Origin of the sequence: uncultured Paenibacillus sp., from assembly GCF_963515335.1 — a bacterium.
Taxonomy (GTDB): Bacteria; Bacillota; Bacilli; order Paenibacillales; family Paenibacillaceae; genus Paenibacillus_I.
Genome location: NZ_CAUPYC010000010.1, coordinates 1 through 57,671, shown reverse-complemented (window position 1 = coordinate 57,671; position 57,671 = coordinate 1). Strand labels below are relative to the sequence as shown.

Sequence of the window (57,671 nt, the reverse complement as noted above, 5' to 3'; positions counted from 1 at the left end):
ACTCCGTCAGCAAGCAGAGCGCATCACTGCCCTGTGCGGCCTCCATGGCGGAACCGCACCACAGAATGCGGGGATGGTCGAACATCCGTCTGAAGTTCGCCATGGCGACCGGATCGTAGACGCTAACCTCCGCTCCCGAGTCAATCAACTGCTCCACAATTTCCAAAGCCGGCGCTTCCCGCACATCGTCGGTTTCCGGCTTGAACGCCAGGCCCCAAACGCCGATCGTCCGGCCGTCCGCGTCGCCGAGCGCCTTCCGCAGCTTGTCGATCACGCCGAACCGCTGCCCCTTGTTCACTTCCACCACCGACTTCAACAGCTTGAAATCATATTCCACATTGCCGGCGATCTGAATCAGCGCATTCGTATCTTTGGGGAAACAGGAGCCCCCATAGCCGATGCCGGCGCGCAGGAACGAACTGCCGATCCGATTGTCGAGCCCCATGCCCTTGGCGACTTCGATCACGTCGGCCCCGACCTTCTCGCAAATATTGGCGATCTCGTTGATGAACGATATTTTCGTAGCCAGAAAAGCATTGGAGGCGTATTTGATCATCTCCGCGCTCCGGATGTCCGTCATGACGATCTGGCTGGTGAGCGGCCGGTGCAGATCGCTCAGAATATGCGCGGCCCGGCTGCTGCCCGTGCCGATCACGATCCGGTCGGGATGCAGCGTGTCGCGCACCGCCGTGCCCTCGCGGAGAAACTCCGGCAAGGAAGCCGAATCGAACGGCCCGTCGTACAGCTCCCCGATGATGCGGCCGACCCGCTCGTTCGTGCCGACCGGCACCGTGCTTTTCACGCAGATGACCTTGTAGCCGTTCATCGCCGCGCCGACTTCCCTTGCCGCCGCTTCGATGTACGTCATATCGGCTTCCCCGCTCGGCAGCGAAGGCGTTCCGACGGCGATCACGACGACGTCCGCTTCCGTTACCGCTTCCGCGAGCTCGGTCGTGAACCGAAGGCGGCCGTCGGCCATATTTTTCACCGAGAGCGGTTGGAGTCCCGGCTCATAGATTGGAATGCCGCCGCCGCGCAGCATGTTGATTTTCGCCTCGTCCTTGTCCACGCAATAGACGTGATGGCCGAGCTCCGCATAGCAAATCCCAGATACCAAGCCGACATACCCTGTGCCGATAACCGCGATTCTCATGTCCCATCCACTCTCCCATCCGGGTCCATGCCCGACGTCAACTCCTCAAATCCCGATGTCCTCTATTCCTCTTATGCTCTTATCCTCTTATCTTCATGTCCTCATAGCCTCATATCCGTCCAACTGCCTTGCGTCAGATAATGGATTCCAACGCATACAGCACATCGGACCGGATGGCCGACAGCCGGTGTTTGGCCGCCGTCTCATCCTTCTGCCTCGTGCCGACATACACCTCCAGAACCGGGCTGCCCGGCGAGATCCGGAGACCGTACCAGGAACCGTCCTCAAGCAGATACTTCAGGGCATGAACCTGGGACGACTCGATTTTGCAGGTACGCTGCCTTCCCTGATCCCTGAACTCGCCGGTGCGGTAATCGTAAAGCCGTCGGATCTCCAGCCCGCCCGCCATCGCCGGAGGCTCGGAGCAGAAGCGGTCCAGCACGATTCGCGCCTGCTGCCACCAGTCGGTGCCGCCGAGCACGAAAGAAGCCCGATCCTCCGCAAACGATCCGTAAGCCTGATGCAGCTTCTGCAGTTCACTGAAGATCGTGCCGCCTCTGGATTTCAGGTTGGCCGTCATCTCGGCCGCGAGGATGGCCGCCTGTATCGCATCCTGATCACGGACAAAGCCGTTCGGCACACAGCCCCCATGCTCGTCGAAACCGAACAGATACGCATGCTCGCCCGTCTTCTCATACTCGGCCATAGCGGCGCCGATGCCTTGAAAGCCGTTCGTCACTTCGGCAGCGCGTACGCCGTATCGGGCTCCAATCAATGCCGCCAGGTCCGAGGTCATGAACGATTTCAGCATGATGCCGTTGGCGGGGAGACTCAGCAGGCGCTGTTTTTGCTCCAGCATATAGTTCAGCATAAGAGCCGCCGTCTGGCTGGCGCTCAGCAGCACGTAATTCCCCGACCGGTCTTTCACGGATAAGCTGAACGCGGACGCCTCGGGGTTGAAAGCCAGAACCAGGTCGGCGTTCACCCGGCCCGCGACCTCATACGGCAGACGAAGATTTTCCGGGCGAAAAGGATCCGGATTCCGCACCCTGGAGAAATACAGGTCCGGATGCTGCTGTTCGGGCACGTTATGTATTTCGGTAAAGCCAAGCCGTGCTAGCGCTTGTGAGGCGAGAGCGCCGCCGGTCCCTTGAAGCGGCGTAAGCACGATCCGCACCGAAGAAGCCATGAGCTGAATGCTTTCCTTGCTGCAGGGAACCTGTTCGAGATATTCCAGATAAGCCTCATCGATTTCCGAGCCGATCACGACCAGCTTGCCCGAGGCAATCGCCTCCTCCGGATGCATGGCGGTGACGTTCAGTCCGTCTTCGAGCTTCTCCATGTTGCCGGAGATGCGCTCGATGTAGCCGGCCGCCACGGGAGCGCCGTTCTCCGAGTAGATGTGCAAGCCGTTGTAATCCGCCGGGTACGTTCCCGCGGAAACGGAGATGCCGGCGGCCGAATGCAAATAACGGACGGCAAAGGCCAGCTCGCAGCCGGGAGCCGGTTTCTCGAAGAGATATACTTTAATGTTGTTGTTGGTCAGCACCAGGGACGCCTGCTCCGCGAAGCCCTTGGAATGGTAGCGCGAATCGTAGGCCACGACGACACCCCGCTGCTGGGCCGCAAACCCGCGTGATACGATCTCGTCGGCCAGTCCCTGGCAGATCCGGCGCACCGTGTAGATGTTGAACCGGTTCGTTCCCACGCCGACCCTGCCGATCACGCCGTCGTGACCGATGGGCAGATTGCGGTAGAAGCGATCCATGATCTCGGCCGCCTTAAGCTCATGCAATTCCTGTTTCATGAAAGGCGGCAGGTCAGTCTGTCTCCACCGGTTATACCGCCATTGAACCTCACATTCCAACCGGTTGATCGTGGCATGCATCAACAAGATTCTCCTTTGGGAAACTCAGAATGGAATAATGATTCCTCCCGTTCCACCGCAAATGCTATTTCTCTGTTCATCCCCGGCAGCTCGAACAGATAGTTTGTGATTTGCCGCAGGTTGAGACCAGTTTGCAAATGTTCTTTTTTCCCCCATAAAGGCTCCTTCGCGCCGGGCAAGCCAATAAAATAATCCATTTGCTCGTACGCGCGATACAGCGGTTCCAGCCAGGACTGTTCCAGCAGACTCTTATAAGCCGTGTACCAGGTATAATTGGAAATTCCTACTGAAGGCGCCCTTATCAGCTTCGCCGCAGCAAAAGGGATCGGCGAGATGTCCGAAACAATGAGGTCGATGCGGGCTTGTCGGAGAAACCGGTATTCCATATCGATAAAATACGGAAACAAGCGCATGTACTTCATGTATTCGACTCGAAAACGCGTCCGGTCGGCCAGCGCTGCCCCTTCTTGAATGACGGAGCCCAAATCGCTCGATGTTCGGTGAAATTCGACCGCACCTTCATGGCCGGCAAGGGATTGCACGAGAAACGGCAGCAGCCTGGCCGAACAAACGATCAGTCTCACTTGCCGCTCGGCCTGCGACAGCATGCTTCGTATGATCGCCAAGCTGCGGGCGGCATGCTCATATCCGCAATCCGAAACGTAATAACAAATGGTCGTCAAGCGATGCCGCATCCCTTCTCCAAGGTTGCTTTCCCTTTAAGGCGCGCAAAGCTGAAGAATTTCGTGCCAATCCATCTCGAGCCGCACAATATCTTCCTCAACCAGCTCGCTTCCGGTTTGCACTTCAATAATCTCGAGCTCGTTCGTGGCCCGAAGACTATGTTTGGTCCCTACCGGAATGACCAAAACGTCTCCTTTTTTAACTTCCAGGAGCTCATCATCCAGCACCATTTCGCCTTCGCCGGAAACGATCGTCCAAACTTCACTGCGCTTGATGTGATATTGATAGCTGAGGTTCTTACCTGCTGAAATGCAAATTCGCTTGGTCAGCACTTCCCTGCCGTCCGGGTATTTGATGTAATCAAGCACGCGGTAGCGCCCCCAGCGGCGCTCCTCGTACATCGGCCTTTGCTCTTGATGCTTCATGACGTCTTTGATTCGCGGGCTTGCGTCTTTATCCGATACAAGAATGCCGTCCGGGCTTGCCGCAACAACAAGGTTGGGAGCTCCGATGACGGTAATAGGAATTTCCAACTCGTTAATGACATGGGTATTCGCGCAATCCTCGGTCACCAAGCCTTTTCCGATGAGAGGAGTACGGATCTCTTCGGTCAGCGTGTTCCAGGTGCCGAGATCTTTCCACTGCCCTTGATATGGCGTTACCACGATGTGCTTCGCTTTCTCGACCACCGCATAATCAAAGCTGATTTTTTCAAGCCGATCATACTGTTTCAGCAACTCGTCGTATTGGATCGGGATGCCTCTGGCGATCATCTCATTGATGACATACTCCAGGCGAAAAGCAAAAACCCCGCAGTTCCAGAGCGCCTGCTGTTCGATCAGCATCTGCGCCTTCTCCTCGCGGGGTTTTTCCGTGAAATGGCTAACTCGATAATATTCAATTCCGTTGACAAGGGTTACTTCCCCATGCGGCACGATATAGCCGAATTTCTCTGAGGGATGGTCCGGTTTGACGCCGATCAGACCGAGGTCGGCTTGAGTGTGTTGAACAATGGTTTCCAAGTGATGCAGCTTGTCGAAAAAGTGGTCTTCCACGTAGGGATCGACGGGAAGAACCATCACCACTTCCTGGAGGCTTACGCCTTTAACTGAGTACAAGTGCCCAGCAGCGAGCGCTATAGCCGGAAACGTGTCACGGCGTTCGGGTTCGACGATAATTTCTGTATCAAATCCAAGCTGGCTTTGCAGCATTTCTACTTGGGGTCGACTGGTCGCTAAAATAGCTGAATTCTTCAAACCCGATTGTCCGAGTTGGCTCCAGACTCTCTGAACCATTGATTGCTGTCCATGTTCTTGGTCAACGAGCACTTTAAGGAACTGTTTGGATCTAGAGTCATTCGATAACGGCCAAAGGCGTTTACCGGAGCCCCCGGACAATAGAACGACCTTCATCTAACCCCTCCCTTTTGGCATTCTTCTTTTGTAAAACATAAGTTATGATTGTATGTAATTTCTCCATAAACACAGTCTCATTAAAGGTTTCCGCATGCTTTCGGATTATCTGCGGGTCCCATTCGCATGTCTCAAGAGCTTGTATCCCTTTTAGCAAAGACTCCACGGTCGGTTCTTCAAAAAACACACCATTAACGCCCGGCCTGATCGTATCCAGGGCACCACCCCCACGAAATGCAACTACCGGTCTTCCGCAAGCATTGATTTCCAGAGGGGTGATTCCAAAGTCTTCAAGACCGGGAAATAAAAATGCTTTGCAGCGCTGCATGTAGCACACGACTTCGCGATCGCTCAATCTTCCCATGAATTTCACAGATGGGCCGGCCATAGCTTCCAGTCTATTCCGATCGGGTCCATCACCGATTACAACCAGGTTCTTTCCAGCTTTCGAGCAGGCTTTAATAGCTAAATCAAGTCTTTTGTAGGAAACTAATCTTGAGACAACCAAGTAATAATCATCGGTTCCTTCTCTATTGATACTAAAACGAGTTATATCTACAGGGGGAAAAATGATTTGTGAATCCATCCCATAAAATTCTTTAATACGACTTCTAACAACCGTGGAATTGGCAATCAATTGATCGACTTTGTGTGAATTCGCTAGATCCCATTTTTTTAACGGATATGTAAAGAATCGTGCGACTTTCTTTAAACACTTGGGAACAGACATGCCTTCCATATACGAATCAAAATTCCACGCAAACCTCATGGGAGTATGGCAGTAGCATAAATGAACAACGTGGGAAGGCTTTTTTATCCCTTTTGCATATGCACTGCTTGAACTGATTACGAGATCATAATCCGTTAAATCAATGGTGTTAATCGCAAAGGGGTACAACCAAAAATAGAGTTTGAACTTACTCATAATTCCAGGTATTCTTTGCATCCAGGTTGATTGTATTTCAGCGCTTTTTAGTTCCGGAAGTAATTTATCGCGGTCCACTATACTCGTATATATCGGTGCTTCAGGGAACATTTTCCGTAGAACACCCACTACCCTTTCCGCGCCTCCCATTTGATTCAAATAATCATGCACGATAGCGACTTTTAAATTATTCATTAGTCAGCCCACCTTACTTTCACACTTTGATCAGCATCTTCCGTGCATCGAACTAGGGGTACGTTATATTCCTTATCCATATGCGGCATACAGTTGCCTTCTTTTTTGTTTTGCTGTGTACCAAATCCTATTATCAAAAATAAAGTGATGTATAAGTTATAACTGCCCCAGAAAGATTCGGTAAAAGAAGAAAAGATAAAAATTAGAGATGCGCCTAAAGCAGAAGCAACAATGGATAATTTTCTTTTATCTATCGGAAGTTCTCGAATAGTCTTCAAAAGTTTATATACTGTGATAATGAACAAGGAAATATAAAGCAGAAATCCTACGATTCCATACTTGAACAAAAATTCAAGATAGGTTTCGTGAGGGTGTGTAAAAGTAGATAGATTCTGCGGAATATAGCTTGAAACGGCTAATGCAAAATCGCTTTGCCCGTATCCAATCAACCAGTTTCTGGAAATAGCTTCCATTGCACCTGTCCAAAGTTGAAGGCGTATCGAATTGGAGGAATAGGTTAAATCGGTTATGGTGGAAAGCCGGTCAGCATATCTCACAAAAACTTCGGGAAATAGCATAACGCTGATCGTGATGATCGGAATGAATAAAATTGAGAAGATCATCAACCGAGTCCAACTTATAACTCGTGATATCATTAAAATAATCAAAGTCGATAAAAAAAAGGCAATCCAAGCTCCTCGTGTTTCAGTAAAGATAAGAGCGATAATTCCGATTCCGATAAAGATCCATTTAAAAAACCGAATCATTGGTTTTTCGGCATAGGACCACATTAAAAAAGATATGATCATAGCGAGGTATGTACCGAAAGCTACGGGTGTCAAAAACGTTGAAAATGCACGCATATCGCCCAAAGCAGTATTGTAATTGAATTGAGGGGCAATATACCCAATGTCAATCAAACGATAAACTCCGACATAAGTCTGATATACTTGAAAACCGATTAACACTAGAAAGGCAGTAAAAAGTCCGCGTATGATATCTGGTTTCAATTGGTCAGATTTGCTTAAGCGATAAAAAATGACACCAGAAATGATTTTTGCTAAATCACTGGATAAGAGGCTGAAACTTGAGGCAAATGAGTTGCCTTCTATAAATACTCCAATGATCAATATACGGATAAAAATATATATGCTGATTGCAATCGCGACTTTCTCAAATGCATCTGATTTTGCGACATATGTGCGGTATTTGTACGCCAATACAAACGACAAAATAAGCAAAACATAAGTAAATGAATAATACTGACCATTAGTAAATTCGAGCGGCATATAGACGATAGGCATTAGGCTCGTTGTGACAAACAATACCCGATGCGTACTTATCTTTGCAACTACAAAGAGCACGAAAGCAAGAGAGATAAACAATAAAACTAATCGGTACCCTACGAATAGACTCAAAAAAGATGTGGATAACCCGAGAAGAGCTACCAAAGAGATGGGCAAAACGTTGCGTAAACCGTAATTCATTTATCCAGCTCCTTGAGAAATGTTTTAAAACGATGAGGGTAGTGAATGTACTCGATTACCCTATTGATCTATTTGTGTGACTGTTTGAGTGTCCATTAAAGGGTGAAATTATAAAATAAGCAGTCGCTCCCACTGAGTAACGATATGCTGAATGTGGAACTCTTTTTTGAGCCACAGTTTTACCTCTTCAGAATACCCCTCATGATTAAAGTCAATGACTTTACTCAGCACTTCTGTGAGTCGCTCGGCGTCTCCTGGAGGAACTAAATAAGGATGCCATGTTGGAGAAACCATTTCAGGCAACCCACCTGCCGTGCTCGAAATAACGATGCAATCTCTCGCTTGCCCTTCACCAGCGACTAGCGTAGCTGGTTCCGCCCAATTACTGGGTATTACAAGAATTTGGTAAGCATCGTACACATTATGAAGTTCCTTATGGTCGATGAAGCCAAGAAATTTGTAATTAATATCACTTTTTTCAAGAAGGTCACGAACATGTGTAGAGTATTCGCTTTCTGAGGCTCCTTTGAAATGAGTACTACCCGCTATACCAAGTTTCACAGTTTTTCTCTGTCTTTCAGATAACAGGTTAATTGCTTTTACTAGAACATCCAATCCCTTTTCAGGGATTAACCGACCGCAAAATAGGATGCTGTTAGCCTTTTTAAATTCAATTGGCTGCTCGTTGAGCCATTTTTCCGAGAGCGGATTATGAATAACAACATGAATAACTGTACTACGCTTAGATAATGTTGGATCAATCGTTTCTTTCAGAAAACGACTGATACTGACGACCTTACTAATATGTCTAGACCAAATTTTCACTAATAAGGAAGTGCGGTTTCTTACATTATGGACACTCCAAATGATATTGGTGCCAGAACTCCATCTATTAACCGTGCCAGCCAAATAAGGATCATATATAATTACATTTTCGTATTCATTCGGAGGTATGGAAGCCAAACTTTGTCTGAGTATTTTTTGGGCCGAGAAAATACCCGAAATGCCCCCCGATTGTAATCTGCCCTTAATTTTGTACCATTTGACTGACCGGGCTTCTTCCTGCAATTGGGCTTCTTCCGATTCTTGGTTTGTTATTGTGAGCACTCCAACTTTCCATCCCCGCAACGAGAGACCCATTGCAATTTGATGCAAGACTTGCTGAATCGCCCCCCCGTCCACCGGAGGCATTGGCAAACTGCCGGAGTTGATGATTAAAACACTTTTCTTATTCATGGCCTACCTCCGGTGAACGATTCGATAATCTTTGTAATTCCATCGACATATGCTTGCATCGTGAACCGCTCTTCGTTATCTAACTTCGCTTTTCTACCTAAATTGCCGCGCAGTTCACTGTTCTCAGCTAGTTCCATCATTTTTTCCGCTACTTCTTCCGGCGTAGGCGAGACCAGAAACCCCGTTTCCCCTTGCACAAGGATTTCTTTACTTCCACCTAACTTGGATGAAATGATCGGCAGCCCTAGTGAGGCAGCTTCCAATAACACTGTAGGAAGCGGATCCGGTCTCGTTGAGGGTTGAACAAAAATACAATGTGATGCGCAGCATGCCACTTCGCTAATCTTATGGTACCCGCCATGAAACGTGATGCGGTTTGCGTGTGGCGAGTTCGCCACTTTTTCTCGCAGTTTAACGGCGTAGTCGCCGCTTTCCAGCACATCCTCGGCAACCGCTCCGGCAATCACGAATTCCCATTCTGGAAGCTTGTCGGCAATGGAATTGACTGCGTCAACGAATACGTCGAATCCTTTCCATTCGAGCAGCCAGCCAGCAACAACGATTCGTTTCCTCTGCACATGTTGGATGCTTTCAACCGCTTCCTGCATTGCGGCAACTCCGTTGTAAGTCGAACTAATTTTTTCATGAGTATGTATTATTGCTCTCAAATTGTCCGCTACACTCTGAGACACACAACTGACATGATCGACGTTTTTGACTGCCACGCGCAGGAGTCTTAGCGACAAGCCGTCAAATGTTTGTGGAAAGTCGTGTAGTCTCATCACTGTGGGCACTTTTTGCTTCATACCGTTAACCATCACATGGGCTTTAACAGAATTACTAAACAGAACATCCGGATTATACTTCGCAACCAAATTCCGCAATTTATACAAGGATTTAAACGCCAAATACGCATCCTTGATTTTTAGTCGGCTTCTGGTCGTTGTCATCTGATCGAAGTCATTGAGTGCTACCCATTTAATGCCTTCTTTTTGGGATGCAACGGATAACTCTCCCTCGGGTGATATTAGAATCGGTTGAATACGATTACGGTCGATGTGTTTCAAATACTGAAATAACACCTTCTCAGCACCGCCCATCCTGGCCGTGTGATTCACGAACATAACGTTAAGTGCCACTGGATACCCACCCGCCTTCTTTTAACACGTTTCTATAAACATTGTCATAAACTAAAGCCCTATGCTCCCAAGTCAACTGTTGTCTTGTCTCGTGACACCCCGCCTTTAACTCGTCAGATTCGCCATTGTGGAATAAGTGAGCGATTCGAGCCGCCCACTCCTCAGGTTTCCGAGTTTTCATTAAGATACCGTTGCTTCCGTCGGTTATGATCTCCGCAATACCGCCTGTTGCATAACCGATAACGGGACAACCATGGAAGATACTTTCCGCAGCCGACATACCGAATATTTCATATTTGGAGCAGGCAGCATATAAATCGGAGGCAGCCAAATACAAACCGATGAATTTGTTCGGAATTTTACCCGTACAAATTATCCGTTCCTGTATTGCAGCAAACTTTTCGTTGCTTTGAACATATTTCTTCGGCTCCCCAATCAAAAGCAATGCATAGCTATCACCTAGCCTGTGTATAACATTTAATAGGAATTCGATATTATCTTCCTTATCCATCCTTCCGATATGGCAAATAATTTTCTTGCCCGATCTTCGAGATGTTGCTATTTCAGCCAGTAAACTCACATTCTCATTTATGTTATTAATGTAGGCTGCGTTGTCGATTCCAATCGGAGCGTAACATAATCCCGGCAGCCGCAATGTTTCGGCATGGCGCATTGCACTGTTTGTTTTGCATAACACGCTTCTGATACGTCCCCTGACACTTGCCGAAATAAAGTGATTCACCCATCGTTTGATCCGATTTTTCGCGGCATATTCTCCATATGACATTACAAGCGGCGTCCCACTCCGAATGGAAGCCGCATAAGCGATGTAGGTTGAAACATTAGTCAAATCCTGTATTTGAATCAAATCGGCCCCTATCGACAATATCCGTGAGAAGCTGGAGCGGGGATAACCAAATTTCCCGCCAACCCTCTTTAATTCAATCCATCTTAAATTATCGCCATATTGGTTAATTACCTCTTTTGGACCGGAGGAAAGAATCGTAACATCCCAACCTAGTTGAGTCAGTACTTTACCGAGTCCGATCTCCTGTACGTTATAGTTCTCAGGATTTACGTATTGCGAACTTCCTCGTACGATGAGCAACTTTTTTCGTTGTCTCTGCACATTAAATCCTGTCACTTTAGAGTTTCTCCTTTATAGGGGTTCGGTTAGGCTTACGTATAAATCGCAAGACCAACGCCAAGATTACCTCGCTGACTTCACCTTTTCGGAAAGTGAATACATAAGCTATTACAGCAATTCCCGAAACAATTAATGCTGTAACCCCCCTGAATAGTAAAAGAAGCTTTTCTTTTAAACCAGGTGTCGGCCAGAGTTCCGGAACCAAAAACAAACCGACCCAAATTAACAGTCCTGTCGGCAACACATCCATAACGATATGGCCCAGATTCCGAAATAAGTGCTTTCTCAACTTTTTTATAGCAATAACATACAGGATAGCTACATTAATGAACGAAGCAATGCCGCTCGCAACCACCAATCCTACTGCACCGTATATGGGGGCCATCAGAAAGCCAAGCGATATATTGATGATTACAGAAATAGAAGAAGAAAGCAGAAGATGCTTGCCGCCTTTTTGAGCAAAATAGTATTGCGATATTATGGGTAATAACATATAAAAGAGTGCAAACCCGCCATAAACTTTCAAAAGTATAGTGGTTGTCTCCACATCTTGGAGTTTAAAGGCTCCTTGGTAATAAAAAAATGAAACCAGCGATTCCCCAAAGAACAAAAACCCCCCGCCGATAACAAACGCGGCAAGCATGATCCATGTTATGGCCCTATTAAGGAGCGCTTCTGCCTGTGTTGATTCAGAATTGATGTGATAATTCACAAACCGAGTATACGTGGTGACGGCAATGGAGCTTCCAATCAATCCTATGGGAAGCAACCCCAACTTTGATGCGTAATTTAAGTTACTGACCTGCCCTTCCGGTAAACCCGACGCCAAAATGCGATCCACGATCTGATTTGTTTGCATCACTGCTTGGCTAAGAAAAATCGGCAGCATACCGATTACCGACTCGGTAAGTTTAGGGTGCCACATCTCTGTCACTCGGAGTGTAAGTTGCTTACGTTTTACTAATGGAATAACCTGGATTGTGAATCTTCCTACTACTCCGATTAAAAAACCATAGGCCAAAGCGTTCACTCCAAAAAACGGCTCAAATCCCACTAGTCCCAAGAAAAAAAATGAGTTAAAAAAAATACCGACAAGGGCTGGAAAAAGATAACTTTCAAAGCTGTTGTTTATTCCGCCGAAAAGGCCTGAGAAGGCGGAAAAAACGATGGCAAAAAGCATAATAGTCAGCATCTGTACGCCAATTTCACGCTGCTCTCCAGTAAAAGCAGGAGCTAACAACTCAATGATTTCGTTTCTGAACAAGTAGGCAAATAAGGTCAGGAGAATGGAGACTGAGAAAACGAAATAAAATGCATGGTTGATAAGCGATATGCCTGATCTCTGAGAGAACTGATATTCTTTTTTTAAGACGGGGATGAGTGCATTCGTTAAAGCAAATCCAATCCAACCGGCGATTATATCGGGAACTACAAAAGCGACGTAATAGGCGTCAGTATATCTGGACGCCCCGAACGCATAGGCAATATAGGATTCTCTCGCAAATCCCAATACTGAACTAATCAGGGTCAGAACCATGACGAGAATGGCGTTTTTCTTTATCGAAGCACTGCCCACTTCCTACTGTTGCCTCCTGTGTACCGATAATAGGGTTATACGAAGTGAAGTATTTTATTTAAAACGCATCTTTCGAACCGGCCATTACTTTCACTGTCTTGAACAAGATTTTCGTATCAAGCATCGGACTTCTTTGCTCTATGTACTCCAGATCCAGCTGCACCATCTCGGCGAAGCTGAGCTCGTTCCGTCCGCTCACCTGCCACAGCCCCGTGCAGCCGGGCGTCACCGTCAAGCGCAGCTTGTCGTAATCGGTGTACTCCTCCACCTCGCGCGGAAGCGGCGGGCGCGGGCCGACGAGCGACATGTCGCCTTTCAGCACATTGAACAGCTGCGGGAGCTCGTCGATGCTGGTTTTGCGGATGATTCTGCCGATTCTCGTGATCCGCGGGTCTTCCTTCATCTTGAACATCGCGCCGCTGATCTCGTTCTGGTGCAGCAGATCCTGCAGCAGTTCTTCTGCGTTGGATACCATCGAGCGGAATTTGTACATCCGGAACGGCTTCTCGTCCTTGCCGATGCGGTTTTGGCTGAAAAACACCGCGCCCCGCGGATCCTCCAGCTTGATCAGCACCGCCAGCACAATAAAAAGAGGGGCCAGAAGGAACAGCCCCGCCAAAGACGCCATAATATCGATCCCGCGCTTGCATATGAAATAAAGACCGCGCGTGCCCCGCCGCTCCGCAAGCGGATAATACGGATTGGCATGCATGACGGCCTCGGCCTCATTCGGATGTGGGTGCGTCATTGTCACTCACCTCTCGCTGCCAGCAGCGTGCTCTTGCGTTCCCGTTCCACGAGCTCTTCCAACGCCGTCATAAGCGGGCGCTGCAGCTCCTTGTTGCGCAAGGCGAAGTCGAGGCTGGTCAGGATAAACCCGAGCTTCTCCCCTACGTCGTATCGGATTCCCTCGAAATTATAGGCGAAGACGCCTTGGTATAAGTTCAATTGTTGAATGGCGTCCGTCAGCTGGATTTCCCCGCCCGCGCCGGCCTCCTGCCGCTCCAGGTAATCGAAGATTTCCGGCGTCAGCACGTACCGGCCCATGATCGCCAGGTTCGACGGCGCCAGCCCGACCGGCGGCTTCTCCACGAAGCGATGCACCTCGTACAGCCGTCCCATCGCTTCAAGCGGATCCACAATGCCGTAGCGGTGCGTCAGTTCCACGTCGACCGCCTGCACGCCGATCACCGAGCGGCCGCTTTGTTCGTACTGCCGGATCAGCTGCCTGGTGCACGGCACCTCCGCCTGCACGATGTCGTCGCCGAGCAGAACGGCAAACGGCTCATCCCCGATGAAATGCCGTGCGCACCAGACCGCGTGCCCCAGCCCTCTGGCCTCTTTCTGCCTTATGTAGTGAATTTCCACGTTCGATGAGCGCCGAACTTCCTCGAGCAGGTCGTACTTCTCCTTCTCCTCCAGGGTATGCTCGAGCTCAAAGGCGATGTCGAAGTGATCTTCAATCGCCCGTTTTCCTTTGCCGGTCACGATAATAATCGACTCGATGCCGGATTCGATCGCTTCCTCCACAATGTACTGGATCGTGGGCTTATCCACGATCGGCAGCATTTCCTTCGGCATCGCCTTGGTAGCCGGAAGGAAACGGGTGCCCAGACCGGCTGCCGGAATGATGGCCTTCCTTACTTTTTTCATCTCGATCACCTCTCCTCTCCTCCAAACGCAAACGGATTAATAACTGATGTTAGAAACACCCAGCTATATCATCCACCAGTTGGAACATATAGCTGGGATTTCTAACATGACAAAAAGGGCATTAAACCCATCCTCACGTCACACCCTCGACGATAAACGTCTAAGGTCCGTTGAACCCACAGCGTGACCGAGTGCCTCCCGTGATAAAGGTGCAGGAGACATGACCTGAAAGCTTATCGATTATCGTTATTTGCGCTCGCCGTAATAGTAGTAGTAATAGCCTTCCGCGCTGCTGCGGCTGATATTGTTGAGCACGACGCCGAGCAGCTTCGCGCCGACCATATCGAGGCCGGCCTTGGCCCTGGCCGCGGCTTCCTTCTTCACCTTGCCGGCATCCACGACCATAAGCACCCCGTCGCTTTGCGCAGCCATGATCTGGGCATCCGTCACGGCCAGAGTCGGCGGCGTATCGATGATGATGATGTCGAACTGCGATTTCAAATCGTCCAGCATGGAACTCATCCGCTTGGAAGCGAGTATTTCGGACGGGTTCGGGGGGATCGGCCCCGACGGGATGATGGATAACTGCTCCACCGTCGTATCCAGCAGGGCGGAACCGAGAGGGCTCTGATGGCTCAGCACCGAAGTCAGCCCGACACGGTTGGATACGCGGAAAATATGGTGCTGCGTCGGCTTCCGCAGGTCGGCGTCGATGATCAGCACCTTTTTCCCCGCCTGCGCATAGGCTACCGCCAGGTTCGCGGAGGTCGTGCTTTTGCCCTCGCCCATGGCTGCGGAAGTCACCATGATCGTCTGAATGTCCGTATCCAGATTAGAGAATTGGATGTTGGTGCGCAGTATTTTGTAAGCTTCCGAAATCGGCGATTTCGGATTGCTTTCGGTTATCAACGGATAGCTACGCGTCGAGCTCGACATTGCGCTCCCCCCTTTTCACCATCGTTGTTAGGCCGCGTTTCTCGCGAACCGTCTCGATGTCGCTCGTCTTCATGCGGGGTATGAGCGTGAGCGCCCGGACGCCGAATACTTCCGCCACATCCTCCTCGGTCTTGATCGTGTCGTCCAGATAATCGATCAGGAATGTGATGCCGAGTCCGATCATCAGGGAGAGTACGAGGCTGATCGCGATATTCAGGTTCGGCTTCGGAGAGACGGGCGCCGGCTTTGCCTTCAGGCTGGCCTCGTTCAGAATGCTCACATTGTCCACCTGCAGAATCAGGGGAACCTCCTGCTGGAACACTTTGGAGACGGCATTTACGATTTTCGCCGCTTGTACGTAACTGACGTCGCCGGCCGTCACCGACATCACCTGGGTATCGTTCACCGCGCTGACGCTTACTTTCCTGATCAGCTGGTCGGACGTTAAGCCGATATCCGGATACTGCGCCGCCACCTTATCCATAATCCGCGGGGTCTTGATAATTTCCTTGTAGGTTTTGATGAGCTCGATGTTGGAATTGATTGCGGCCAGCTCCAATTGCGCTGAAAGTGCCGACGCTTCTTTCTTCTGGTTGACGACGAGCTTCGTGGACGCCTCATACTGCTTATCCGCGTACAAATAAGAATACAAACCGGTTGCCGTGCCGCTGACGATGACGAGCAGCGCGATCAGCCACAGCCGCTTCCTCACGATGCTCCAATACTGTTTCAGTTCCAAAATGTATCCTCCGTTAGCTCAAAGTTAAGTCGCCGCATCCGCACCCGTTCTCATGCCCCTTGAAAAAGTTATTCATTACGCGACCATGTATGCAAAAAAATTTGCGTTTCTTTCATTCCGTAAGGGCGGCGCTTGGCATTTTCATCCTGTTTTCAACTCCTTGCGGTTATTCGACACGCCTGTAAGGGTTACCACGTATTATGCGTATAGAGAATTTGTCGACTTGATTATAATTCATTTTGAATAACTTTGTAAATACATTCTTTTTCAACTTTCACACTTCCACTCTTTCTTTTTGGAAATATGTCGTCTGCAATCCATTTCAATCTTGTGGAATTATTCGCATCGAATTATAATCAAAAGCAGAGTTATCCGAACAAGGGGCTGGTTCAACTGCGGTTGCTGAGGATTGCTTCCGGCGCGGTCTGGAGCATCTTGTTGTTTGTCGGCACCAGTACGGCAAGCTTTGACGATCTGCTGGCGTACCATCAGGTGCGTTTCACGTTCGACAGCGATCCGGATTGGAGCGAGTTCCTGCTTGTTACGAATATTTTTGCGACGCAAAGCATGCTTCAGCAGAAGCTGGGCCATTTCTTCGGCTTTTTCATTCTCGGTTTCATTCTCACTCTCGGTTCCCGGAGCAGGAACGGTTTGTATTTGTCGGTGGGGTTCGCTGTTTTGACCGAAATCCTGCAAATGTATTTCACCCGGGACGGGAGATTGATAGATGTGTTTATCGACAGCGCCGGCATCGCCGCCGCTTTCGCAGCAACCCGGATTCTCCTGGATGAGGAACCGAATAGGACGACGGATCGTATCTGAACCCCTTTGTCTCTCTACCCGCACGCAAGGATGTGAACGTTGTGACGACACTCGATACACAGACCAATCTATTGAATTATGAAAGCTTCATCGCTTGCATGTCCGGATTGATCCGCGAGGACAACCGGAGCTTTATACTGGTGCTGCTGGATTTTCGGGTTTTCAACAGTGCGAGCCATTCGGGTATCGCAAGCGGAACCGAGCTGCTGGTAAGCATCTCGAATCTGCTCCAGGCATCCTTTCCCGATGCGATTGCGATGGCCCGATACGCGGGAGACCGGTTCGCCATGCTCCTTCCCCAAAAGCCGCGGATGGCGAATGAGAGGATGGCGGCATTGAATGCCAACTCGCCGGGCTATTACGCGGCGTACAGTCTGGCTTTTTTCCCGCAGGACGCAGGCTCTCCGCAGCAATTGATGTCGATTGCCGAGGACAAGCTGTTTTTCAATAAGCGAACGCTTAGCCTGAAACAGGAAGAAGAGATGCTTCGCTCCGAGAAAATGAAAATCGTCGGCGAATTGGCAGCCGGCATGGCCCATGAAATCCGCAACCCGTTGACGACCTTGAAAGGGTTCTTGCAGCTGTCGCAAAGCCAGAATTACAACATAAAGCCCTGGTACGAGATCATCATGCACGAGATCACCAGGATGAATGAATTAACGGGTGAATTTTTGCAGTTCTCCAAGCCTCATATGGACGATATGAAGCAGGCGTCCGTGTGCGAAATGCTCGAGAGGGTAAGGTTCATGAGCGAATCCCAGGCCGTTTCGCAAGGACATACGATTTCGCTCTCGCTTTTCAACGTCGACCGGTCCCTGTTCGTTGTCGTTGACCGCGATAAAATCGTACAGGTGCTCCTGAACATTGTAAGAAACGCGATCGAGGCGATGAAAGAACCCGGGCATATCCGCATTAAGGCGAAGCTGATGATGGATGAACTCGTTCTCGAAATAGAAGATTCGGGTCCCGGCATTCCGCAGGATGAATTGCCGAATATTTTTATGCCTTTCTATACGACCAAAGAGAGCGGCACCGGTCTGGGCCTGTCCATCTGCCACAAAATCGTACAGGATCATGGCGGCAGGCTTACGGTGAGCAGCGTCGTCGGAGAAGGCACGACGTTCTGCATCAGGCTTCCGGTCACGGCTGACAGGCCGTGATTGTTTGTTCGCCTGCGCGAGCATTGCTACAGCAGGACCGTTGTGCCGGGTGTGCATGAATTGACCGGATACAGAAAAGGCCATCTCAGAAGTCCAGCAGGACTCTGAAATGGCCTTTTCTCCATTCAACCGGCCGGCAGAGGCGGCAGCACCCGCACAACGCGCTCCAACGCTTCGTCCACGCCGGAGGCCGTTATGGTGATGCGGTCCGTCTCGTACTGCTCGGTCGCATATTGATAGCGGGGGTCGTAATAGTGGAGCAGCAGCAGCCTGACCGCTTCGGCGAACCGGTTGCCGAGCAGGGCGGCCCGGACCTCCGCGGCCACCGGCGTATGCATCCGCTTCTCGATACGCTCGAATGAGCGGAGGCAATCCTCCTTATGCAGCTGCGGCTTGTAATCGCCGATGATGTTCGCGACTCTCTCTTCAACCGGAATATCGACGAAAATCGCCGTTCCCTCCTCCTTCGCTTTCACGAGGAAGTCGGGCAGCACGACCTTGCCCACCCTCTTGCTCTCCGCTTCCATCACAAGATAAGGCGCCTCGCGCCAACGGAGCAGCTCGTGAACGAGCAGCGATTCGAACGACTTCTGGTTGTTCGGCGCCTTGCCGATATGTCCGAAGATGGAACCGCGGTGCCCGGCCATCTGCTCCAGGTTCAGGACGGGATAGCCGCGCTCTTCGAGCCGGGCGAGCAGTTCCGTTTTGCCCGAGCCGGTATAGCCGTTGATCACGTAGCAAGGCGGCAGCTCGCGGAAGCTTGCCAGCGTATCGACAACCCATTTGCGGTAGGCGCGGAAGCCGCCGGTCAAGCGCAGCATGCGCAGTCCCATCAGGGAGGCGAGCGTCGCCGACGTCCGGCTGCGCATGCCGCCCCGCCAGCAGAAGACTGCCTTGCGCGAACCGGGCGTCTCGCCGATCGCCCGCACGAAACCCGGCAGCTTGCGCGATACGAGCTCAAGCCCTTTGTCCTTCGCCGCATCGACGCTTTCCTGCTTGTACAGCGTGCCGACCTCGGCGCGCTCCGCATCGTCGAACAGCGGAATGTTGACGCTCCCCGGAATCGTCGACTCTTCGTATTCGGACGGCGAGCGGACGTCGATCAGGGAAACCTCTCCCTTGCGCTGAAGCTCGAGCAGTTCCTCCACGGTTATATCCTGAAACATATCGTCGCACAGCTCCTTTGAAGTGTCCTTGCGCCGCTACTCGTTCACAACCGCGATGTGCCCGGCCTCCCCGGCCGTCACCTCGCCGATCGGATGCGCGTCGACGCCCGCCTCCCGCAGCTTGCCGAGCAGCTCGTCGGCCGCGGACGACGCAACCGAAATCAGCAGTCCGCCGGAGGTGACCGCATCGCACAGAATCCACTGATCGATCTGATCGATGCCCTCATCGAACGTGACCGAGCCTTCCAGATGGGCGTAATTGTTCTTCGTGCCGCCCGGCACGAAGCCCGCTTCCGCCAGCTCCCGAACGCGGGGCAGCACCGGCACCTTGGACTTCGCGATCCGGATGCCTGCGCCGCTGCCCTTGGCCATCTCCGAGGCGTGGCCCAGCAGGCCGAAGCCGGTTACGTCGGTGCAGGCGTGCACCTCGTAAGGCTCCATCGTCTCCGCCGCCGTCTTGTTCAGCGTCGTCATGACGCGCGTAACCCGCGCCACTTCTTCCCCGCTCAATTGGTCCTTCTTGATGGAGGTCGTCAGAATGCCGACGCCGATCGGCTTGGTCAGAATGAGCTTGTCCCCCGGCCTGGCGCCGGCATTGGTCCGGACCTTCCCCGGGTGCACGAGCCCGGTCACCGCCAGCCCGAACTTCGGCTCTTTATCGTCGATCGAATGGCCGCCGACCAGCGTGGCGCCGGCCTCCTTCACTTTATCGGCCGCGCCGCGCAGCATGTCGGCCAGCACCTGCTTGTCGAGCGTGTGAATCGGGAACGCGACGATGTTCAGCACCGTCAGCGGCTTGCCGCCCATCGCGTAAATATCGCTGATCGCATTCGCCGCGGCCACCTGGCCGAAATCATAAGGATCGTCCACGATCGGCGTGAAAAAATCGACCGTCTGCACGAGCGCCAGCTCGCCCGTCAGCCGGAATACGCCGGCGTCGTCGCTCGTATCGAGCCCGACGAGCAGATTCGGGTTCGGCTCCGCCGGAGGCAGGCTGCGAAGCACCTGCGCCAGGTCGGCCGGCCCGATTTTGCAGCCGCAGCCGCCTTTGCTCGACAGACTGGTCAGCTTGATTTTCCCGGTTTTGGACATGATCGCCATTCCTCCCTTTCTTTCCTAACGATTATAGGTTATAGGTTCACCGCCGCCGTCCTCTTCGTCTGGCGGGTAGATCGTGCGCAGCTCCGCATCGCCCAGCTCCTCCGGAGAACCGTCGAACGTAATCCGTCCCTCGGTCAAGCCGATGATGCGGGTCGCATACGCGCGGGCGATCGCCACATCGTGCAGATTCAGGACGACGGTCATTCCGCGCTCGCGGTGCAGCTCGGCGATATAGGCCATAATTCGTCCCGCCGTGACCGCGTCAAGGCTCGAGATCGGCTCGTCCCCGAGCAGCAGGGCAGGCTGCTGCATCACGACGCGCGCGATCGCCACACGCTGCTTCTGCCCGCCGCTCAGATCATCGACCCGCCGGCCCGCGAACGGCTCAAGGCCGACCTTGCGCAGCGCCGCCGCCGCCCGCGCCTTGTCCTCCGCCGTAAAAGCGCCGATGAGGCTTCGCCAGCGCGGCATGCCGGCGAACCGGCCGGCGATGACGTTCGTCAGCACCGTCAGCCTCGGCAGCAGATTGAAATGCTGGAACACCATGCCGATCTCGCCGCGGACGGCCCGCAGCTCGCGCGCGTTCATCCCCGTGATCGCGCGGCCGTTCCAGATGATCTCGCCGGCGTCCGGCTCGACCAGCCGGTTGATGCAGCGGACCAGCGTCGATTTGCCGGCGCCGCTTCGGCCGAGCACGGCCACGAATTCCCCCGGCTCAACTCGTAGATCAATCCGGTCGAGGGCCGGCGTCGCCTCGCCCTTGTACGTTTTGCCGATTCCCTTCAGCTCCAGCAGCTCACTTCACCCGCCTTCGGATCAGCGCGCCCAAATAATCGACGGCTGCAACCATCACCATAATGAGGAGAACCTCGAACGTCACTTTTTCATAGGCGAACATTTTGAAATCGTTGAACAGCATTTGGCCGATGCCGCCCGCCCCGACGATGCCGAGAATCAGGCTCGTCCGGATCGCCACCTCAAGCCGGTAAAAATAGTGGGACAGCACGAGCGGCGCCATCTGGGGAAAGATGCCGTACAGCGCGACGTGCAGCCTCGTCCCTCCGACCGCCTTGACCGCATCCTGCGGCCCTTCGTCGGTCGCCTCGATCGTCTCGGACAGCAGCTTGCCGAACACGCCGACGTTGTGAATGATCAACGCCATCACCGCGGGCATCGGACCGAGGCCGAGGGTCGGTATGAAAACAAGCGCCAGCACAAGCTCGGGTATCGAGCGCGCAACATTGAACAAGCCGCGGGTGGCGTCGTACATCCAGCGCGCCGGCGCCCAATTCCGGGCGGCGAACAAGCTTCCCGGAACGGCGAGCAATAATGCGGCGAGCGTGCTGAATACGGCAATTTCCAGCGTGTCCAGCATCGCTTTGACCGCGATCCGCCAGTCGGCCGCATCGGCCGGAAACCAGTTGCCGGCGATAAAGCGGAACGTGTTGCCCAGATCGCGAAAAGCCGAGACCGTCACGCCCACGCCCGATCCCGACCACCAAAGCAGGACAACCACCGCCGCGGCGGCAAAAACTCTTTTCATCACAGGTTACGGCTTGGGCTTCAAACGCCCGTCCTCGATCGCCGCCTGCCGAATGGCCGCGTAATCCTCGTCGCTCGCTTCCGCAAACCCGCTGGCGCCGCCGAACGCGCCGAGAATGTCGGGATCGTCGATGCCCTTCATCGCTTCCCGTATGCTTGCGATATCTTCATCGGAGAAGGTGTTCACGACAGCCCACGGATATTGGAACAGCTCCTCCGATTGCCAGATCTTCTTGATCTTCTTGCCGTCCACCTTGCCCTGCTTCACCAGATTATTGTAATAGGCGCTGTCGATCGCTCCCACATCCTGCTGCCTGTTCTGGATCGCAAGCGCGGTAGCCGTATGGTCGCCCGTATACGTTACGCTTGCAAACTGATGCTCCTGCTGGGACTTGAACACGCCCGCTTTCTTGAGCGCGATGCCCGGGATCAGGCTGCCGGACGTCGAGTTGATGTCCCCAAAGGCGAACCGGACGTCGCCCGCATTCGCCACGACATCCTCGAGCGAGGCGTATGGGGAATCCGACGGAGCGATCAGATAGGAATAGTAGAACGGCTTCCCTTCGATAAGCTGCGTGACGATCGCGTTGACGCCGTACCGCTCATGCGCCTCCACATACGTCAGCGGTCCGAGATAGGCCATTTGCACCTTGCCGGCGCCCATCGCTTCCACGACGCCGTTGTAGTCCGGATACACCTCGGCCGTTACCTTCCTGCCGAGCTTCGCCGCCAATACGTCCGCCAGCTTGTCCGCGCCGGGCTTCATCTCATTGCCGCCCTGCGCGGGAATGACGCCGATCAGGATTTCCTCCTGCCCCTGCGCCGCATTCCCTGCCTGATTGTTCGCCGTACCCGATTCCCGCTTATCCGCGTTGCCGCAAGCCGTTGCGAGCAGGCCAGAGATCAGCAGACATGTTAATACCGAAAACGATTGTCTTTTTCGGAACATTCCGTTCTCTCCTCCCGTCAAAATGAATGATCCCATATAAGATCAGTACAATAATTGAGATTAACACAGTTTCGCCCGAAAAAAAAGAAAGCGCCGTCCGCCGTCCGCCCTGACCGTCCGTTAGGCGCTGCCGTCCCAACCAAAAAAAAGTTTTTGACAAATTACGACATATTCCGTTATGATTGTATGTAACTGAATACCTACGGCAAACTCGTCCGAAAGGCGGGGACGCAAAACCACAGGTCTTCCGCCGATTCGGCGATGACGGCTGGGCTGCACTTGAACAAACACTACCTTTCGGGTTGTGTTTTTTTTATGTGCCTAATCATTTATACATAGGCGGGATCGTAATGTTCAACCAAACCAAAGCGGCATCGGTCGCCTCCGTTTCGCGCTTGCTGCTGCTGCTTGCGCTGGCGGGTATCGGCAATGCGCTGAACGTGTCGCTGTTTTTCGGCGTGGATCTCATATTCGGCAGCATCTTCGTATTGTTGATTTTAAGATGGCACGGATTGAAATGGGGGGTAACGGCCTCCATCCTGGCCGGCGGCGTTACGGTCTTTTTGTGGAATCATCCGTACGGCATGGCGGCCCTTGTTCTGGAGACGGTATTCATCGGTGCTTTTTACCGGCGCAGGATCGGCGACAGCATTATTCTGGCGGCGCTGTATTGGCTCCTTGTCGGCGCGCCTTTGATCTGGCTGGGCTACCGTCTCGCGCTGCATATGAACACGACGGCTACGCTCACGGTCATCCTGAAGGACGCGGTGAACGGCATTTTCAATGCGTGGGCGGCCACCCTGCTGTATACCTTTTTGCCGGCTTCTGCGCGGCCGGCGGCGAACGCCAAAAAACCGACCCGCCATTTCTACGATATTCTGTTTCTCATCTTCACCGGGCTGATCATTTTCCCGCTGCTGGTCGTGACCGTCATGATCGGATGGCAGGAATATTATAAAACCGATCGGGAAATCCAGGCCGCGATCGAACGCCAATCCGAAATCATCCGCAATGAGATCGACGGTTGGCGAACGGCTCACCTGGCGGCTATCGAGCAATTGTCCGTATTGGCTTCCGAGGAGAATCCGAACGACCGGGACGCGCTGCAAAAGCTTACCGCCAATCCGGGGCAGATTTTTCCGGATTTTCGCAGCATTTATATCGCCGACGCCGCGGGAACGACCGTTGCTTTTTACCCGTTCAAGAACGCGGAAGGCCGGTCCAATCTGGGTTTGAATTTCGCCGACCGCCCTTACTTTCAGCGGGCGCAAGCGGGCCTGCGGCCCGTCATATCGGATGTTTTCGTCGGCAGGGTCGGCGTTTCCGAACCGATCGTGAACATTGCGGCTCCGATCGTCAAGGGCGGCCGGTTCCAAGGCATCGCGTCCGGGGCGTTGAATCTCGGCTACATCAAAGACAGAATCGAGAAATTCACCGATAACCGCCGCATGGACATTACGATCGTCGACCGCAACCGGAAGGTCATCGCAAGCACGCGGCGCGGCTTCGACGCCATGCGGATCTACGATTGGAAGCAAGGAGGGGATCCGGTTGCCCTGAAGAACGGTCTGTACCGTTGGTTCCCGGTAGATGAGCAAAACCCGATGACGCGCTGGGAAAAGTCGTCTTACGTCAAGCTCATCGGCTTAACGGGCGCCGGGGAGCGGGATTGGACGATCGTGGTCGAATCCCATGCGGCGCCCTACCGGGACGCCTTGTACGGCTCCTATATTAAAATACTGTCCGTTCTGCTGCTGTTCGGACTGGTGGCGACCGCCGCGGCTATCCTTCTCAGCCGGCTGATCATACGGCCGATTTCCCGTCTGGCGAATGCGACGACGGATTTGCCGGCCAAAATATCGGAAAACAAGCCCTTTGATTGGCCCGAAAGCTTTTTGCACGAAATCGCCGTCCTGACCGCCAACTTCAAGAACATGTCCGAAAAGCTCAAAACGATGTTCGGCGAGATCAGGCACCTTGCCTATTACGACAGCTTGACCGGCTTGCCCAACAGAGTATTGTTCAATCGGGAGTTGAACCTCGTCCTGGAACGGTCGGGCCGGCAGGAGCGGCAGGCGGCCGTCCTTTTTATCGATCTGGACCGGTTTAAAGTCGTGAACGACTCGCTGGGACACGGGCAGGGCGATTCGCTGCTGCAGCAGGCGGCCGTTCGGCTGCAAGGCTGCATCGAGGCGAACGACATTCTCTCCCGCATGGGCGGCGATGAATTCACGGCTGTACTGCCGCGAACGAACCGGGAGCAGACGGCCCTGACCGCGCAAAAAATGCTGGACGCCTTCAGTCTGCCGTTCGATCTGGACGGCCATGAAGTGTTCATTACGCCGAGCATCGGCATCAGCATGTATCCTGTCGACGGCGAGGATCACCAGGAGCTGATCAAGCGCGCCGACCAGGCCATGTACGCCGCCAAAGAGAAGGGCAAAAACATGTACCGCTTCTACATGGCGGAAATGTCCGAGTCGACCGCGAGCAAAATGGTTCTGGAAACGATGCTGCATAAAGCGTTGGAAAACGGCGAATTCGAGCTTCACTACCAGCCGAAGATCAATGCGGGAACATGGGCTTTCAGCGGGCTGGAAACGCTCATTCGCTGGAAGCATCCGCAGCGGGGGTGGATTTCCCCCGGAGAGTTTATACCGGCAGCCGAAGAAACGGGCTTGATCTGTCCGATCGGCGAGTGGGTATTGCGTAAGGCTTGCGCCCAAAACAAAGCCTGGCAGAATGCCGGTCACCCGGCCTTTGCCGTGTCCGTGAACATATCCGTGCGGCAGCTTCGGGAACAAAACCTCGTCGAGCTCGTCCCGCAAATCCTGAAGGAAAGCGGACTGGAACCGCAATTCCTGGAGCTGGAGATTACCGAAAATCTCAGCATGCATAATATGGAGTTTGTATGGAACATTCTCCACAAGCTAAGGAAGCTGGGCATCAAAATCGCGATGGACGACTTCGGCACAGGCTATTCTTCGCTGAGCTATTTAAAGAAGTTTCCGATCGATCACCTGAAAATCGACCAGTCGTTCATCCGGGATATTCAATCCGAGGAGGACCTGCCGATCGTTCGGGCGATTATTTCCATGGCGCACAGCCTAGGCTTGTCCGTCATTGCGGAAGGCGTGGAAACGGAAGTTCAGGCCGAGCTTCTGCGGGAAATGAAATGCGATGAAATCCAGGGCTATCTGGTGAGCAAGCCGCTTCCGTCCGCGCGCATCGAAGAGCTGTTGTACGCGAGGGATTGGCATACGACATCGGCATCATAATGCCGCATCAGCTCTCCGTGTCCCAAGCGGATGAACTCTTTCTCGATGCGGATCAAAATGACTTTGCGGACAATCAGGATCGTTCGGAGCAACTTGCTGATATAACCTGCGATATGTTGTTGATAGTAGTTGATCATGGAATTTATGCGACCTCGGCTGGGAAATTTTATAAAAAACAAAAAAACCTAACCTCCCCTTTCAAGGAAGCTAGGCCATGAATGTGACTTCTTATCCGATGATAGATTCACTCATTTACCTGCGATATAAATATGCCTTTGTAATCCTATCACATCTTTATAGCTAAAAAAAGTAGCGGACGGCCTCTCTTTTCGACAAAAAAACTTAATTTGCGCGCCGCCGTTTGACAACCTTTTCAGCCATTCTCGTATATCGTTGTAGAAAAAAGAATAGGAGAAGAATCATGCAAATCAAAAAGAAGTCAGACATCGAATCGATTGTGGACAGCTTTCCTTCTATTGCGAATTGGGACGAAGAGCGCGGGAAACATTATCTTGTTTTTGAGGACCGCAAGCGCGGCGGGCAGTGGACGCTGATGCGCTACGCGGACGGCCGATTCAGCGCGCACGGGCGCGGCGGAGATTACATAGACGAGGACGAGTCGTTTTTTGATGACCTCGACGCCGTCGCCTCGTTCCTGTGGGAGAACCGCTCCGCCTACAACGCGGCCGCCAAGCAGCTCGTGCAGGTGTAAACCATTGCGCCGGGAGTCGTGCTCGCGCACGGCTCCCTTTGCGTTGCGGCATTATTACCAGCGAAAGAAAAACCATTGCTGGTAGATCCAATTGGCAACAAAAATCATGGCACCCAGCACGATGTTCAGCCATCCTATGAAAAGGGCCGCTTTTTGTTCCTTTTTCATTCCGTCCCTCGCATATCTTTTCGCGTCGAAGCGGACGATCCATCCACCGGTTGCGACGAAAAGGATAATCACAAAGTTGAGATACCCGACATAGCTTCCAAAAACCATCCGGACCGAGCCTCCTACCTGGCTTTCGTGCCGATCCGCCGAATGCTTACCTTTACGCTGACATCGACGGAAACATCTCTATACATGTCCTGCCATTTTTCTTTTGTTTTAATTTCCTTGTTCCAATACCCCGGCTCTTTGGCCCGTACATATTCACCGAAGCCGAAGATATCGGAGCCTTTTTCCTGGGTTTTCTCAATCATATCCCGATATAATTTCAGAAGTCCTTTTTCTGTCCCCTCTTCAATCGGTTTCAGCTTGCCGATGTCAATAACGGAGCTCTCGTTCAGTTTTTCGCGCAAATTTCCCTCCAGAAAAATTTTTACCGCCATTCGCGGACGGCCGTTTTTGATGTCGACATCGATTTTGGACTTGCGATGGGTGGCCGTAAACACGACCATATTCGAATCCCCCGGCATTTCAACAAAATTCTGATATCCCGCGGGATTGACGCCTTTAATGCCCATGTAGGCGACAATTTCAAACGGTTGGGTTTTACCGACCATTTTGTTCCCTTTGAAATAAGCCATACCGCTGATTTCGACATTATCGGATTTCTTAATGTCGACATAAGGCAGAAATCCTTCCTGGCCTTTCTTCGAGGTATTGCTCCAGTACAGTCCGACAAAGTCCAAGGGGAATTTGCCCATTTTGACCGCTTGGTCCAGCGTCGCAATCAGATACAGCGCCGGCACCCGTTCCATCTCCGGAGCAGCTTCCATGAACGCTGCGGCCTTTCCTTTTGAGACCGCCATCCAGGACATCCTTCGCACTTCCGGGTTGCGCCTCAAGTAATCGTTCACATTCTGCAGGCCGCTTTTCGCCATCGCTTCCGAGACCACAATAATGCGCAAATGGCCGAAAAACAAGGGAGCCGAAATTTGCTGCTGAAGATTGCTCACGGCATCGTCCAGCGTATGCCCGACCGCGTGCAGCGTCCATACCGTTCGCTGTTCCGCTCCGCCGCCGCTTCCGCCTCCGCCTTCTCCCGGCCCAAGGGGAATTCGGCCCGGCACCGCGAACTGCGCGGTCAGGCGTATCATGCCTTCTTGCGGAACGGGAATTTTTCCGGGCAGATGGGAAACATTCGCCTCTTCTTTCACCGTCTCCTCTTCTTCCTTATCGATGGAAATGCCAAGAATAACGGCCCGTTCTTCAATCTCAATCCGGTCCCAGCATCCTGCAAGCAAAGGAACCGCCATGAGGAAGAAACAGAGAAGCTTAACCCGATTGCTCCGTTTCGCGATCCCCATGACGATCCCCCCTTTTGTTGCGAATTACGGCAATCATCCACAAAACAAACGGATAGCCTATCGTAATGACGAGACCGTACCGGCCGATAATTTGTATGATTTCGTACATTTGCAATATGTTTTGCGGCAGCATCGCCAAAAGAAAAACGAACGGCAGCAGAAACAGTGCAAAGAGCTTATGGTCGCGCAAGCGAAACAGCTTGCTCATCGAGTGGATGGTCAGAAAATAGCTGGAAAACAGCGTAGTGAACACGGCCGTCACCCAAATAGCCAGAAATGCCGCATCCAAGCGTTCGAGGATATTCGCGGGCAAGGAGGTTGTTTTGGCCAGTTCAAGCGTCGGCCAGAGCAAAAACTTCGTCTCCTCGGAACCGAATACGGAAACCGTTGCCACAACGATCAGAAAGTACAGCCCTCCCGCAATGAATATGCCCCAAAAACTGGCCTTGAGCACCTTCCCCGGGCTGCGCATGGCTGGAATGACGATGGTCAGAATGAAAAAGCCTTGAAAGAGGGCCGCTACGGTCAACACACCCTGCAGCATACCGCCCGGCTCGTTGCCCCAGATCGGCTGGAGGTTAAGGACTTCGGCATTTTTCAGGGAAAGGGCTACGATGAGCAAGGCGGGACCGACGATAACCGGCAAATAAAAATGGTGGATGTAGGCAAATGTCGTCATGCCGCCGCGTGTCGGCACCGCCGCCAACAGCAGCATGACGATGACCGTCACTTCGAGCGGCGTTCTTTTCAAAACCGCGGTAATAACCACTTCGCCGAATTCACGCGCGGCAAGCGCGGTTAATACCGCGAAAAAACTGATGATCAGAATACTGCCGATCCTGGCCGGCCATTTCCCTATAATGTCTTCGCTGTATTGAACAATCGTCTTATTGGGAAAACGCTTGCCCAGCACAGCGATCAACGCTAATCCGACAGAGGAAAGGAAAATGGCAAGCAGGGTAACAAGCGGCGCTCCAGCGTCGGCCGCGCGCACAGCAAAGAGAGGAAGAGGCAGCACCCCTACCCCAATAATGGTGCTAATCAGAATTCCGGCTGCCTGGATCAAGGTGATCTGCCGAGGATACTCCATCCTGTTCTGCCTGCCTTTCATTTCCGACTTTCAGCGGATCGAGCGTATTGCTTGGCGGCTGCTTGATTTCCTCCAGTGTTTTATCGCCCAGACGATCCTTATCGAGCGGATGCAGAAGCACGGGCCTTTTCTTCATCCACCACAGCGGCCCCCGAATGACCGTATCTTTCATTCCTTCGAAGCTCCCGGGAACAATCGGGCTCATATAGGGCACACCGAACGACTTTAAAGACAGGAGGTGGTTGGCCACGACGATCAGCCCGACCATGACTCCATACAATCCGAATATACCGGCAAGAATGATGAGAGGAAAACGCAGCAGCCGCAAAGCAAGGGCCGCATTGTACGCGGGTGTGGCGAAGGAACCGATGGTTGTCAACGCGATGACGACAACCGTGATGGGGCTGGCGAATCCGGCAGACACCGCGGCTTGCCCGACGACAAGCACCCCGACGATGGATAACGCGCCCCCGACCTGCTGGGGCAAACGAATCGTCGCCTCCCGCAAGACCTCCATGGATACTTCCATAATCAGGACTTCGATGACGGACGGGAATGGAACTCCGGCTCTGCCGCCCGCCACCGCTACGGCAAACTCCGTGGGAATCAGTTCGGGATTGAAGGAGATGACCGCTACATAAAGAGACGGGAAAATCAAAGAAAACATCAAGGCTACCAGCCGCGCTAAACGAATAAAGCTGACCAACAGAAATCGTTCATTATAATCCTCTGTCGTTTGATAAAACTGGCTGAAGACCGACGGAACGATCAGGGCGAAGGGAGATCCGTCGACAAACAGGATCACCCTGCCTTCCAGCAAGTTGGCCACCGCTTTATCCGGCCGCTCCGTATTCTGAATCTGGGGGAAGGGAGATGTATGGTGGTCTTCAATAAATTGCTCAATGTATCCGGTATCCAGTATGCCGTCTATATCGATCGCGGAAAGACGATGTTCGACTTCTTTCACGAGGGCGGGATTCACAACCCCTCTGATATAACAGATTGCCACCTTCGATTTGGTTAATTTGCCGATTTTCATCGTTCGGACACAAAAATTCGGCGTTTGCAGCCGGTATCGCATCAAGGCGATATTCGTGGCGAGCGGTTCGATAAACCCTTCACGCGGACCGCGGATGACTTGCTCCGTTTGCGGCTGCACAACCGCCCGCTTTTCAACATGGCGTGTGCCGATCAGGAAAGCCTCGTCCAATCCTTCCACCGCGATGATCGTTTCCCCGCTCAGGATCGCCTCTACAATTTTAACAAGGTTCCTCTCTAATCTTCCTCCGCTATGGTGCAGCGTATCGTTCAAGACAACATTTTTCAACTGATGGGTCTCCATTTGTGCTGCTTCCGAATGACGGGGCGCATCCATCAACGGCTTCAATATATCGGCGTTGATCGCCGCTTGATCAATCATATTGGAGAAGAAAAACATGGCTGCCGGAAACCGTCCGAAGACGTGAAACCGCCGGACTACGAAGTCTTCGTTCTCTTCCAACAGATTTTTCACGAAGGAAAGGGTATCCTCCAGCCGGGTGCCGATAGACTCATTCTTGTGCTTTTCCAAAATTTGATCGGGCAATAGTTGATCCGGAAGTCCGGGACTCTTTTGCTTTTTCATCAGCCGGCGCGGAAACGGCATCGTCATCCCCCTTTCGTTTCATACTCATTATTGACGGCTTTCTGCCCGTTAAACCTTTTGTTGGGGCGATATGCCGGACAGCGGAAACCGTTCCCGCAATAATCACTTACAGAGGTCCGACCGGCGCGCATTACACGAAAAGGGCTGCCCCTTAACGGGCAGCCCTCCGCCTATTCTCATTACCGCGATTCGGCGGCCAAACGCTCCACCTGCGCCTTCAATCCCCAGACGGGGTAATCCGTGATAATCCCGTCCACCCCAAGCCGCTTCATGCGCGCTTCGTCCGTTTCCTTGCGGATCGTCCAAGCCATAACCTTGCGGTTCCGGTCGTGGACCTTCTTCACCGTCTCCGCATCCAGCTGCTCAACATTATAATTAATGTAAGCCGCATACGATGCGATGTCGTCCAGCGCCGCATCCGTCAGCGGGGGCTGCTCCGCAGAGATAAGGACGCCCACCGGAATGTCCGGCAATCGGGCATTGATGGCGCGCGCCAACTCCGCATCGAACGACTGGATCACGATATTTTCCCGATCGTCATATTGCTCGAAAAGCCGTACCACTTTATCCTCCAGCCCGGTATACGACGGCGAAGCTTTGACTTCGATCAGCAGCCCGATTCTGCCCTGGAACCGGTCGAGTACCTCTTGCAGGGTCGGAATCGTTTCCTTCGCATAGCCGGGGGCGAAAAAGCTGCCCGCGTCCAACGCCTTTAACTCGGACAGCGTATAATCCCGAACATTGCCCGCTCCGTTCGTCGTTCTCTCCACCGTCTCGTCGTGGAGCACGACAAGCTCGCCGTCCTTGCTCATTCGCACATCGAGTTCGATGTAATCGGCGTCCATTTGCACCGCCAGCTCGAACGCCGCCATCGTATTTTCCGGCGCATAGCCGGACGCTCCGCGATGCGCGACGATCGCAGCTTCTTCATTCGGATCCAGGTAGGCCAGCGGCAGCGAGAGCCCCGCACTGACAACGATCAGCCATATAATGCCGGCGGAAGAAAACAGGGTGTTCAATCTGCGCTGCAGCATCAATTTCTCCTCCCCATGCCGAGCCTGCTTTCTATTCCATCCCTCTCCATCCGTTTTATTTAACGCCGTTGTATACGAAAGCCTTGATGATTTGCCGCTGCAAGAAGAAGAACACGACCAGTATCGGCGCGACCAGAATGAGATTGCCGGCCATCAGCGTGTTCCATGTGGCGACGCCTTCCGCTTCCCGGATCTTCGCAATGCCGAGCGGAAGCGTTCTGGCCGTTTCATTGGTCGTCATGACAAGCGGCCAGAAGTAGTCGTTCCAATGCGCGATGAAGCTGAACAGCGTGAAGGTGACCAATACCGGCTTGACGAGCGGCACCATAATTTTGAGAATAATTTTCCACTCTTTCGCCTGATCCAGCCGCGCGGCCTCGATCAATTCCTCCGATACCTGCATGAACGATTGCCTCAGCAAGAAAATGCCGAAGGCGCTCGAAGCGAACGGAAGAATAAGTCCAAGATGCGTATTAAGCAGCTTCCAGGCGCTTAACTCGAGATACACGGGCAGGAAAATCAATTGAGCCGGAATCATCAGCGTGACCATGACGATGCCGAACAGAAATTTCGATCCGGCGAACCGGTAACGCGCGAAGGCGTAAGCGGCCGGAATAATGGTAGCCATCTGCAGGATCAGAATACCGACCGCTACAATAAGGCTGTTCGTGAAATATTGCAGGAACGGCCCCGAATTCCAGGCATCGGCGTAGTTTTGCCAGACCGGATTGCGGGGAATCCACTCAGGCGGGAAAATCATCGTTTCCGGCAGCGTCTTAAGCGAAGTGGACAGCATCCAGACAAAAGGCATGGCGAAGATGAGCACGAGCAAAAGCAGGCACACGATATTGGCCAGCCGGAGCGCAAAAGCCAGCGGTTTCGCGAATGCCTCCTGCTTGCTGCGGACACCGGCCCACCGGCTGCCGAGCATGGAGCCGCCGCGGCCGCCGCCGAGCGTGCGGTTGACTGTTTTCAAGACATTCACCTCTTCCTAACGGTAATGAACGCGGTTGGACAGAAGCTTGAAATAAATCAGCGTCAGAACGCCGACGATGAACAGCAGAATGACCCCTGCGGCGGAGGCGTAGCCGATTTTGAAAAACCGGAAGCCGTTCTCGTAAATGTAATAAACGAGCGTATTCGTCGAGTTGACCGGCCCTCCCTGGGTCATGATCGCGATCGTCTCGAATACCTGGAACGAGCTGAGCAGGTTGATGATGACAAGAAAGAAAATCGTGGGCGACAGCATCGGCAGAATCAGTCGATGGAACGTCGTCCAAGGCTTCGACCGGTCGAGGGCGGCAGCTTCGTGAATATCGCCCGGAATGCTCTGCAAGCCGGCAATAAACACAAGGGTGTTGTAGCCGAGCCCTTTCCATACGGCGACGATGACGAGCGAGACCAGCGACGAGCCCGGATGGGACAGCCACTGCAGGGGCCCGAAGCCGAACAGGCCGATCACCCAGTTCAGCAGCCCGTATTCGGGATCCATCAGCCAGCTCCAGAGCAGCGAAATGGACACGAGGGAAATGATGTGCGGGCTGAAAATCGCGCCCTGCACAAAAGCGTGAAACATTCCTTTTCGGTTCAACCAAATGGCCAGCAGCAAGGCAAGGCCGGTCGTCAGCGTAACCGTTAATACGGTGTAAACGGTCGTATTCGAAAGCACTTTCCGGAAATCGGCGTCCGCCAGCAAATCCTTGAAGTTCTGCAAGCCGACGAACGTCTTGGTCGGGCTGATGAAGTTCCAATCGAACATGCTCAAATACATCATGTAGAAGATCGGATAAATAAAAAACAGGGAGAAAATTACGATGGCCGGCGCAACCATGCCGTAAGGGCGCAGCTTTTCCCACATAGTCACGGTCACACGCCTCCGGCCGTCACAAGCTGTTTGATCCGCGCGCGCGCGCCGCGGTGCCGCTGCCCGTTCACAGTGAAATAATACAGATGCTCATACGGGATCGTGACCGTCATGCGCGAAGCATTTTCCAACGGTTCCAGGAAGGTCTTTACGAAAAACAGGCCGGCACGGGACTGGATCTGATAAATATTTTCCGCTCCCAGGCTCTCGCGGGTAACGATTTCCCCTTCGATTGCATAGCCTTCGGCAGCTTTAACCGACGTTCCCATCAGCGCCTGCTCGGGCCGGAAACCGACGTAGCCGACGTTCTCGGCCGATTCGAGCTCCAGGCCGTGCGCATCCCGGACATTCATGATGTTCATCGCCGGGGTTCCGATGAACTGGGCGGTGAACAGATTTTCCGGATCGTTATACAGCTTGAGCGGCGAATCCGCCTGCTGAATGACGCCTTTATTCATGACGACGATTTCATCGCCCATGGACATCGCTTCCACCTGGTCATGCGTCACGTACACAAAGGTTGTGCCGAGCCGCTTGTGAAGCTGGATCAGCTCGGTTCTCATCTGGTTGCGCAGCTTCGCGTCCAGATTCGATAAAGGCTCGTCAAGAATGAACACCTTGGGCTTCTTCACCATCGCGCGCGCAAGCGCGACCCGCTGGCGCTGTCCTCCCGATAAGTGCTGGGGCTTTTTATCCAGATGGGGCGTCAGTCCGACAACCTCCGAAATATCCTTGATCAGCGCCTCGCGCTCGGTTTTCGGGACGCCTCTGTTCTTCAGACCGAACTCAATATTGCCGCGGACGGTCATCGTCGGATACAGGGCATAGTTCTGAAAAACCATCGCGACGTCACGCAGGCCGGGCGCCGTGTCGTTCACGCATTCGCCGCCGATCCAAATTTCCCCGCCGCTCTGCTTCTCGAGGCCCGCGATCATGCGCAGGGTCGTCGATTTGCCGCAGCCGGACGGTCCGACGAGCACCGTGAACGACCCGTCCTTGATCGTCAGATTCAAATCCTGGATAATCGTTTCATCCTTGAACTTCTTGCTTATGTTTTTCAGCTCGATTCCCGCCATTCTCCAATTCCCTCCTTGTTTTATGCTGCTGAATCTCGCGCATGAACCGCTCCAGCTCGTCAAGGGTGGCCAATCTTAAATCCCAGCGTTCGGGATCGGCGCTCGTGTAGGGGGAAATGAAGCAGGTTCTGCCGCCGAGCCGCTTGACGGGATGCAGATCGTTCCACGGATTATCGCCGATCGATAAAATTTCATAAGGCTTATAGCCCTGCTTCAGCAGGTTCGTAAAATAACGTTGTAAGCCGAACGGCTTCTCGGCACCGCAGTAAATTTCATCGAACAGGTGGTGAATCTGCATATAGTCCAGGAACTCGATGCCGGATGCCAGGTACGTATTGGTCATCAGGATTTTCTTATCGACCGCATCCAGCGCTTCGATCGCCTCAAACAGAGCGCTGCGGAATTCGAAACGGTACGGCTCGAGCACCATTTCCCGTCGAACCCGTTCAAAAGCCTGCTGCATTTTGTGTTCGGGAAGACCGAATTTGCGGGCGATAACCGCCGCAATTCCCCACGGGTCACCGATATGAATCAGATCCGCATCGGCAGCCTGTTGATGCTGTGCGGTCGACCCTTCCCATGTAAACCCTTGAATGAAGCTGCCTTCGTGCCGTACCAAGGCGATATGGTCGCGTATATGGTAGAAATGGCCGAATTTGAAAGGATGCTCGCCGGACAGAATGGCTCTGCCCAGGCTGACCGCCGTTTCCGTTTCAGGCTCCCGGTCCGTTCCTTCCAGCAAATAGCGAATATAGCGGTCCATGAACGAGTCTTCCTGATACAGGGTGCCGTCCATATCGAAGATGAGTACTTTAATTGCCGACAACCAATTCTCGCTGAACATGACTTACCTCTCTGAAAGTATGACTTGGTGGGAGACAACCTCCGGCCCGGCGGTTGTCTCCTGAGTACAACCCATGCTGCGACTTTGCTACTTTGCGTCAATCGTTACTTGGCGAGCAGCTTGTTCGCTTTCTCCGCCGCTTCGTTCATCGCGTCCTGCGGGACAACCTTCGGATCGAGGATCGATTTCTCAATCGCTTCCTTGACGATTTTGGCAACCTCCGGATAGGCGTTCTCCATCGGACGCGGCCTTGCGTATTCCAGTTGGTCTACCGCGACCTTATATTGCGGAAACTCCTTGAAATGGGCCTGCAGCTCTTCGCTTTCCAGGGCGGACATGCGGGTCGGCAGGTAACCGACATATTTATGCTGGTAAATCGTATTTTCCTTGGAGGTCATAAATTTCATAAACTCCCACGCGGCTTCTTTTTCTTCGTTGCTGCTTTTGGACGTCATGACGAGCTGGGCTCCGCCGGTCGGAACGCCGTAGCTTTTGTTGGCCGGCATGAATGCCGTCACGAGCTCGAAGCCGTTGCCCTTCGCAATTTCCAGACTTGCCGACACGCCTGCCGTAGAGCCGAACTTGAACGCCGACATCTGGTTGGCCCAATCCTTGTCCGCCGTGGCGCCTGCTTCGTCGCCGACCGGAATTTTGATCAGTCCTTCAGCGGCAAGCTTCTTCCAGAATTCAACGGGAGCCACACCCTCGGGCGAGTTGAACGCGGCGGCTTTCCCGTCCTCCGTCAGCATCGTGCCGCCGCTTTGCGCGACCAGCGCCTCGTAGAACCAGATGTCGACCGGAACGGTCATGCCGATTTTCCCCTTTTCTTTAAGCACACGGGCGTACTGCTCCAGCTCGTCCCACGACTTCGGACCTTCCGGATCCAGGCCCGCTTCCTTGAGCATCGTGACGTTCTTATACAGAATCGGAGTGCTCCGCATAAAAGGAAGGCCGTACAGCTTGTCGTCCACGTAGGCATTCCCCATCAGGCCCGGGTTGAAATCGTCAAGCTTCAGTTCATCCTTGTCGCGTTCCGCGTAGGTCGTGAGCTCCTGCAGCATGCCGCTGCGGGCAAACACGCCTGTGGACGCGATTTCGAGGTCGGTTACCGCGGGAGCGTCTCCGGCGGCGAAGGCCGCCTGCACTTTGGCATGCAGATCGTCATAGGTTCCTTGATACTCCGCAATGACTTCGATACGGTCCTGGGAAGCATTAAATTGTTTAACCATATTCTGTTTGGCTTCCTCGATTTTTTCCCCCCACGCGTACCAGTACTTGATCGTAATCTTCTTCGGCGCCTCAGCCGCGGCCGTATTTCCCGCCGCATTCGAGGCGGCCGGGTCGGCCGCGCCGTTCGTGCCGCCTTGACCGCATGCAGCGAGTACGAGAACCGTCAGGATCGAAAGCGTGAGTGCAGTAAGCTTTTTGAACATTTTCATTTCCTCCTATTTTTTTATTTGATTGCAGCAAAAAAGAAACCTTAATCCAGCCGCGGACATTTTGCGCGTCCGCAGACTTGATAAGGTTTCTCCAATACTCCAACCTGTTTGCTATTTACTTGTCATAACGATCATAAGGCCCGACTATTAATTCTGTGTTACCGGAATGATAAAGTTATGTCAAATGTGACCGAATGATTTTACACGACTTTGCGGATTCGTTTCGTTCCCGGCATGCCATCCGCGCGTTGCCACAGCTCCGGATTGGAGGAGGAGACGGCATTGGCCCCGTTGTCCAGACACTCCTGCGCTTGACTCCGCTCGAACAGCAGGCCGCCTGTAATAATCGGGAGCGAGGTGAACGATTTCACCATGCCGATCATTTCCGGGATCCGGGCGGGCATGAGCTCGATCATGTCGGGCTCGATCTGGCACAGGCTTTTCGCGATGTTCTCAAGCCCCTCGGTGTCCACCAGAAAAAAACGCTGGATCGTGATCAGGCCCAATTTTTTGGCGTTTTTCGCCACATTCGTTTTCGTCGTTATAATGCCGGCCGGCTTGATCACTTTGGCCAAATAATCGAGACCGTGGTAGTCCGTGCTCAAGCCCCCGATTTTCTCCAAATGCAGAAACACCGGCACCCGATGCTCGTTAAACAGATCCACATAACCTTTCAGCACGCCGATATGACCGGTCAGGAGAAATACGCCGCTCAATCGATCCCGAAGCGCAAGAGCCGTTTCGATATGCTTGGGTTCTTTAATGGAGGCTATCATCCGATGCCTGTCGAGTCCCCGGAAGAACGCTTCATGGCTATCAGAATGTTTCATCGGCGGCGCCCCTAACTCGGCTGTACGGCTGTAAGCAAGGGGACGACAACCTCGCGGTCCGTGTCGGTGCCCCGCGCGTTCGGATTATGCGTAAAATGCTTCATATGCTTGTGGAGTGTCGGCGCATGCTCCAGTACTCCCGCCTCCGCCACATCCACCGCGGTAATGCGAACCTCTTCTTCGGCGATGTCTACAACCCGGAAGCCGTGCTGGTCCAGGCAGGCCGACAATTGTACGAACACCCAGTTGTTTTGCTTCACGATCGAATCCACATGCGTGTGGCCGTTGAAATAAATGCCTTTGCCTTCCTTCCGGCTCAGAATGCGCCACATGTCGATGCTCGGATGGATCGAGCCTTTATCCGTCTCCGATCTCGCCGTCGTCTTGTAAACCGGGTGATGGGCGAACACAAGCAGCGGCTTTGTGCCGGACGCTATGACCATCTCCTCAAACCATTGCAGCTGCTCGCCGTCGATCGAGCCGCCCCAATCCTCGTAATCCATCTCTTTGGCGGAGTCCAGGAACACCAGCATCGCTTTATCGGTGTCGATCGCGTGGTAACGCTGGCCGCCCGTGATCGCAAGCACTTCTCTCCTCGTTTGCGCATACAGGTCATGGTTGCCCAGTACGTGAATAAACGTCCGTTCCTTGCGGCGCAGAAGCTCATACACTTCCTGCAACTCCATCGTCGTTCCGTAATTCGTCAGGTCTCCGAGCGAAATATGGAAGTCGGCGTCCAACTCCAGAAATCGTCCCAGCAAGGTTTCATAGAAAGCGGCGCGCGCCTCCCGCCATCCCGCAACGGTTGCATCGATATCGTGATAATGCAAATCTCCCATCAATACCAGCTTCATTGTACGATCTCCTCCCGGTTATCGCGAATTTGTTTGTTCTTTCGTTATTCATGGTACAGGCGCAGTATTGACTCATTGTTAAGCGCAGAAGTAGTTTTTGTAAAAGGCGGCGGCGTAAAGGCAAAGAAGCGCGCCCATGGAGCACGCTTCATCATAGTCCGACCGACCTTACCCAATGAAGAAATTTCATAAGCCCCAACGCAGGAGCTTCCTCCGGAAAATACTCCAATCCCGCATACCCATTAAAACCTGTTGCCTCAATCGCTTTGAAAATATTCAAATAAAAGAGTTCACCGGTATAGGGTTCATGTCGACCGGGGACTCCGGCAACGTGAAAATACCCAATTCTATCAATATTATTGGCAATCGTAGAAATAATATTGCCTTCCATCATTTGCATGTGGTAGATGTCATAAATTACTTTGACGTAAAAACTTCCTACTTCGTCAACAATTTGAAATCCTTCCTTCGAACTGTCTAAGTAGTACCCCATATGGTCAACAAGCGTATTAAGCGGTTCAATGACTAACATCATTCCTGATTGTTGAAGGAATGGCACGCAGGCTTTCAATCCATTTACAATGCTGTCGTGCTGTTCTTCACGGGAAATGCCGACAATCTCTTGTCCGACTTGAGAAATAATCGTGTTGCATCCGAGCATCTTGGCGACACCTATCGTTTGTCTGACGCCTTCCACGTATTCTTGCCTTTTTGCGGGATCCGTCAAACTGATGAATTTTGTAACAATAGCGGACAATTGAAGCCGAAGGAGCTCTTTAGCGGTCTTAATTGCTTGTAAATCTTTATCCCACCAGCTCCAGAACTCAAACACATGAAATCCCAACTGTTTAACCTCTCTCATGCCCTGTACAAAATCTTTGCCGGCATAGACGGATTCAATATTAACCGAGAATTTCATGGCTAACCCCTTTTCATCAGATCGTCTGCCGTACGAATAGCCAGGGCCACAGTAGTGAGTGTGGGGTTCGCCGTGCCGCTCGTCGGGATTACGCTATTGTCGGCTATATAAAGTCCCTGCACGCCGTGAACCTGACCGTACGGATTCGTTACGGAGGCAGCGGGATCATACCCCATGCGGCACGTTCCCATATCATGATAGACGAGGCCGGGAACACGTGAACAAAGCGATGTTAACGCTCCTTTCGAAGCGTTCGCAGCCCGCTTGACTCCTTCACCCATCAATCGGATGATTGCCTCGTCTTTGGCACTGTATGAGAATTGGACTTCCATCTTGGGAACACCGTATTCATCCAGTCGGTGAGGATTTGGCGCCACATAGTTCTCAAAGCGGGATTCCACGACCCCGGACGCACCGAACCAGACCACCGTTTCCTTAAGTACAGGTCTTGGTTCATACAAATAATGTAAATAGCCGATCTGAATTTGATAATCGCGCTCCGCCGTACTCGGAATCAAAACAGCCGTTGTCCCCGGTATTTCAGGGAAATCGGCGGTTTGAAAGGTTACCAGGCCTTCTACCCTGGAATGGGTTGTTAAATAATGACCGATCGCTCTTCCGGAAATGCCGGAATGAAGCAAAATACGCGGCGTCTCGAACGTGCTTGCCGATAAGACGACGGTTTTTCCTTTTAAGCGGTAAGCCTTTTTATCCCGTGTCATCGCCAGTACACCGACCGCTTTCCCATTTTCGACCAGCGCGTTAATCACACGTGCTTTGACCGCCAAATCAAAGCTCCCTAAACTTGACGCCCAAGCGAAAAAAACCATCGAACTGAAAAATACATTGGAATGAACAGAGCCGTATTGAGTCGGCTGCAGGTCGACAGCCATCGGAAGAAGCATCGATTCGGGAAATCCGTTATTCAATAAACGATTGAGAACGATTTCCGACAAGGACGAATCCTTGCCGTAGTTTTGAGAAATATTCATGACCTGTTCTGCAATCGTATAATAACGGTTCATCTCAGCCATAGAAACAGGCCATTGGGCAATATCAACCGAATGCATACGGGGAGTAACCGCGCCCCAAATCATTGTTCTTCCGCCTAATGCGGTAAATTCATCAAAATAGTTGGGAGCCGGTGAAGGCAAAATAATGTCACCCATACCTTCAGGATTTGCTGTATTTATCGGCTTCCACAACTTCGGATTTCTAATAAATCGGTCTCTGCGATTACCGTTTAGCGTCGGTATATTTTGCGCATGGGTCGGCAACAACAGATCGCCGGCCTCCACAATAGCGATTCGCTTGCCGCTTTTCCCCCACTGCTCGCATAATCTCCAGAGAACGGCGCCGCCTCCGGCTCCCGTCCCGACAATAATGACATCATATTCCTTTTCGGCCATCTCTTCGATCGAAGTGATTGGGATCCACTGGTCCAAATACTCTTCAGCGCTATAAGAAACAACCGTATCACAAGAAGGGATTTCCGGCATTAAAGAGCCTCCCGCTTTCTTCCTGTTTTTCGATTCGTTCATTTTTTACATCACTATTCAATTCAACCTTCAATTATGAACGCCATTTAGGCTTGAAACACTTCGCGTTGAATGCTTTCATCCGTTTCAATGTGCAAATAAGCACTTGTTTCCTGCGGAAACAAAGTGCTTGTTCACAACTCCAATAGAAAATCCGTGACCCGATAGCCGTACTGAACTTCAAATGCCGGGAGATCGGGAATGACGACCTCGCGCTCGACCCAGTCCTCGATGGCCAGCTTGCTGCCAGGTGCTATTTCAGTCGCATGGAGGGCCCGTCGTCGCGGACGTCCCTGCTGGGGAGCCCGTCGCGGATCGACGGCCAGCCGTCCTTCCACTCGATCGGATCGATCATGAGCGGCCGGCGGGCGGCCCCGTTGCCCAGCCTCGGATAACCGATGTCGACCGCATGATAAACGATCCAGTCCTTGCCCTTGTCGTCCTGCACGATCGAGTTGTGCCCGGGACCCGCAAAATGCTTGCCCGGCCCATCCGGCATAAATTCTCCGGCCAGCACGAGTGTACCGTCGGACACCTCGATATTGGTTCCCGCCTTGTCCAGGTAAGGTCCCATGAGGGATCGGGCGCGCGCGACAGCTACGCGGTAGGTGCTGTTCTCCCCCTCGCAGCAGGAGCCTAGCGAACCGAAGAAATAATAATAGCCGTCCCGCTTCACGATGTAAGTCGCCTCGAAGCTGCCGCCCGCGATCTTGAAAGGCTCGCCCGCCGTTGCAAATCCGTCTTTGCCGAGCTCAATCCCGTATATGCCCTGAAAGCTGCCCCAAAACAGATAGGGAGTGTCGCCTTCCATGTACAAAAACGGGTCTATCGAGTTGCCGACCCCGATCTCTTCGCTGTCGAACAGCTTGCCCCGGTCCTCGAAAGGACCGGTCGGCGAGTCCGCCACGGCGACGCCGATGCCCGGGTTCGGATCGCCCCACGTGGAAAACGAGTAGTACAAGTAATATTTGCCGTTGAACCGGGAAATGTCGGGGGCCCACAGTCCACCCTCATCTTTCCATGAAGGCTTCTCGGCGAACGCCTCGCCGGCGACGCTCCATGTGACGAGATCCTCGGATTTCAAAATCGGGATCAAACGGGCTCCCTCGCCGTCTCCCCAATCGTCCTCCGTGCCGTACGCGTAGAAAAGGCCGTCGTCTGCCCGAATGACGGAAGGATCCGCAAAAACCGGTTCGAATACCGGATTCTGATACGATGACGTACGATACGACGGCTCTTTGCCGGACGAGCAGCCCGCGATGACCGCCCCCAATATGACCGCGGCCAGCACTGCAAACCTTCGGCAGCGCAAGATCGTGTTTCCCCCTTTCGCGTGTGTTGCCGGCTGAGGTTTCAGCCTTTCATCCCTGTCATCGTGATGCCTTCGACAAAGTAGCGCTGCGCGAAAAAGAACAGCAGCACGGTGGGGATTAGCGCAAGCACCGAGCCGGCCATGATCAGCGTCCATTCCGCGTTATAAAAGCCTTGGAACGAAGCCAACACCAGCTGCAGCGTATATTTTTCCGGACTGTTGAGATAAATGAGCGGACCGAGAAAATCGTTGTACCCGCCCAGAAACCCGAATATGGCCTGCGTCGCGAGCGCCGGCTTCGACAGCGGCATCATGATCCGGAGGAAGATGGAAAACGGATTAAGGCCGTCGATTTTCGCCGCATCTTCAAGCTCCGCAGGAATCGTCTTGAAAAACTGCCGAAGAAAAAACACCGCCGCGGCCGCGCCGAACATGCCGGGGATCATGAGCGGCTTCCAGCTGTCCAGCCAGCCGATGCTTTTGAACAGAATGAACGTCGGGATCATCGTGACCACACCGGGGATCATCATCGTGGCGAGCAAGGCAAGGAACAGCACGCTGCGCCCCGGAAACCGCATGCGCGCGAAAGCATAAGCGGCCAGCGCGCTCGTAAACAATCCGATCAGTGTGGGCGGAATGATGACAAGCAGCGTATTCATAAATCCGCCGAGCAGGCTTGCCTGGGTCAGCACAAAGGAATAGTTCTCCCATACGAAGTCTTCGGGAATCCACTGGGGCGGCATCGCGAAGACGGCTCCTTCCGGCTTGAGGGATGTAGAGAGCATCCACAAAAAAGGAACGGCCATGATCAGCGAGCCGATGATAAGAAGCAGGTAAGCGAGCGTTGTGCGGATTGCTTCCTTCATTCGCACAGTCTTTGAGCGGCTTACGCTGTTTAAGGTTGCGGTTGACATGCTCCTTCTCCCTTCAATCGTAATGAACCCATCTTTTCGACAGCCAGAAATTGAGCACCGTAATAATCATGATGACGATGCCGAGCACCCAGGCCATGGCGGATGCAAATCCCATATCCATATAGCGGAACGCATTGAGGAACAAATAATAAACGATGGTCGTCGTGGAGTAATTCGGACCGCCCTCCGTCATGATCATAAACCGGGGAAAATCCTGCAGCGCCCCGATAATCGACGTAATCAGAATGAAAAGCGTAGTCGGCGATATCCCGGGCACCGTAATGTAGCGGAATTTCTGCCAACCGTTCGCACCGTCGATATCCGCCGCTTCGTACAGCGAACCCGGCACACCCTGCAGCGCCGCCAAATACAGCACCATGTTGAAGCCGAGGCCGCCCCATACGCCTTGTATAATCATCGAGGGCATCGCCCATGCTTCATCGTTCAGCCAAGCCGGGCCGTCGATACCGGCCAGGCCCAAGAAATAATTCAGCAGGCCGAAGTCCGCGTTGAAGATCCATTTCCAAAGCAAGGTCAACGCAACCACCGAGCTGATCGTCGGCAAGAAAAAAGCGGTACGGAAAAAATTGATCCCGACGATCTTCCGGTTCATCGCCAGCGCGATGCCGAGCGATACGGCCATTCCGAGCGGGATGCCCAGCGCCGCGTAAAACGTGTTGTACATCGTTTTCCAAAAAAGCGGGTCGGCGAACAGCTTGCCATAATTGTCGACGCCGTTGAACGTCGGCGGATTGTACACATCAAACTTGGTAAAGCTCACATAAACGGAATATCCGATCGGAATCAGCGCGAAAAGCAAAAAACCGGCTATCGGCGAAGCAATGAACAGATAAGCCCACAAATATTCCGCTTTGACGCGGCGCTTGCGAAGCGCCGGCTCGGCGCCACCCGCCGCGGGCACGGTCGGTTCCATATCAGCGCACCTTCTTTCGTGAAGAGGGGAGGTATGCCCCCCTCCCGTTGTTCAGTCGTGCAGGTATTATTGGAAAAGTTGAGGATTGCCTTCTCTAAGCGCCTTGTCGACTTCCGGCTTGATTTCGTTCATCAGCTCTACAGCCGTCTTTTTACCGTCCCAAAGCTGGCCGATTTTCTGATTCACGATATCCCACCACTTGTTATTCGGCGTATACGTCCATGGACCCGCCGCTTGATTCTCGGCCGCTTTGATGAACACCTGCGCGTTCGCCGGCTTCTGCCCGGGCTGCAGGAAAACATCGCTGTCCGCCATCGATTTGAAGTTCGGAATCGCGAAGCCCAGCTCGGACTGCAGCTTCTGGCCTTCCTCACCCGCAAGATATTCAATCAGCTTGAAGGCCGCTTCGGGGTTCTTCGATTTGCTGTAAACGGAGAAGCCTACGGAACCGCTCCAGCCGTTCCATTTGCCGCCGGTGGGCAGCGGAGCTACATCCCAGTCAAAGTCAAGCTTGCGGTAAGCCGGTACCTGCCAGCGGCCTTGGATTTGCATCGCGAGCTTGCCCGTTTCAAACATCTGGCCGTCGTTCATCGCCTGCAAAGCGCGGGAATCGGGAGAAATGCCGTACTTGTAGCGCAGGTCGGCCGCGAATTGAAGCGCATCCGTCGCTTCCTTGCTGTTGAGGATGAACTCGGTGCGCGATTCGTTAAGCACTTCGCCGCCGTTCGCGCGCACGAAGCCTTCCCACCAGATCGGGCCGATGCCGTATTGGTCGGGCTTGCCGTCCCCGTTCGTGTCCTTGGTCAGTTTTTTGCCGATTTCGACAAGCTGTTCCCATGTCATCGGCGTTTCGGCGCTCGGATATGGCACTCCTGCGTCATCGAACAATTTCTTATTGTAGTAAAGCACGGTCGGACCGATATCCTTCGGAAGGGCATAAAGGTCGCCTTGGCCCAGATTTTGACCGTCGTACTTGTATCGGTTGAGTCCGGACTCCCACATATCGCCGATGTTGATCCCGCTTCCATCGACCATGGATTGGAGGTTGAGCAGAAGCCCGGTGCTGACCCAACGGCCGAAATCGCCGTCAGGCACGTAAAACACGTCCGGAGCGTTGCCGCCGGCCAGTACCGTGTTCATTTTGCCGGTATAGTCGGCGGGGACGTGAATGTATTCCACTTTGATATCCGGATTTTTGGACTCAAAGCTTTGCAGCAGCTTCGTAAACACATCCTTCTCCTCCGGTCCTCCCCATCCGGAAAACCTGATCTTTACTTGCTCGCCGGCAGCCGGTGCCGTGCCGGAGTCGTTTTGCGGCTCGGCCGCGTCCGGACCCGCTGCATTTCCCTCTGCCGGCGCGTTTGACGATTCCGGAGCTTTGGCGCAGCCGACCAACAAACCAAAAATCAATACCAGGGAGAATACGAAAACCAACGTTTTTTTCATTGACCTTCACCCTTCTGAATAGTTTTAGAAAATAATCAGTGCCTGCTTCTAGAATCTGACGGCGCGATCGGAAACCGGTTCACCTCCTTGTTGGAATGGGAACCGCCCGGTCAATCGGGCAGCTCCGTCACAATCCAGCCGCCAAATGACGCACCCGCGCTTTTTTCAACGCGAATACCCGCTCTTGAAGGAAGATCCGTATCGTATGATAAGACGGCGATTTGCGCCGCATTGACATCAATCCGCAACGTGCCGCGGACCCTCCGAACTCTGAAATGGTTCCAGCCGTCGACAATCGTACCCGGCGGAGCCAAAGTCCGGTCTTCTACCGCGATCCCCTCCCTGACCGTTCGAAGACCGACTGTTCCTTCTTTACCGTCGGGATACAGGAATACGTAGTTTATTTGATCGAAATAGGCCGCATAAATGCCTGCCGCCGGATGCTCGCCCCCGTCCGTGTGCAAGCGAAGCGACACTTGCATTTCATACCGCGAGGCAAGCCAGTCTTCCTTCAAGCGGCTGTAACCGCCTGCCGCATTGCCGCTCGCGAAGAGTCCCGCCTCCGAACTCCGGGCCGATCCCTCGGCAGGCCATAATGCCAGGTCATCGTGAAAATGATGCGTGGCCGATACGAAAGCAAACGCCGAGCCGGCTCCCTCCGCCGCAATTCCAAGCATGCTCTCCTCCTTATCGGGCATCGCCCCGGCGGTCAGATCCCATGCCCGAACCAAACGTTGATCGACATAAATAAGAACCTGCGTTCCGTTCCGCTCCAGCCGCAGCTCATGATAAACGGCATAATCGAAGCCCGGCCACAGCGGACATACGGCCGCCTGTTCAACATCGCCGAACTGCTGGCGAATTCTGGCGCAGCGCGCCGTCGGATCGATCATAACGGAGAATCGAAACTCGCCGTCGCCGCTTTGTATCCATATCCCCGCCGCATGAGGGCCGCAGCGCACAGAAGCCTGGACAACGGCATGCCTCCAGTCCGTTCCGCCGATCAGCGCGACGGAGCCTTCCCGGCCGGCAGATACCAACACGCCTTGCCCCGTCTGCCACTCTCCGTCCGCCGCCCTCCATCGCGCCGCAAGCGCTTCCGAAACAAACCTGTCACAAAATCCGGGCGGCGAAGGCAACGGCTGCTCATCCGTCGTCGGTCCCGCTGCGATTATTCGGTCGCCGCTCCAATACAGCCGGTCAATCCTGACCTTTCTGCCCTTGCGGCCGGGCGAATATCCGTGATAAACGGCGATTTGATCCACACCGTTCGGTCCTTGCACAACGACATGGTGCCCCGGTCCCTGGCAATGTTCGGTCGTGCCGAGCACAGATTTGCCGGATCGCCGCTTTGCCCAGCCCTTGTCCGTCATGCCTCCCCGCCCGATCGGCACGGGGGAGGTCGCATAAGAAACCCGATAGGTATCGTCCCCGAAAAAACCGCTGCTGTACATTTGGTAATACGTTCCCCCTCGCTTCAGCACAAACGGCCCTTCGTTCCAATACCATGTCCCCTCCTTGTTGCCTTCATGCCTGCCGTCAGGCCGAACCACGAGCGTCGGATTGCCGGCAAGCGTCGTCATATCGATCATCCGGTCCACGACGTTTCCGCATCCGATAACCCCGCCGGGTCCGGTCGTATACCGGTTTCGAACGTTGTAGTACAGATAGTAGACCCCGTCCTCGTCCTTGAACGGATGGGCGTCGATGGACCATTCTTCGGTCAAAGGCCGCTCCATGGCGATGAACGGGCCGCATGGATCGGACGATACGGCCGCGCCGATTCTGCGAATCCCGTCATTGCCCCGCCCGTTGTCGTCCCGCATGGCGGCCGCGAGATACATGTAGAACGTGCCGTTCTCATAAACGACCTCGGGCGCCCACAAATCGATTTGGGCCCAATGCCGCGGATCGGCAACAGCCTCGAAGGCGACGCCTTCTTTGCGCCAGTTCACGAGATCTTCCGAGCTGTATACCGGTATTTGAAGCGCGCCGGTGTGGTACATGTAGTATTTTCCGTTATATTTCAGGACCGCAGGGTCGCCATGATCCGCATCTTCTTACGTCTCATTCTGTATATCCAACAAACGCCGCATTTACCTAACCGCCTTTCAGGTTTATTAAGCGCTTACATGCCACAGTAAAACCGCTCCTCAGCTTCCCTTCGCAATCGATATCAAAATATTGTTTTAATTCCGCTTTAAGTGAGACAATGATCATTTTTTTCTCAATCCCCTGAACAGGATTGAGAGCGCAAGCAACGCTTAGGTTCGTCTCGGTTCATAATCGAGTCTCAGCAGAATGTCCTGATCATAGTTCCCGAATTTGCGCCCGAACAAATTCAGGCCGCCCTGGTTCGCGGCATCGGCTTTAACGCCGACCCGCACCGTAAAAGAATGCTTGCCGTTGATGCCGAGGTCGCTCACCGTAATTTCCGATACCCGTTTGCCGTCTACGAACGTACCGCCGGGTGTAATCCGCCATTTTTTCAGCAAGCCGTATTGCGTCATATGCGTTTCCCACCATACCGGCGTCAGCAGCCCGCGCTCCCCTCCGAAGTCGCCCGGACTCTGCCAAGTGCCCGTCTCTACACCGTTGATCCAGAGCGTAATGTCGGAAGGCCAATCCGGATTATGAAGCGGCGCTTCCGAGCATATTTCCATCGACACCTCTATGCCGGTCAGCAAGCAGTCGTAAGGCGTACGGTTCGGAAAACGATATTCCACATAGCCTTGCTTGAACCATAGCAGCTGAGCGTTCACTTTATCCGGCTCGTAAAAGCTCGTCGGGTCATCGAAGTAGCCGACGATGCCGTTCTCCATGACGAGACCGCAAGAAGGGCGGGCCTCACAGTCGGTATAATGGCCGATCGGCATGGAGATGTAGCGGAAATTCGGATCGCTCTCCACCCTGCTGTCCGACAACACGACAACCATGCGGTCATACAAAGTGGAGCAAACCTTTTGCGAGCCTCTTTGGCCCGGAATAAGCTCGGTCTTGATGAGCTTCGCGTCCTCCAGCTTCTTGATGTTGACCGTAGCGGTGGAGGAAGGCAGATTAAACATTTCCGCGATCTCGTTCACATTCATTTTGCGCTGCTGGATTTGTTTGAAAATCTCGATACGCGTTTCGTTGGAAAGCGCCTTTGCGACTTCGATGAATTCATCGATTGTGATGGTCCAAACTCGGGACATGTATGTTTTCCTTTCGGGCGAGCTATTTATGCAACTATTATTGCATTAAACCAATCTTTCTTAAACTATTATATCGGGAAGGAATGAAAGCGTCAACAGGACTCCGGGTGATATATCCGCTTTTTCTTCGGATAAACCGGTAATGCTAAACACCATCTCTTCACGCAGTTCCACCAGATAGCGGGCATGCTCTCCTTTATTAACTGGCGCGCCGAAACAGGGACATAGCACCGCCCAGATTCCTTTACCTTGCGATAAAGCGAAGTGTTCCGTTTCACCTTGGTCACCCAGTCAGTCTAGCACCATAGTTGTGCCTAGCCTGGCTAGGCGCGCACCGGAAAAGCTCCTCCTAATTGTACCGGTATTCGGTTAACCCCAACCCGGTAGCAAAATTAGCGTGAGGTTCTCAAGGCAGTTTGTTTCCCCTCCCTGTCTCAGTGAAATTTACGGGAGGTTCTCCATCTATTCACCGGCGCTAAGGGCCGCTACGCGGAAAGAAAGACTCACCGCCGCTCAGCGGCGGTTCTTCGGCAGAGGACGACAAAATCCGCGGCCCGGTCTTTAGCGAAGCGCCCGTCACGTCGGAAGGCCTTAAACTATAATCCACCGTAAGTGCTATATTATCCACCTAACCGTCTCGCATCCCTAGTGGTTGTTCAGATGAATCCGGTAGAAAGCTTTGCGATATTCGGTGGGCGTCATGCTTTCATATTTTTTAAACAGCCGCATGAAATATTTCTCGTCTTGAATGCCGACTTTTTCGGAGATGTCCTTGATGCTTCTGGAGCCTCTCGTCAGCATCTCCTTCGCTTTCGATATTTTCATCAGGTTGATGTATTCCTGCAGGTGGAAGCCCGTCTTCCGCTTGAAAAAACGCGAGAGATAATTTTTGTTGTACTTGAACTGCTCCGCCACGTCGGACACGGAAATGTCGGTCAGCGCATGGATGCGGACCCATTCGATAATTTCCGCTATATTTCGATCTCCCTGCGATTTGTCCGGGGAGCTCTGGCGATTCCGGATCATTTGATCCGACAGCTCGATGAGCAGCAAGGTCGCGATATAATGGGCGGCTTGCCGGGTATAGTAGTTGGACATGCCGATATGCTGCAGCTGCTGAAAAAGGATATTCGCCCGCTCGATGCCGGCCGGCGCGTAAAATAAAGGCAAATACACATCCGAGCAGCGCTTCGGCGAATCCGGCTCGTTCAGCACGGCCAGCTCCTTGTCCAGCCCCTCCTCATCGAGAATCCCGTACGAATCGCTGACGAGAAAGTGGAACCAGAAAAAGGACACGCCCTCCTCGCACGGCCGGTAGCCTTCATGGCTCACCCCGGGCAGCAGCACCAGCACGTCTCCCGGCTTGACCTCGTATTTCTCCCCGCCCTGCGAAATATACAGCCGCTTCTCGATCCCGATGATGATTTCAAACGAATCCACGATGCGCTTGCTGTGCGTCCACGATACATCCGAATAAAATTGTCCGCAGGACAAAAACTCGATCGGCTTCTCGATATTCGCCCTCAAATATTTCATTTCCGCAACCCCGTTTCTTCAAAATGATTGACTGCCTTGCTAGAATCTTTGGTCACTATTGTCCACCTAATGTTGGTTCGGGACTACTTACACCGGCATTTCCGGATGTTATGATTATTACTGCAAGCGCTTGCAATTTACTTGCCTCATCTCAGAAAAACCGACGGCTTCATCCTATTACGAGGAGGGTCAATTAGTTGAAAAAGGCGAACATACTGCTATTGTTTCTGATCTTTGCCCTGGTCGCATCCGCCTGTTCGAGCGGCGGCACGAACGGGGCCGGCAACGCAGGCAGCACCGGTGCCGCTGCCGACGATTCCGGCACGGCAAACGGAGGGGGCGAGAAAGTCGTGACGCTTAAATTCATGGGCTGGGAAGCGAGCCCGCTGGAAACGGCGGCAGTCAAAAAAGGCCTTGAAACGTTCATGCAGCGAAACCCGAACATCAAAGTCGAGTACCAGCCGGTTCCGGGAGGCGCGCAATATGCGCAGAAGCTGCTGACGATGCTGGCGGGCAACGCCGCGCCGGACGTGTTCTACCTCGGCGCGACGGAATACCGGTCGTTCCAGCAGCGCAACGTGCTGCTTGATTTGACCGACAGGTTCGAAAGCGCCATGTCGATTGACGAATTCATCCCGTCGGCGGCGCAAATCATGCAAATCGAAGGCAAAATTTACGGTATCAGCAGCACTACCGTATCACCTGTACTTTATTATAACAAAGATCTTTTTGACAAGGCACAGATTCCCTATCCGCCGAGCAATCCGAGCGAAGCCTGGACATGGGACGAGTTCAGGGAAGCCGCCGTCAAGCTGACCGTAAAAGACGGCGACAAAGTGTCGCAATACGGCGCTTTCGGCCTTGAGAACTTCTATATGACGACCGCCGAACTATTTTCCAACGGCGTGCAAATCTTCTCGGAAGACGGCAAGGCGATGGCGCTCAACACGCCGGAAGCGAAGCAGGTCATGCAGAGCATTCTCGACCTCAGGCTCAAGGACGGCGCGACGCCTACCGCCAAAACGCTCGAAAGCATCGGCATGAAGCCGAACCAGATGCTGCAAACCGGCAAGGTGGCGATGGTCGTCGACGGCTCATGGGCGCTGCAGGAGCTTGCGACGATGGGCTTCCCGGTCGGCGTCGCTCCGCTGCCGAGCTTCATAACCGCGAAGACGCACGGCCAGGCGCATCTGCATGCGGCATCGGCCACAACGAAATATCCCGATGAGGCATGGAAGCTCATCGAATTCCTCTCCTCCGAGGAATACCAGATCCAGCTGATCAAGGAAGGCCTGTGGATGCCGAACCGCAAGGCGCTCTACACCGAAGAAGGCATCGCCAAATGGTACAACGAAGCCGTCCACCCGGAAGGATTCAAGGAAATGGTGTCGTTCTTCGCGGAAGCCGAAGCCTATCCGTTCACCTTGATCACGCAAAACGTCGTCAACGACATCATTACGGAGGAAACCGACAAGCTTTGGTACTCGGGGCAGTCCGTCGACGACACGTTGGCCAACATTGAGAAGAGAGCGAATGCAGAGCTTGCAAAATAACAGGACGGGGCCCAGGTGCGCTGCCCGGGCTCCCTTCCAAAGGGGTGGAACGCGATGAATGCGGAGAACAGCCTGATGGAACCGAGAGTCGATGCCCGGCAGCTGGCGCATGCAGGCGGCCAAACGAGCGCGCTCAAACGATTGTTTCACAAGGACGGCACCTGGGCGTTTCTGCTGCTGCTGCCCAACCTGCTCGGCTTTCTGGCATTTACTCTGATTCCCGTATTTGCTTCCTTTTTTCTCAGCTTTACTTCCTGGGATATGCTTACCCCGGTCGTATGGGTGGGGCTGCAGAATTACATTGATTTGTGGAAAGACGAAACGTTCGTCAAAGTGTTCTGGAACACGATCTATTTCTCGGCCGTATCGGTTCCGCTCGGCATCGTCATCTCACTATGCCTGGCCGCGGCGCTGGACCGCATCAGCCTGAAAAAGTTTTACCGGGCGGCTTACTTTTTACCGGTGGTGTCTTCCATGGTCGCGATCGCGGTCGTCTGGCAGTTCATTTACAACCCGGAGTACGGCATCATGAACTATGTGCTCGGTCTGTTCGGCGTCGACGGCCCCGATTGGCTGACCAGCACCGTATGGGCGATGCCGGCGGTCATCCTGACGAGCGTGTGGAAAAATCTCGGCTTCAACATGCTGATTTTCCTCGCCGGCCTGCAGGGCATCTCCGACGACTATTATGAAGCGGCCGACCTGGACGGAGCCAAATGGCATCAGAAATTTCTGCTCATCACCGTCCCGCTCCTGTCGCCGACCACCTTTTTCGTCACCGTCATGTCGTTCATCGCTTCGTTCCAGGTGTTCGACACCATCTTTCTGATGACCCAGGGCGGACCCGCGCGCTCCACCTCCGTCATCGTGCATTACCTGTACGAGCAGGGCTTCAAATATTTCAACATGGGCTATGCAAGCGCGATGGCTTACATCCTGTTCTTCATGATGTTCGTCATTACGATGTTCCAGTTCTGGCGCCAAAGAAAATGGGGAGACAGTTAAGGAGGAGGCTGCAGTCGTGAGAAAAAGCTTGCCGCTCAACATCACCGCACACGTTATTCTGATGCTCGGGGCAATCACGATGATCATCCCCTTCCTATGGACGATCAGCACCTCATTGAAGCAGCTGAGCGAGGTGTTCGTTTTCCCTCCCCGGCTTCTGGGCGAGAAAATCATGTGGGAAAATTACCTGCGCATATCGGACCGGTTTCCGTTCGATACGTACTTCCTGAACAGTCTGAAAATCACCGTCATCGTCGTGATCGCGCAGCTGCTTACGAGCTCCATGGCAGGCTACGTTTTTGCCCGCCTTCGCTTCAAATACCGCGATCTGCTGTTCGGCTGCTACCTGGCCACGATGATGATTCCCGCGCAGGTGACGCTCATCCCGAACTTCATCATCATGCGCAACTACAATCTCATCGACACGCATTGGTCGCTCATTTTGCCGGCGCTGGTATCGGCCTTCGGCACGTTCCTGCTGCGCCAATTTTTCCTCACCATTCCCGGCTCGCTGGAGGAGGCCGCCAAAATCGACGGCTGCTCGCCGTTCGGCGTCTATTGGCGGGTGTTCGTGCCCCTGTCCAAGCCGGCGATGGCCACACTCGGCGTGTTCGTGTTCATGGGCATGTGGAACGAATTTCTGGCTCCGCTCATTTACATCAACACGCAGGCGAAAATGACGCTTCCGTTAGGCTTGGCTTCCATGCAGGGCATGTACGGGACCGATTGGCCCGTGCTGATGGCAAGCACCGTCATATCCATTGCCCCGCTTATCGTTATCTTTTTGCTTGCGCAGGATTTCTTCATCAAAGGCGTCACGCTCTCCGGTTTGAAGGGCGAATAACGAAAGACGAAAGGACAAGTGATCATGAGCAAATTGGTGAACCGAACGCAGCCGCTGAAAGCCGTATCTTTAAAGCAGGTATCGATTCAGGACGCCTTCTGGTCCTCCCGTGAGAAAAACGTTATCGAGACGGTCGTTCCGTATCAATGGCAGGCCTTGAACGATGAAATTCCCGGCGCGGAGCCGAGCCACACGATCGAGAATTTCCGCCTTGCCGCCGGGGAAGCCGAAGGCGAATATTACGGCATGGTGTTCCAGGACAGCGATCTCGGCAAATGGCTGGAGACGGTCGGCTTCGTCCTCTCCGGCCGCCGCGACCCGCAGCTCGAGCGGATTGCGGACGAGGTCATCGACCTGCTCGAGCGCGCCCAGCAGCCGGACGGCTATCTGAACACCTATTACACGGTCAAGGAGCCCGGCAAGCGCTGGACGAACCTGCGCGACAATCACGAGCTGTACTGCGCCGGCCATTTGATGGAGGCGGCCGTGGCGTACTACGAAGCGACCGGCAAGCGGAAGTTTCTCGACATCATGAGCCGGTATGCGGATTACATCGGAACCGTGTTCGGCGGCGAGCCCGGCCAGAAACGCGGCTATGACGGCCATCCCGAGGTCGAGCTCGCGCTCGTCAAGCTGTACCAGGCGACCGGCGAGCGCAAATATTTGGAGCTCAGCCAATTTTTTGTGGACGAACGCGGCCGGCAGCCGCATTTCTTCGACCTGGAGGCGGCCGAGCGGAACGAGCAGCCGCCGGTGGGCAGGAGAAACAAAAAGCGCGAATACGACTATTTCCAGGCGCATCTTCCGGTTCGGGAACAGACGACGGCCGAAGGCCACGCCGTGCGGGCCGTCTATCTGTACAGCGCGATGGCCGACCTGGCAGTGGAAAGCGGCGACACTGCCCTGCTGGAGGCTTGCCGGAAGCTGTGGAACGACGTTGTCCGCACCAAAATGTATGTGACCGGCGGGATCGGCTCCTCCGAATACGAAGAACGCTTCACCGTACCGTTCGATCTGCCGAACGATCGCGCCTACACGGAAACGTGCGCGGCGATCGGTCTGATGTTCTGGGCGCAGCGCATGCTCCAGATCGAGAAGCGTCGCGAATACGCCGATGTGATGGAGCTTGCCTTGTACAACGGCGTGCTCAGCGGCATTTCACTGGACGGCAAGAGCTATTTCTACGTCAATCCGCTCGAGGTGTGGCCGGCGACCGCCAACTTCCGCCATGACATGTCGACCGTGAAGGTGACCCGCCAGCCCTGGTTCGGCTGCGCCTGCTGCCCGCCGAACATCGCCCGCCTGATCGCTTCGCTCGGCCAATATATTTATTCCGCGAGTGCGGCGGACCGCGAGCTGTACGTGCATCTGTATATCGGCAGCAAGCTCGAGCTCGATATCGACGGCCGGGCTGTGCAGGTTACCCAGCAGTCGAATTACCCGTGGAACGGCGAGATCGCGCTGGAAGTGACGGCCGCGCAGCCCGCCGAGTTCACGATTGCGCTGCGTGTGCCAGGCTGGTGCAAGGGGGCGTCGATCAGCGTGAACGGCCAGCATGTCGACGTTACGGAGCAGGAAGGCGGCTACGTGCGGATCGCCCGGACCTGGGAATCCGGCGACCGGATCGAATTGTCGCTGGATATGCCGGTCGAGCTCGTGCGCGCCCACCCGAACGTGCGGGAAAATGCGGGCAAAGTCGCCCTGCAGCGCGGCCCGGTCGTTTACTGCCTCGAGGAGGAGGACAACGGCGCGAACCTGCAGGATATCGTGCTGCCCGAGGGCGCGAGGTTCGATGTTCACTTCGATGAGCACAAATTCGGCGGCGTGTCGATTGTGACCGGCACCGGCCTGCGGAGCGAAGTGCCGGCCGAAGACGAGCAACGCCTGTATGCGACGCATGGCTGGAGCAAGGTGCCCGCGCCGGTGACCGCCATCCCCTACTTCGCCTGGAGCAACCGGACGCCGGGTGAAATGACGGTCTGGATTCGATCTAACGGATAGGAGGAATCGCATATGCCCGCCAACACGCTGCCTGCTGTATCAAAGCATTCGATTCGCGGCTCCCGCTTTGGGGATGTGAAGCTCCTGACGGGCTTGTTCAAATCCCGGGCCGCGCTCAATCGCGGCTATGTGATGAGCCTGAAGAGCGCCGACCTGCTGCAAAACTTCTATATTGAAGCCAACCTGTACGAACCCTCGGGCCATGTGCACGAGCATTGGGAGCCGCAGCATCTGGGCTGAGAATCGCCCGCCTGCGCGCTGCGCGGCCATTTTCTCGGCCATTGGCTGTCGGCGGCCGCCAGGCTGTATGCCGCGACCGGAGACCTCGAGGCCAAAGGCAAGGCGGATTGGATCGTCGAGGAGCTCAGCCGCTGCCAGATCCGGAACGGCGGCGAATGGGCCGGCTCCATTCCGGAGAAATATCTGCATTGGATCGCCGAAGGCCGGCAGGTGTGGGCGCCTCACTATACGCTGCACAAAACGTTGATGGGCTTGTACGATATGTACGCCTATGCAGGCAGCACCCGTGCGCTGGAGATCATAGACAACTGGTCCGCCTGGTTCCTTCGCTGGACCGGCGGTTTGAATGAGGCAATCCTTGCCGATGTGCTCGATGTGGAGACCGGCGCGATGATGGAGGTTTGGGCCGATGTGTACGGCGCCACCGGCAAGCCGGAGCATCTGGAGCTCATGCGGCGCTATGCCCGCCATCGGCTGTTCGACCCGCTGCTGCGCGGCGAGGACGTTCTGACCAACATGCATGCCAATACGACGATTCCGGAAATACACGGAGCGGCGAGGGCATACGAGGTAACGGGAGAGCGGCGGTGGCGCGACATTGTCGAAGCGTACTGGAAGTCCGCCGTCACGGATCGCGGCTTCTACTGCACGGGCAGCCAGACGAACGGCGAAATCTGGAGCCCTCCGGGCGAATTGTCCGCGCGCCTCGGCGAGCGCAACCAGGAGCACTGCGTCGTCTACAATATGATCCGCCTCGCCGACTTTCTGTTCCGCTGGACCGGACAATCGGAATATCTGGACTATATCGAGCGCAATCTTTACAACGGGATTCTGGCGCAGCAGCACCCGAAAACCGGGATGATCACGTACTTTCTCCCGCTTCATGCGGGGGCCCGGAAAAAATGGGGCTCGCCGACCAAGCATTTCTGGTGCTGCCACGGCTCCCTCGTGCAGGCGCACACGATCCATGCCAACCTGGCCTTCTATCAAGATCAGGAGGGCATTATCGCGGCCCAGTACATTCCGGCGGAATATACGTGGGATGCCGCTGATAGCAGCGGCGGGGACAGTGGCACGGGCGGCGGCACGGGCGGCAGCGGCACGGGCGGCAGCGGCGCGGGCGGCAGCGG

The 57,671-nt window shown here is 53.8% G+C and carries 49 protein-coding genes, 1 pseudogene and 1 riboswitch (1 of these 51 running past the window's edge); of the genes and pseudogenes, 10 read left to right on the top strand and 40 right to left on the bottom strand.

The window, feature by feature from the left end; all coding sequences use genetic code 11:
- The 14 genes from RWM61_RS05800 to RWM61_RS05735 form a co-directional block, all read right to left on the bottom strand.
- Positions 1-1,153: the 5' portion of a UDP-glucose/GDP-mannose dehydrogenase family protein gene (locus RWM61_RS05800; protein ID WP_313998398.1), read on the bottom strand. 176 nt of this gene lie to the left of the window's left edge; 1,153 of the gene's 1,329 nt are visible here — the first part of the coding sequence; it begins with the start codon at positions 1,151-1,153; the stop codon falls past the left edge of the window.
- 133 nt (positions 1,154-1,286) lie between these two features.
- Positions 1,287-3,041: a phospho-sugar mutase gene (locus RWM61_RS05795; protein ID WP_313998396.1), complete on the bottom strand. Its 1,755-nt coding sequence runs from the start codon at positions 3,039-3,041 to the stop codon at positions 1,287-1,289.
- Positions 3,041-3,736, bottom strand: coding sequence for a hypothetical protein (locus tag RWM61_RS05790; protein WP_313998394.1), 696 nt, complete (start codon positions 3,734-3,736; stop codon positions 3,041-3,043). Before RWM61_RS05790 ends, RWM61_RS05795 begins: the two co-directional genes overlap by 1 nt.
- Before the next feature lie 24 nt (positions 3,737-3,760).
- Positions 3,761-5,137 carry a sugar phosphate nucleotidyltransferase gene (locus RWM61_RS05785; RefSeq protein WP_313998392.1) on the bottom strand — a complete coding sequence of 459 codons (1,377 nt, stop codon included), beginning with the start codon at positions 5,135-5,137 and terminating at the stop codon, positions 3,761-3,763.
- Positions 5,103-6,257: a glycosyltransferase gene (locus RWM61_RS05780; RefSeq protein WP_313998390.1), complete on the bottom strand. Its 1,155-nt coding sequence runs from the start codon at positions 6,255-6,257 to the stop codon at positions 5,103-5,105. The genes RWM61_RS05785 and RWM61_RS05780 overlap by 35 nt, the downstream gene beginning before the upstream one ends.
- Positions 6,257-7,744: an O-antigen ligase family protein gene (locus RWM61_RS05775; RefSeq protein WP_313998388.1), complete on the bottom strand. Its 1,488-nt coding sequence runs from the start codon at positions 7,742-7,744 to the stop codon at positions 6,257-6,259. The genes RWM61_RS05780 and RWM61_RS05775 overlap by 1 nt, the downstream gene beginning before the upstream one ends.
- A 108-nt stretch (positions 7,745-7,852) precedes the next feature.
- Positions 7,853-8,980, bottom strand: coding sequence for a glycosyltransferase family 4 protein (locus RWM61_RS05770; protein WP_313998386.1), 1,128 nt, complete (start codon positions 8,978-8,980; stop codon positions 7,853-7,855).
- Positions 8,977-10,119: a glycosyltransferase family 4 protein gene (locus RWM61_RS05765; protein ID WP_313998384.1), complete on the bottom strand. Its 1,143-nt coding sequence runs from the start codon at positions 10,117-10,119 to the stop codon at positions 8,977-8,979. The genes RWM61_RS05770 and RWM61_RS05765 overlap by 4 nt, the downstream gene beginning before the upstream one ends.
- Positions 10,109-11,263, bottom strand: coding sequence for a glycosyltransferase family 4 protein (locus tag RWM61_RS05760; protein WP_313998382.1), 1,155 nt, complete (start codon positions 11,261-11,263; stop codon positions 10,109-10,111). Before RWM61_RS05760 ends, RWM61_RS05765 begins: the two co-directional genes overlap by 11 nt.
- 1 nt (position 11,264) lies before the next feature.
- The gene (gene murJ, locus RWM61_RS05755) at positions 11,265-12,842 is read right to left on the bottom strand and encodes a murein biosynthesis integral membrane protein MurJ (protein ID WP_313998380.1); all 1,578 of its coding nucleotides are present in this window, start codon (positions 12,840-12,842) and stop codon (positions 11,265-11,267) included.
- A 58-nt stretch (positions 12,843-12,900) separates the two neighbouring features.
- Entirely contained in the window at positions 12,901-13,590 is a 690-nt protein-coding gene (locus RWM61_RS05750) for a sugar transferase (protein WP_313998377.1), read from the bottom strand.
- Positions 13,591-13,592: 2 nt separating this feature from the next.
- A complete protein-coding gene (gene galU, locus RWM61_RS05745; protein ID WP_313998375.1) occupies positions 13,593-14,495 on the bottom strand; it encodes a UTP--glucose-1-phosphate uridylyltransferase GalU in 903 nt (300 codons plus the stop codon).
- 246 nt (positions 14,496-14,741) lie between these two features.
- Positions 14,742-15,431: a CpsD/CapB family tyrosine-protein kinase gene (locus RWM61_RS05740; protein ID WP_313998373.1), complete on the bottom strand. Its 690-nt coding sequence runs from the start codon at positions 15,429-15,431 to the stop codon at positions 14,742-14,744.
- On the bottom strand, positions 15,412-16,170 hold the full coding sequence (locus RWM61_RS05735) for a Wzz/FepE/Etk N-terminal domain-containing protein (RefSeq protein ID WP_313998371.1): 759 nt from the start codon (positions 16,168-16,170) through the stop codon (positions 15,412-15,414). The genes RWM61_RS05740 and RWM61_RS05735 overlap by 20 nt, the downstream gene beginning before the upstream one ends.
- A 399-nt stretch (positions 16,171-16,569) precedes the next feature.
- On the opposite strand from RWM61_RS05735, the gene RWM61_RS05730 reads away from it, so the two are divergent.
- Together RWM61_RS05730 and RWM61_RS05725 are read left to right on the top strand one after the other, a co-directional pair.
- A complete protein-coding gene (locus RWM61_RS05730; RefSeq protein WP_313998369.1) occupies positions 16,570-16,992 on the top strand; it encodes a VanZ family protein in 423 nt (140 codons plus the stop codon).
- A gap of 41 nt (positions 16,993-17,033) precedes the next feature.
- Positions 17,034-18,152 (top strand): ATP-binding protein, encoded by a 1,119-nt coding sequence (locus RWM61_RS05725; RefSeq protein ID WP_313998367.1) that lies wholly within the window; start codon positions 17,034-17,036, stop codon positions 18,150-18,152.
- A gap of 125 nt (positions 18,153-18,277) precedes the next feature.
- Here RWM61_RS05725 and mnmH read toward each other — a convergent pair whose 3' ends face one another.
- From mnmH to phnD, 5 genes are read right to left on the bottom strand one after another with little or no spacing between them, the layout of a single operon-like run.
- Complete coding sequence (gene mnmH / locus RWM61_RS05720) at positions 18,278-19,318, bottom strand: tRNA 2-selenouridine(34) synthase MnmH (RefSeq protein WP_313998365.1); 1,041 nt, start codon at positions 19,316-19,318, stop codon at positions 18,278-18,280.
- A gap of 36 nt (positions 19,319-19,354) precedes the next feature.
- Positions 19,355-20,410 carry a selenide, water dikinase SelD gene (gene selD, locus RWM61_RS05715; RefSeq protein ID WP_313998363.1) on the bottom strand — a complete coding sequence of 352 codons (1,056 nt, stop codon included), beginning with the start codon at positions 20,408-20,410 and terminating at the stop codon, positions 19,355-19,357.
- 24 nt (positions 20,411-20,434) lie between these two features.
- On the bottom strand, positions 20,435-21,205 hold the full coding sequence (gene phnC / locus RWM61_RS05710; RefSeq protein WP_313998450.1) for a phosphonate ABC transporter ATP-binding protein: 771 nt from the start codon (positions 21,203-21,205) through the stop codon (positions 20,435-20,437).
- A 10-nt stretch (positions 21,206-21,215) separates the two neighbouring features.
- Positions 21,216-21,962 (bottom strand): phosphonate ABC transporter, permease protein PhnE, encoded by a 747-nt coding sequence (gene phnE, locus RWM61_RS05705; RefSeq protein WP_313998360.1) that lies wholly within the window; start codon positions 21,960-21,962, stop codon positions 21,216-21,218.
- 6 nt (positions 21,963-21,968) lie between these two features.
- Positions 21,969-22,910, bottom strand: coding sequence for a phosphate/phosphite/phosphonate ABC transporter substrate-binding protein (phnD, locus tag RWM61_RS05700; protein WP_313998358.1), 942 nt, complete (start codon positions 22,908-22,910; stop codon positions 21,969-21,971).
- Positions 22,911-23,104: 194 nt separating this feature from the next.
- Positions 23,105-23,191: riboswitch (cyclic di-GMP riboswitch) on the top strand.
- A 69-nt stretch (positions 23,192-23,260) separates the two neighbouring features.
- Between phnD and RWM61_RS05695 the strand changes: the two genes are divergently transcribed.
- On the top strand, positions 23,261-26,188 hold the full coding sequence (locus tag RWM61_RS05695) for an EAL domain-containing protein (protein ID WP_313998356.1): 2,928 nt from the start codon (positions 23,261-23,263) through the stop codon (positions 26,186-26,188).
- A gap of 421 nt (positions 26,189-26,609) precedes the next feature.
- Complete coding sequence (locus RWM61_RS05690; RefSeq protein ID WP_313998354.1) at positions 26,610-26,900, top strand: hypothetical protein; 291 nt, start codon at positions 26,610-26,612, stop codon at positions 26,898-26,900.
- Positions 26,901-26,954: 54 nt separating this feature from the next.
- Here RWM61_RS05690 and RWM61_RS05685 read toward each other — a convergent pair whose 3' ends face one another.
- The 21 genes and pseudogenes from RWM61_RS05685 to RWM61_RS05585 form a co-directional block, all read right to left on the bottom strand.
- Positions 26,955-27,176 (bottom strand): CLC_0170 family protein, encoded by a 222-nt coding sequence (locus RWM61_RS05685; RefSeq protein WP_313998352.1) that lies wholly within the window; start codon positions 27,174-27,176, stop codon positions 26,955-26,957.
- A gap of 14 nt (positions 27,177-27,190) precedes the next feature.
- A complete protein-coding gene (locus RWM61_RS05680; protein ID WP_313998350.1) occupies positions 27,191-28,429 on the bottom strand; it encodes a Ger(x)C family spore germination protein in 1,239 nt (412 codons plus the stop codon).
- Complete coding sequence (locus tag RWM61_RS05675) at positions 28,398-29,519, bottom strand: endospore germination permease (protein ID WP_313998348.1); 1,122 nt, start codon at positions 29,517-29,519, stop codon at positions 28,398-28,400. Before RWM61_RS05675 ends, RWM61_RS05680 begins: the two co-directional genes overlap by 32 nt.
- A complete protein-coding gene (locus RWM61_RS05670; protein ID WP_313998346.1) occupies positions 29,467-31,164 on the bottom strand; it encodes a spore germination protein in 1,698 nt (565 codons plus the stop codon). Before RWM61_RS05670 ends, RWM61_RS05675 begins: the two co-directional genes overlap by 53 nt.
- A gap of 179 nt (positions 31,165-31,343) precedes the next feature.
- A complete protein-coding gene (locus RWM61_RS05665; RefSeq protein WP_313998343.1) occupies positions 31,344-32,198 on the bottom strand; it encodes a glycerophosphodiester phosphodiesterase family protein in 855 nt (284 codons plus the stop codon).
- 55 nt (positions 32,199-32,253) lie between these two features.
- Positions 32,254-33,129, bottom strand: a complete 876-nt coding sequence (locus tag RWM61_RS05660; protein ID WP_399538005.1) for a carbohydrate ABC transporter permease — start codon at positions 33,127-33,129, stop codon at positions 32,254-32,256.
- 60 nt (positions 33,130-33,189) lie between these two features.
- Entirely contained in the window at positions 33,190-34,056 is an 867-nt protein-coding gene (locus RWM61_RS05655) for a sugar ABC transporter permease (RefSeq protein ID WP_313998448.1), read from the bottom strand.
- Positions 34,057-34,064: 8 nt separating this feature from the next.
- Positions 34,065-35,138: an ABC transporter ATP-binding protein gene (locus RWM61_RS05650; RefSeq protein ID WP_313998339.1), complete on the bottom strand. Its 1,074-nt coding sequence runs from the start codon at positions 35,136-35,138 to the stop codon at positions 34,065-34,067.
- Entirely contained in the window at positions 35,092-35,982 is an 891-nt protein-coding gene (locus RWM61_RS05645) for an HAD family hydrolase (RefSeq protein ID WP_313998336.1), read from the bottom strand. Before RWM61_RS05645 ends, RWM61_RS05650 begins: the two co-directional genes overlap by 47 nt.
- A 104-nt stretch (positions 35,983-36,086) precedes the next feature.
- On the bottom strand, positions 36,087-37,415 hold the full coding sequence (locus RWM61_RS05640) for an ABC transporter substrate-binding protein (RefSeq protein ID WP_313998333.1): 1,329 nt from the start codon (positions 37,413-37,415) through the stop codon (positions 36,087-36,089).
- Positions 37,416-37,621: 206 nt separating this feature from the next.
- A complete protein-coding gene (locus RWM61_RS05635) occupies positions 37,622-38,251 on the bottom strand; it encodes a glycerol-3-phosphate responsive antiterminator (RefSeq protein WP_313998331.1) in 630 nt (209 codons plus the stop codon).
- Between the two features lie 11 nt (positions 38,252-38,262).
- Positions 38,263-39,105, bottom strand: coding sequence for a metallophosphoesterase (locus tag RWM61_RS05630; RefSeq protein ID WP_313998329.1), 843 nt, complete (start codon positions 39,103-39,105; stop codon positions 38,263-38,265).
- 151 nt (positions 39,106-39,256) lie between these two features.
- Positions 39,257-40,024: a TIM barrel protein gene (locus RWM61_RS05625; RefSeq protein ID WP_313998327.1), complete on the bottom strand. Its 768-nt coding sequence runs from the start codon at positions 40,022-40,024 to the stop codon at positions 39,257-39,259.
- A 2-nt stretch (positions 40,025-40,026) separates the two neighbouring features.
- Positions 40,027-41,523, bottom strand: coding sequence for a GMC family oxidoreductase (locus tag RWM61_RS05620; protein WP_313998325.1), 1,497 nt, complete (start codon positions 41,521-41,523; stop codon positions 40,027-40,029).
- Between the two features lie 292 nt (positions 41,524-41,815).
- Positions 41,816-42,874, bottom strand: a complete 1,059-nt coding sequence (locus tag RWM61_RS05615) for a family 43 glycosylhydrolase (RefSeq protein WP_313998322.1) — start codon at positions 42,872-42,874, stop codon at positions 41,816-41,818.
- 41 nt (positions 42,875-42,915) lie between these two features.
- Positions 42,916-43,740 carry a carbohydrate ABC transporter permease gene (locus RWM61_RS05610; RefSeq protein WP_313998320.1) on the bottom strand — a complete coding sequence of 275 codons (825 nt, stop codon included), beginning with the start codon at positions 43,738-43,740 and terminating at the stop codon, positions 42,916-42,918.
- 61 nt (positions 43,741-43,801) lie between these two features.
- Positions 43,802-44,722, bottom strand: a complete 921-nt coding sequence (locus tag RWM61_RS05605; RefSeq protein WP_313998318.1) for a sugar ABC transporter permease — start codon at positions 44,720-44,722, stop codon at positions 43,802-43,804.
- 66 nt (positions 44,723-44,788) lie between these two features.
- On the bottom strand, positions 44,789-46,168 hold the full coding sequence (locus tag RWM61_RS05600; RefSeq protein ID WP_313998316.1) for a sugar ABC transporter substrate-binding protein: 1,380 nt from the start codon (positions 46,166-46,168) through the stop codon (positions 44,789-44,791).
- Between the two features lie 110 nt (positions 46,169-46,278).
- Positions 46,279-48,207: pseudogene (locus tag RWM61_RS05595) on the bottom strand (glycoside hydrolase family 43 protein); the annotation flags it as partial.
- 225 nt (positions 48,208-48,432) lie between these two features.
- Entirely contained in the window at positions 48,433-49,362 is a 930-nt protein-coding gene (locus tag RWM61_RS05590) for a helix-turn-helix domain-containing protein (protein WP_313998314.1), read from the bottom strand.
- A 645-nt stretch (positions 49,363-50,007) separates the two neighbouring features.
- The gene (locus RWM61_RS05585; RefSeq protein WP_313998312.1) at positions 50,008-50,898 is read right to left on the bottom strand and encodes an AraC family transcriptional regulator; all 891 of its coding nucleotides are present in this window, start codon (positions 50,896-50,898) and stop codon (positions 50,008-50,010) included.
- A gap of 197 nt (positions 50,899-51,095) precedes the next feature.
- On the opposite strand from RWM61_RS05585, the gene RWM61_RS05580 reads away from it, so the two are divergent.
- The 6 genes from RWM61_RS05580 to RWM61_RS05555 all read left to right on the top strand — a co-directional run.
- Positions 51,096-52,451, top strand: a complete 1,356-nt coding sequence (locus RWM61_RS05580; RefSeq protein ID WP_313998310.1) for a sugar ABC transporter substrate-binding protein — start codon at positions 51,096-51,098, stop codon at positions 52,449-52,451.
- A gap of 75 nt (positions 52,452-52,526) precedes the next feature.
- Positions 52,527-53,456 (top strand): sugar ABC transporter permease, encoded by a 930-nt coding sequence (locus RWM61_RS05575; RefSeq protein WP_313998308.1) that lies wholly within the window; start codon positions 52,527-52,529, stop codon positions 53,454-53,456.
- 16 nt (positions 53,457-53,472) lie between these two features.
- Complete coding sequence (locus RWM61_RS05570; protein WP_313998305.1) at positions 53,473-54,300, top strand: carbohydrate ABC transporter permease; 828 nt, start codon at positions 53,473-53,475, stop codon at positions 54,298-54,300.
- Between the two features lie 24 nt (positions 54,301-54,324).
- Positions 54,325-56,301 carry a beta-L-arabinofuranosidase domain-containing protein gene (locus RWM61_RS05565; protein WP_313998303.1) on the top strand — a complete coding sequence of 659 codons (1,977 nt, stop codon included), beginning with the start codon at positions 54,325-54,327 and terminating at the stop codon, positions 56,299-56,301.
- A gap of 12 nt (positions 56,302-56,313) precedes the next feature.
- Positions 56,314-56,541, top strand: coding sequence for a hypothetical protein (locus RWM61_RS05560; RefSeq protein ID WP_313998301.1), 228 nt, complete (start codon positions 56,314-56,316; stop codon positions 56,539-56,541).
- Between the two features lie 18 nt (positions 56,542-56,559).
- The coding region (locus RWM61_RS05555) for a beta-L-arabinofuranosidase domain-containing protein (protein ID WP_313998446.1) at positions 56,560-57,671 on the top strand (1,112 nt) is incomplete at its 3' end.

Excerpts from the sequence above, each read along its gene's own strand:
- RWM61_RS05695 (WP_313998356.1), top strand. The coding sequence starts at position 23,261 with ATGTTCAACCAAACCAAAGCGGCATCGGTCGCCTCCGTTTCGCGCTTG.
- RWM61_RS05635 (WP_313998331.1), bottom strand. The coding sequence starts at position 38,251 with ATGAAACATTCTGATAGCCATGAAGCGTTCTTCCGGGGACTCGACAGG.
- RWM61_RS05620 (WP_313998325.1), bottom strand. The coding sequence starts at position 41,523 with ATGCCGGAAATCCCTTCTTGTGATACGGTTGTTTCTTATAGCGCTGAA.
- RWM61_RS05560 (WP_313998301.1), top strand. The coding sequence starts at position 56,314 with ATGCCCGCCAACACGCTGCCTGCTGTATCAAAGCATTCGATTCGCGGC.
- RWM61_RS05600 (WP_313998316.1), bottom strand. The coding sequence starts at position 46,168 with ATGAAAAAAACGTTGGTTTTCGTATTCTCCCTGGTATTGATTTTTGGT.
- RWM61_RS05795 (WP_313998396.1), bottom strand. The coding sequence starts at position 3,041 with ATGCATGCCACGATCAACCGGTTGGAATGTGAGGTTCAATGGCGGTAT.
- RWM61_RS05770 (WP_313998386.1), bottom strand. The coding sequence starts at position 8,980 with ATGAATAAGAAAAGTGTTTTAATCATCAACTCCGGCAGTTTGCCAATG.
- RWM61_RS05785 (WP_313998392.1), bottom strand. The coding sequence starts at position 5,137 with ATGAAGGTCGTTCTATTGTCCGGGGGCTCCGGTAAACGCCTTTGGCCG.
- selD (WP_313998363.1), bottom strand. The coding sequence starts at position 20,410 with ATGTCCAAAACCGGGAAAATCAAGCTGACCAGTCTGTCGAGCAAAGGC.
- phnD (WP_313998358.1), bottom strand. The coding sequence starts at position 22,910 with ATGTTCCGAAAAAGACAATCGTTTTCGGTATTAACATGTCTGCTGATC.
- RWM61_RS05660 (WP_399538005.1), bottom strand. The coding sequence starts at position 33,129 with ATGCTCGGCAGCCGGTGGGCCGGTGTCCGCAGCAAGCAGGAGGCATTC.
- RWM61_RS05625 (WP_313998327.1), bottom strand. The coding sequence starts at position 40,024 with ATGAAATTCTCGGTTAATATTGAATCCGTCTATGCCGGCAAAGATTTT.
- RWM61_RS05565 (WP_313998303.1), top strand. The coding sequence starts at position 54,325 with ATGAGCAAATTGGTGAACCGAACGCAGCCGCTGAAAGCCGTATCTTTA.
- RWM61_RS05645 (WP_313998336.1), bottom strand. The coding sequence starts at position 35,982 with ATGTTCAGCGAGAATTGGTTGTCGGCAATTAAAGTACTCATCTTCGAT.
- RWM61_RS05665 (WP_313998343.1), bottom strand. The coding sequence starts at position 32,198 with ATGCTGCAGCGCAGATTGAACACCCTGTTTTCTTCCGCCGGCATTATA.
- RWM61_RS05675 (WP_313998348.1), bottom strand. The coding sequence starts at position 29,519 with ATGGAGTATCCTCGGCAGATCACCTTGATCCAGGCAGCCGGAATTCTG.
- RWM61_RS05750 (WP_313998377.1), bottom strand. The coding sequence starts at position 13,590 with ATGACGCACCCACATCCGAATGAGGCCGAGGCCGTCATGCATGCCAAT.
- RWM61_RS05640 (WP_313998333.1), bottom strand. The coding sequence starts at position 37,415 with ATGTTCAAAAAGCTTACTGCACTCACGCTTTCGATCCTGACGGTTCTC.
- RWM61_RS05670 (WP_313998346.1), bottom strand. The coding sequence starts at position 31,164 with ATGCCGTTTCCGCGCCGGCTGATGAAAAAGCAAAAGAGTCCCGGACTT.
- RWM61_RS05605 (WP_313998318.1), bottom strand. The coding sequence starts at position 44,722 with ATGGAACCGACCGTGCCCGCGGCGGGTGGCGCCGAGCCGGCGCTTCGC.
- galU (WP_313998375.1), bottom strand. The coding sequence starts at position 14,495 with ATGAAAAAAGTAAGGAAGGCCATCATTCCGGCAGCCGGTCTGGGCACC.
- RWM61_RS05740 (WP_313998373.1), bottom strand. The coding sequence starts at position 15,431 with ATGTCGAGCTCGACGCGTAGCTATCCGTTGATAACCGAAAGCAATCCG.
- RWM61_RS05780 (WP_313998390.1), bottom strand. The coding sequence starts at position 6,257 with ATGAATAATTTAAAAGTCGCTATCGTGCATGATTATTTGAATCAAATG.
- RWM61_RS05650 (WP_313998339.1), bottom strand. The coding sequence starts at position 35,138 with ATGGCGGGAATCGAGCTGAAAAACATAAGCAAGAAGTTCAAGGATGAA.
- RWM61_RS05690 (WP_313998354.1), top strand. The coding sequence starts at position 26,610 with ATGCAAATCAAAAAGAAGTCAGACATCGAATCGATTGTGGACAGCTTT.
- RWM61_RS05590 (WP_313998314.1), bottom strand. The coding sequence starts at position 49,362 with ATGTCCCGAGTTTGGACCATCACAATCGATGAATTCATCGAAGTCGCA.
- RWM61_RS05680 (WP_313998350.1), bottom strand. The coding sequence starts at position 28,429 with ATGGGGATCGCGAAACGGAGCAATCGGGTTAAGCTTCTCTGTTTCTTC.
- RWM61_RS05630 (WP_313998329.1), bottom strand. The coding sequence starts at position 39,105 with ATGAAGCTGGTATTGATGGGAGATTTGCATTATCACGATATCGATGCA.
- RWM61_RS05610 (WP_313998320.1), bottom strand. The coding sequence starts at position 43,740 with ATGAAGGAAGCAATCCGCACAACGCTCGCTTACCTGCTTCTTATCATC.
- RWM61_RS05585 (WP_313998312.1), bottom strand. The coding sequence starts at position 50,898 with ATGAAATATTTGAGGGCGAATATCGAGAAGCCGATCGAGTTTTTGTCC.
- RWM61_RS05790 (WP_313998394.1), bottom strand. The coding sequence starts at position 3,736 with ATGCGGCATCGCTTGACGACCATTTGTTATTACGTTTCGGATTGCGGA.
- RWM61_RS05775 (WP_313998388.1), bottom strand. The coding sequence starts at position 7,744 with ATGAATTACGGTTTACGCAACGTTTTGCCCATCTCTTTGGTAGCTCTT.
- RWM61_RS05685 (WP_313998352.1), bottom strand. The coding sequence starts at position 27,176 with ATGGTTTTTGGAAGCTATGTCGGGTATCTCAACTTTGTGATTATCCTT.
- phnE (WP_313998360.1), bottom strand. The coding sequence starts at position 21,962 with ATGAAAAGAGTTTTTGCCGCCGCGGCGGTGGTTGTCCTGCTTTGGTGG.
- RWM61_RS05655 (WP_313998448.1), bottom strand. The coding sequence starts at position 34,056 with ATGTGGGAAAAGCTGCGCCCTTACGGCATGGTTGCGCCGGCCATCGTA.
- RWM61_RS05575 (WP_313998308.1), top strand. The coding sequence starts at position 52,527 with ATGGAACCGAGAGTCGATGCCCGGCAGCTGGCGCATGCAGGCGGCCAA.
- mnmH (WP_313998365.1), bottom strand. The coding sequence starts at position 19,318 with ATGTTTCAGGATATAACCGTGGAGGAACTGCTCGAGCTTCAGCGCAAG.